56 protein-coding genes (1 of these 56 only partly in view) are annotated in these 55,737 nt (G+C 70.4%); 24 read left to right on the top strand and 32 right to left on the bottom strand.

Annotated features, from left to right (window positions below; genetic code table 11):
* On the bottom strand, positions 1–855 hold an 855-nt coding region (locus PPSIR1_RS23845; protein WP_086001655.1), incomplete at its 3' end, for an LCP family protein.
* Between the two features lie 119 nt (positions 856–974).
* Between PPSIR1_RS23845 and PPSIR1_RS23850 the strand changes: the two genes are divergently transcribed.
* The 3 genes from PPSIR1_RS23850 to PPSIR1_RS23860 all read left to right on the top strand — a co-directional run bounded on the left by PPSIR1_RS23850 (position 975) and on the right by PPSIR1_RS23860 (position 4,599).
* Entirely contained in the window at positions 975–1,547 is a 573-nt protein-coding gene (locus PPSIR1_RS23850; protein WP_006973730.1) for a hypothetical protein, read from the top strand.
* 9 nt (positions 1,548–1,556) lie between these two features.
* The gene (locus PPSIR1_RS23855; protein WP_006973731.1) at positions 1,557–3,458 is read left to right on the top strand and encodes a CRTAC1 family protein; all 1,902 of its coding nucleotides are present in this window, start codon (positions 1,557–1,559) and stop codon (positions 3,456–3,458) included.
* A gap of 70 nt (positions 3,459–3,528) precedes the next feature.
* Complete coding sequence (locus tag PPSIR1_RS23860; protein ID WP_006973732.1) at positions 3,529–4,599, top strand: L-threonylcarbamoyladenylate synthase; 1,071 nt, start codon at positions 3,529–3,531, stop codon at positions 4,597–4,599.
* 7 nt (positions 4,600–4,606) lie between these two features.
* On the opposite strand, the gene PPSIR1_RS43640 is transcribed toward PPSIR1_RS23860, so the two are convergent.
* The 10 genes from PPSIR1_RS43640 to rpsB form a co-directional block, all read right to left on the bottom strand.
* Entirely contained in the window at positions 4,607–4,966 is a 360-nt protein-coding gene (locus tag PPSIR1_RS43640) for a heavy-metal-associated domain-containing protein (RefSeq protein WP_006973733.1), read from the bottom strand.
* Positions 4,967–4,978: 12 nt separating this feature from the next.
* A complete protein-coding gene (locus PPSIR1_RS23870) occupies positions 4,979–5,911 on the bottom strand; it encodes a hypothetical protein (protein ID WP_157595906.1) in 933 nt (310 codons plus the stop codon).
* A gap of 163 nt (positions 5,912–6,074) precedes the next feature.
* Entirely contained in the window at positions 6,075–6,629 is a 555-nt protein-coding gene (locus PPSIR1_RS23875) for a hypothetical protein (protein WP_006973735.1), read from the bottom strand.
* A gap of 49 nt (positions 6,630–6,678) precedes the next feature.
* Positions 6,679–7,332 carry a sterol desaturase family protein gene (locus PPSIR1_RS23880; protein WP_006973736.1) on the bottom strand — a complete coding sequence of 218 codons (654 nt, stop codon included), beginning with the start codon at positions 7,330–7,332 and terminating at the stop codon, positions 6,679–6,681.
* A gap of 79 nt (positions 7,333–7,411) precedes the next feature.
* Positions 7,412–7,777 (bottom strand): ribosome-binding factor A, encoded by a 366-nt coding sequence (locus PPSIR1_RS23885; protein WP_006973737.1) that lies wholly within the window; start codon positions 7,775–7,777, stop codon positions 7,412–7,414.
* 1 nt (position 7,778) lies between these two features.
* Positions 7,779–8,285: a hypothetical protein gene (locus tag PPSIR1_RS23890; protein ID WP_006973738.1), complete on the bottom strand. Its 507-nt coding sequence runs from the start codon at positions 8,283–8,285 to the stop codon at positions 7,779–7,781.
* Positions 8,278–8,835 carry a ribosome recycling factor gene (frr, locus tag PPSIR1_RS23895; protein ID WP_006973739.1) on the bottom strand — a complete coding sequence of 186 codons (558 nt, stop codon included), beginning with the start codon at positions 8,833–8,835 and terminating at the stop codon, positions 8,278–8,280. The genes PPSIR1_RS23890 and frr overlap by 8 nt, the downstream gene beginning before the upstream one ends.
* Before the next feature lie 47 nt (positions 8,836–8,882).
* Positions 8,883–9,626, bottom strand: coding sequence for a UMP kinase (pyrH, locus tag PPSIR1_RS23900; RefSeq protein ID WP_006973740.1), 744 nt, complete (start codon positions 9,624–9,626; stop codon positions 8,883–8,885).
* A gap of 98 nt (positions 9,627–9,724) precedes the next feature.
* Positions 9,725–10,378 (bottom strand): translation elongation factor Ts, encoded by a 654-nt coding sequence (gene tsf, locus PPSIR1_RS23905; RefSeq protein ID WP_086001647.1) that lies wholly within the window; start codon positions 10,376–10,378, stop codon positions 9,725–9,727.
* A gap of 43 nt (positions 10,379–10,421) precedes the next feature.
* Complete coding sequence (rpsB, locus tag PPSIR1_RS23910) at positions 10,422–11,327, bottom strand: 30S ribosomal protein S2 (RefSeq protein ID WP_006973742.1); 906 nt, start codon at positions 11,325–11,327, stop codon at positions 10,422–10,424.
* 416 nt (positions 11,328–11,743) lie between these two features.
* Between rpsB and PPSIR1_RS23915 the strand changes: the two genes are divergently transcribed.
* From PPSIR1_RS23915 to PPSIR1_RS43650, 6 genes are all read left to right on the top strand, one after another.
* Positions 11,744–12,310, top strand: a complete 567-nt coding sequence (locus tag PPSIR1_RS23915; protein ID WP_045116638.1) for a hypothetical protein — start codon at positions 11,744–11,746, stop codon at positions 12,308–12,310.
* A 245-nt stretch (positions 12,311–12,555) separates the two neighbouring features.
* Positions 12,556–14,664, top strand: a complete 2,109-nt coding sequence (locus tag PPSIR1_RS23920) for a hypothetical protein (RefSeq protein WP_006973744.1) — start codon at positions 12,556–12,558, stop codon at positions 14,662–14,664.
* Positions 14,654–14,779, top strand: a complete 126-nt coding sequence (locus PPSIR1_RS50820; protein ID WP_006973745.1) for a hypothetical protein — start codon at positions 14,654–14,656, stop codon at positions 14,777–14,779. The genes PPSIR1_RS23920 and PPSIR1_RS50820 overlap by 11 nt, the downstream gene beginning before the upstream one ends.
* Positions 14,780–14,970: 191 nt before the next feature.
* Positions 14,971–16,836 (top strand): serine/threonine-protein kinase, encoded by a 1,866-nt coding sequence (locus PPSIR1_RS43645; protein ID WP_006973746.1) that lies wholly within the window; start codon positions 14,971–14,973, stop codon positions 16,834–16,836.
* A gap of 310 nt (positions 16,837–17,146) precedes the next feature.
* The gene (locus PPSIR1_RS23935; protein WP_006973747.1) at positions 17,147–17,695 is read left to right on the top strand and encodes an integrin alpha; all 549 of its coding nucleotides are present in this window, start codon (positions 17,147–17,149) and stop codon (positions 17,693–17,695) included.
* 60 nt (positions 17,696–17,755) lie between these two features.
* Positions 17,756–18,214, top strand: a complete 459-nt coding sequence (locus PPSIR1_RS43650) for a hypothetical protein (RefSeq protein ID WP_006973748.1) — start codon at positions 17,756–17,758, stop codon at positions 18,212–18,214.
* A 3-nt stretch (positions 18,215–18,217) separates the two neighbouring features.
* Here the strand turns inward: PPSIR1_RS43650 and PPSIR1_RS23945 are convergent, their stop codons facing one another.
* Positions 18,218–18,985, bottom strand: coding sequence for a dioxygenase family protein (locus PPSIR1_RS23945; protein ID WP_157595907.1), 768 nt, complete (start codon positions 18,983–18,985; stop codon positions 18,218–18,220).
* Positions 18,986–19,278: 293 nt separating this feature from the next.
* On the opposite strand from PPSIR1_RS23945, the gene PPSIR1_RS23950 reads away from it, so the two are divergent.
* The 3 genes from PPSIR1_RS23950 (at position 19,279) to PPSIR1_RS49540 (ending at position 21,956) form a co-directional block, all read left to right on the top strand.
* Positions 19,279–20,598 (top strand): L-histidine N(alpha)-methyltransferase, encoded by a 1,320-nt coding sequence (locus tag PPSIR1_RS23950; RefSeq protein ID WP_006973750.1) that lies wholly within the window; start codon positions 19,279–19,281, stop codon positions 20,596–20,598.
* Positions 20,599–20,677: 79 nt separating this feature from the next.
* The gene (locus PPSIR1_RS23955) at positions 20,678–21,703 is read left to right on the top strand and encodes a hypothetical protein (RefSeq protein ID WP_157595908.1); all 1,026 of its coding nucleotides are present in this window, start codon (positions 20,678–20,680) and stop codon (positions 21,701–21,703) included.
* Entirely contained in the window at positions 21,618–21,956 is a 339-nt protein-coding gene (locus PPSIR1_RS49540) for a hypothetical protein (protein ID WP_006973752.1), read from the top strand. Before PPSIR1_RS23955 ends, PPSIR1_RS49540 begins: the two co-directional genes overlap by 86 nt.
* Here the strand turns inward: PPSIR1_RS49540 and PPSIR1_RS23965 are convergent, their stop codons facing one another.
* Positions 21,957–22,439, bottom strand: a complete 483-nt coding sequence (locus PPSIR1_RS23965) for a VOC family protein (protein ID WP_157595909.1) — start codon at positions 22,437–22,439, stop codon at positions 21,957–21,959. It lies immediately after the preceding gene.
* Between PPSIR1_RS23965 and trpS the strand changes: the two genes are divergently transcribed.
* From trpS to PPSIR1_RS23980, 3 genes are all read left to right on the top strand, one after another.
* Entirely contained in the window at positions 22,438–23,484 is a 1,047-nt protein-coding gene (trpS, locus tag PPSIR1_RS23970; protein WP_006973754.1) for a tryptophan--tRNA ligase, read from the top strand. The genes PPSIR1_RS23965 and trpS overlap by 2 nt on opposite strands.
* Before the next feature lie 71 nt (positions 23,485–23,555).
* Positions 23,556–24,368, top strand: a complete 813-nt coding sequence (locus tag PPSIR1_RS23975; protein ID WP_338047296.1) for a GNAT family N-acetyltransferase — start codon at positions 23,556–23,558, stop codon at positions 24,366–24,368.
* Positions 24,369–24,376: 8 nt separating this feature from the next.
* Positions 24,377–25,195, top strand: coding sequence for a hypothetical protein (locus tag PPSIR1_RS23980; protein WP_006973756.1), 819 nt, complete (start codon positions 24,377–24,379; stop codon positions 25,193–25,195).
* A 24-nt stretch (positions 25,196–25,219) separates the two neighbouring features.
* Here PPSIR1_RS23980 and PPSIR1_RS23985 read toward each other — a convergent pair whose 3' ends face one another.
* Entirely contained in the window at positions 25,220–25,939 is a 720-nt protein-coding gene (locus PPSIR1_RS23985) for a hypothetical protein (protein WP_157595910.1), read from the bottom strand.
* Between the two features lie 383 nt (positions 25,940–26,322).
* Here PPSIR1_RS23985 and PPSIR1_RS23990 point away from each other — a divergent pair, with 383 nt between their 5' ends.
* Both PPSIR1_RS23990 and PPSIR1_RS23995 read left to right on the top strand, forming a co-directional pair.
* Positions 26,323–27,189 carry a patatin-like phospholipase family protein gene (locus PPSIR1_RS23990; RefSeq protein ID WP_006973758.1) on the top strand — a complete coding sequence of 289 codons (867 nt, stop codon included), beginning with the start codon at positions 26,323–26,325 and terminating at the stop codon, positions 27,187–27,189.
* A 14-nt stretch (positions 27,190–27,203) separates the two neighbouring features.
* Positions 27,204–27,710 (top strand): hypothetical protein, encoded by a 507-nt coding sequence (locus PPSIR1_RS23995; protein ID WP_006973759.1) that lies wholly within the window; start codon positions 27,204–27,206, stop codon positions 27,708–27,710.
* On the opposite strand, the gene PPSIR1_RS24000 is transcribed toward PPSIR1_RS23995, so the two are convergent.
* The 10 genes from PPSIR1_RS24000 to PPSIR1_RS24050 all read right to left on the bottom strand — a co-directional run bounded on the left by PPSIR1_RS24000 (position 27,700) and on the right by PPSIR1_RS24050 (position 37,297).
* Entirely contained in the window at positions 27,700–28,713 is a 1,014-nt protein-coding gene (locus tag PPSIR1_RS24000; protein WP_006973760.1) for a serine/threonine-protein kinase, read from the bottom strand. The genes PPSIR1_RS23995 and PPSIR1_RS24000 overlap by 11 nt on opposite strands.
* A 390-nt stretch (positions 28,714–29,103) precedes the next feature.
* A complete protein-coding gene (locus PPSIR1_RS24005; RefSeq protein WP_006973761.1) occupies positions 29,104–30,438 on the bottom strand; it encodes a trypsin-like serine protease in 1,335 nt (444 codons plus the stop codon).
* Between the two features lie 107 nt (positions 30,439–30,545).
* Positions 30,546–31,652, bottom strand: coding sequence for a hypothetical protein (locus PPSIR1_RS24010; RefSeq protein ID WP_006973762.1), 1,107 nt, complete (start codon positions 31,650–31,652; stop codon positions 30,546–30,548).
* Positions 31,649–32,074, bottom strand: coding sequence for a tetratricopeptide repeat protein (locus tag PPSIR1_RS48235; RefSeq protein ID WP_157595912.1), 426 nt, complete (start codon positions 32,072–32,074; stop codon positions 31,649–31,651). The genes PPSIR1_RS24010 and PPSIR1_RS48235 overlap by 4 nt, the downstream gene beginning before the upstream one ends.
* Before the next feature lie 409 nt (positions 32,075–32,483).
* On the bottom strand, positions 32,484–33,089 hold the full coding sequence (locus tag PPSIR1_RS24020) for an RNA polymerase sigma factor (protein WP_006973764.1): 606 nt from the start codon (positions 33,087–33,089) through the stop codon (positions 32,484–32,486).
* A gap of 3 nt (positions 33,090–33,092) precedes the next feature.
* Positions 33,093–33,395 (bottom strand): hypothetical protein, encoded by a 303-nt coding sequence (locus PPSIR1_RS24025; RefSeq protein ID WP_157595913.1) that lies wholly within the window; start codon positions 33,393–33,395, stop codon positions 33,093–33,095.
* 223 nt (positions 33,396–33,618) lie between these two features.
* Positions 33,619–34,191 (bottom strand): ExbD/TolR family protein, encoded by a 573-nt coding sequence (locus PPSIR1_RS24035; protein WP_006973766.1) that lies wholly within the window; start codon positions 34,189–34,191, stop codon positions 33,619–33,621.
* 131 nt (positions 34,192–34,322) lie between these two features.
* Positions 34,323–34,646, bottom strand: a complete 324-nt coding sequence (locus PPSIR1_RS24040) for a hypothetical protein (RefSeq protein ID WP_045116642.1) — start codon at positions 34,644–34,646, stop codon at positions 34,323–34,325.
* A gap of 32 nt (positions 34,647–34,678) precedes the next feature.
* Positions 34,679–36,310 carry a peptide MFS transporter gene (locus PPSIR1_RS24045; protein ID WP_006973769.1) on the bottom strand — a complete coding sequence of 544 codons (1,632 nt, stop codon included), beginning with the start codon at positions 36,308–36,310 and terminating at the stop codon, positions 34,679–34,681.
* Positions 36,311–36,550: 240 nt separating this feature from the next.
* Complete coding sequence (locus PPSIR1_RS24050) at positions 36,551–37,297, bottom strand: response regulator transcription factor (RefSeq protein WP_198154599.1); 747 nt, start codon at positions 37,295–37,297, stop codon at positions 36,551–36,553.
* A gap of 283 nt (positions 37,298–37,580) precedes the next feature.
* Here PPSIR1_RS24050 and PPSIR1_RS24055 point away from each other — a divergent pair, with 283 nt between their 5' ends.
* Complete coding sequence (locus PPSIR1_RS24055; RefSeq protein WP_006973771.1) at positions 37,581–38,201, top strand: hypothetical protein; 621 nt, start codon at positions 37,581–37,583, stop codon at positions 38,199–38,201.
* A gap of 32 nt (positions 38,202–38,233) precedes the next feature.
* Here PPSIR1_RS24055 and PPSIR1_RS24060 read toward each other — a convergent pair whose 3' ends face one another.
* From PPSIR1_RS24060 to PPSIR1_RS24070, 3 genes are all read right to left on the bottom strand, one after another.
* A complete protein-coding gene (locus PPSIR1_RS24060) occupies positions 38,234–39,025 on the bottom strand; it encodes a hypothetical protein (protein ID WP_157595914.1) in 792 nt (263 codons plus the stop codon).
* 98 nt (positions 39,026–39,123) lie between these two features.
* Entirely contained in the window at positions 39,124–41,112 is a 1,989-nt protein-coding gene (locus PPSIR1_RS24065; protein ID WP_006973773.1) for a D-alanyl-D-alanine carboxypeptidase/D-alanyl-D-alanine-endopeptidase, read from the bottom strand.
* Positions 41,113–41,618: 506 nt separating this feature from the next.
* On the bottom strand, positions 41,619–42,725 hold the full coding sequence (locus tag PPSIR1_RS24070) for a hypothetical protein (protein WP_006973774.1): 1,107 nt from the start codon (positions 42,723–42,725) through the stop codon (positions 41,619–41,621).
* Positions 42,726–42,891: 166 nt separating this feature from the next.
* Between PPSIR1_RS24070 and PPSIR1_RS24075 the strand changes: the two genes are divergently transcribed.
* From PPSIR1_RS24075 to PPSIR1_RS24095, 5 genes are all read left to right on the top strand, one after another.
* A complete protein-coding gene (locus PPSIR1_RS24075) occupies positions 42,892–44,049 on the top strand; it encodes a hypothetical protein (RefSeq protein WP_006973775.1) in 1,158 nt (385 codons plus the stop codon).
* Positions 44,050–44,106: 57 nt separating this feature from the next.
* Complete coding sequence (locus PPSIR1_RS24080) at positions 44,107–45,438, top strand: GDSL-type esterase/lipase family protein (RefSeq protein ID WP_157595915.1); 1,332 nt, start codon at positions 44,107–44,109, stop codon at positions 45,436–45,438.
* A 102-nt stretch (positions 45,439–45,540) separates the two neighbouring features.
* On the top strand, positions 45,541–47,223 hold the full coding sequence (locus tag PPSIR1_RS24085) for an MBOAT family O-acyltransferase (RefSeq protein WP_006973777.1): 1,683 nt from the start codon (positions 45,541–45,543) through the stop codon (positions 47,221–47,223).
* 24 nt (positions 47,224–47,247) lie between these two features.
* Positions 47,248–48,786: a GDSL-type esterase/lipase family protein gene (locus PPSIR1_RS24090; RefSeq protein WP_006973778.1), complete on the top strand. Its 1,539-nt coding sequence runs from the start codon at positions 47,248–47,250 to the stop codon at positions 48,784–48,786.
* A gap of 5 nt (positions 48,787–48,791) precedes the next feature.
* Entirely contained in the window at positions 48,792–50,495 is a 1,704-nt protein-coding gene (locus tag PPSIR1_RS24095) for an amino acid adenylation domain-containing protein (protein WP_006973779.1), read from the top strand.
* Positions 50,496–50,498: 3 nt separating this feature from the next.
* On the opposite strand, the gene PPSIR1_RS24100 is transcribed toward PPSIR1_RS24095, so the two are convergent.
* The 5 genes from PPSIR1_RS24100 to PPSIR1_RS24120 all read right to left on the bottom strand — a co-directional run bounded on the left by PPSIR1_RS24100 (position 50,499) and on the right by PPSIR1_RS24120 (position 54,898).
* Positions 50,499–51,299, bottom strand: coding sequence for a hypothetical protein (locus tag PPSIR1_RS24100; protein ID WP_157595916.1), 801 nt, complete (start codon positions 51,297–51,299; stop codon positions 50,499–50,501).
* 49 nt (positions 51,300–51,348) lie between these two features.
* Complete coding sequence (locus PPSIR1_RS48240) at positions 51,349–52,116, bottom strand: hypothetical protein (RefSeq protein ID WP_157595917.1); 768 nt, start codon at positions 52,114–52,116, stop codon at positions 51,349–51,351.
* Complete coding sequence (locus PPSIR1_RS24110) at positions 52,109–52,690, bottom strand: RNA polymerase sigma factor (protein ID WP_053335417.1); 582 nt, start codon at positions 52,688–52,690, stop codon at positions 52,109–52,111. The genes PPSIR1_RS48240 and PPSIR1_RS24110 overlap by 8 nt, the downstream gene beginning before the upstream one ends.
* Before the next feature lie 39 nt (positions 52,691–52,729).
* Entirely contained in the window at positions 52,730–53,854 is a 1,125-nt protein-coding gene (locus PPSIR1_RS24115; RefSeq protein WP_157595918.1) for a hypothetical protein, read from the bottom strand.
* A gap of 549 nt (positions 53,855–54,403) precedes the next feature.
* Entirely contained in the window at positions 54,404–54,898 is a 495-nt protein-coding gene (locus PPSIR1_RS24120) for a hypothetical protein (RefSeq protein ID WP_157595919.1), read from the bottom strand.
* 757 nt (positions 54,899–55,655) lie between these two features.
* Between PPSIR1_RS24120 and PPSIR1_RS24125 the strand changes: the two genes are divergently transcribed.
* On the top strand, positions 55,656–55,737 hold the start of the coding sequence (locus tag PPSIR1_RS24125) for a hypothetical protein (RefSeq protein ID WP_006973785.1). Its footprint extends 638 nt past the window's final position; 82 of the gene's 720 nt are visible here — the first part of the coding sequence; the start codon lies at positions 55,656–55,658; its stop codon lies beyond the right edge, outside the window.

Consider the following 55,737-nt stretch of genomic DNA (forward strand, 5'->3'; position numbering starts at 1 on the left):
CTTCAACGTGCGCGCGAAGGCCAGCATCACGGCTTGTTGGCGCCGGGTCCGGTCCCGGTCGCCGGTCCCGTGGCGCGAGCGCGAGAAGGCCAGCGCCGTCGCCCCGTCCATGGTCACCGCCCCGGCGGGCACGTCCATCATCGTGCACGGCTGGTCGGGGCCGTCGAGCCAAAAGCAGTCCATGATCGGGCAGGCGACCTCGACCTCGACGCCGCCGAGGGTGTCGACCACGGCCACGAAGCCCTGCATGTCGATGAGCGCGTAGCGATCGACCTCGACCCCGAGGTTCAGGCGCAAGGTCTCGCGCAGCAGCGCCATGCCCTGGCCCCGACCCACGCGGACCTCGCCCACGCGCATCACGGAGCTGACCCGGGCGTGGTCCCGGCCGTCCTCGTGAAGCGTCCCGACGTCGGGCAGCTCGATCCACAGATCCCGGGGCACGCTGAACGCCGCCACGGCCCCGTCGCGCTCGCGGAAGGCGACCAACATCATCGTGTCGGTGCGCCCGGTGACCTTCGCGGACCGGTTGTCGGCGCCGAGCAAGAGCACGAAGGACACCCCGTCCAGACCTGCAGGCCGGTCTCCTCGACCTGCCCCCTCGGGCAGGGCTTCGGGCGCCTCGAGGGGGATGTGCGACCAGCCCTCGGCTCGGGGTGCCCCGCTGCTGGGCGGCAGGCTGTCGACGGGGGGTGCCGGGGGGCCCAGGGTCCGCCGCAGCGCATGCGCGCCGACGGTGAGCGGATCCCGCTGTGTCGCCCACCCCGTGATGACTAGAGCACAAAACGCGATCACGACGGCGAGGCCCACGACCCACACGGGGGCGAGCACCAGGAGCCAAACACGGCGTCGAGACATCCGCCCCCGATCGATCACCTCTTTGTTGGAACTCGAGATCACGACCGCCCAACGACGCGGCCCACACGCCCGCCTATTCCCGCGCCATGTCCATCGCTCTGCTACGCTCCAAACGCTCGATGTCGAACCCAATCACCGAGACCACCGCCGCCATCCTCGAGCGCCTCGACCCCGAGACGCGCGCGGCGGCCGAAGCGAACGTGCGTGAGTTTTCGAGCCACGCCCTGGGCCAGGAGGTCAGCCTCGAGTACGAGCTCAACCTGATCAAGGCGGCGAAATTCCTGGCCGCAGCCGACGGCCTGAGCGCGGTCGAGCTCCGCGGCCTCAAGGCCGCCATGACCCAGTGCGGCCTGCCCGAGGCGGTCCAGTGGCACATCCTCGAGTTCGACGAGTCCCAGCTCCACCCCTCGCACATCGGCGCGCTGGTCGAGCGCGGGCGGCCGGCTCGCTTCTTCCTCTCGGCCATCCTCCACTTCGCCGCCCTCGACGGCCTGTCCGACGACGAGGCCGCGTCGGCCCGCGTGGTCGGCTGGGAGCTCGACGTTCACCCCTCGATGATCGAAGCGCTGATCCTCGAGGCCCGGGCCAACCACGAGGCCCAGCGCCACCGCGACAGCGCCCAGCAGGCCCTGCTCCGTGATCTCCGCCTGGCGATCATCGAGCTGCCCATGCAAGAGCGCGAGACCTTCTGAGCTTCGACCATGCGCGCCGCCGCTGTTCCGCTCGTCATCCCCCTCCTGCTCGGCGCCTGCAGGGGCCCGTCCCTGTCCCAAGACGAGGGCGACGAGGCCAACACCGAGTCGAGCCCCGACGGCGAGGACACCGACTCGGGCACCGGCGAGGACGAGGGCTTCGACCCCTTCGTGTGCGCCGACTGGGGCCCCGAGCCGCCGCCTGTAGCGAGCGCCCTGCCCCCGCCCAGCGCCTGCCCCGACGCCGGCTGCCCGATGTTCACGGACATCACCCTCGAGGCCGGGCTGGCCACGGTGCAGTTCGCCCAAACCCACCCGGCGCAGCAAAACTGCATGTTCCCGCGGCCCACCAGCGGCGGGCTGCTGCCCTTCCAAGACTGCGAGCCGCAGTGGTTCACGGGCGGGGTCAGCGTGGGCGACGTCGACCGAGACGGCTTCCCCGATTTGTTCATGACCCGGCTGTCGGCGCCGGACCACCTGTTCCTCAACCAAGGCGACGGGACCTTCGTGGACGTCGCCGAGGCGGTGGGCCTGGGCGCGTGCACCTTCACCAACGGGACCAACTTCGGCGACATCGACAACGACGGCGACCTCGACATCCTGGTCACCGGCGTGGGCGTGGGTCGCCACTACCTCTACGTCAACTTGCTGTCCGAGACGGGCCAGCTGCGCTTCGAGGAGCAGGGCGAGGCGCGGGGCTTCGCGCTGAGCTCCGACACCCTGCACAGCGGCGAGAGCGTGACCCTCGGCGACTACGACCGCGACGGCTGGCTCGACGTGCACGTCAACGAGTGGCTGCGCATCGAGCAGCTGCCCCCCGAGGGCGACCCCGACTTCGACGTCCACCGGGCCCGGCTGCTGCGCAACCTCGGGGCCAGCGACCCGGGCGCCTTCGTCGACACCACCGTGGCCGCGGGCGTCGACCTCGACGGCCTCGACGAGGACGGGACCTTCGCGTTTTCTTCGACCTTCGCCGACTTCGACGGCGACGGCTGGCAGGACCTGGCCATCGCCGTGGACTTCGCCCGCTCGCGGATGTTCTGGAACGTCGGGCCCAACGCCGAGAGCCCCGGCTTTTACGACGGCTCGGGCGCGGCCAAGGTCAACCGGGAGTCCAACGCCATGGGCTCGACCTGGGGCGACCTCGACCTCGACGGCCGCCTCGACTGGTACGTGACCTCCATCGCCGAGCTCGACGACGAGTGCGAGCCCGGCGAGGAGCCGCCGTGCTGGGCGGGCTCGGGCAACCGCCTGTACCGCTACATCGGCAACCGCGAGTTCGCCCTCGGCACCGACGCGGCGGGGATCCGCGACGGCGCGTGGGCCTGGGGCGCCGCCTTCTTCGACGCCGACAACGACGGCGACCTCGACCTGACCCTCGCCAACGGCTGGCCCGGCCGCGACCTCAACGGCGGCCTCTACCACGCCGACACGCCCATGCGCCTGTGGATGAACCACACCGGCTCGGGGCTGGAGATGAGCGAGGAGGGCGCGCTGCGCAACGTCGACGACGACCGGCAGGGCCGCAGCGTCGTCGCCTTTGACTACGACCGCGACGGCGACCTCGACCTGCTGGTGACCAACCACGCCGGCACGCCCGCGCTGCTGCGCAACGACGGCGGCAACGAGAACCCCTGGCTGCGCGTGGCCCTGACCGGCAGCGGCCCGACCAACCGCGACGCCCGCGGGGCCGTCGTCCGGGTTCAGGTCACCCCCGAGAGCCCGTGGCAGGTCAAGGAGGTCGGCGCCGGCAGCCACTTCCTCGGCGAGGGCGAGCTGATCCAGCACTTCGGCCTCGGGCCCGGGGTCGAGAGCGTGCACCGGGTCGTCGTGACCTGGCCAGCGAGCGAGCAGCAGCAGGAGCTCAACGACGTCGCCGCGGGTCAGCTGCTCGAGCTCCAAGAGCCCTGAGACCCGATCACGGGGGAGCCTGGGCGGGCGCTCGACGGCCCCCAGCGAGGGTGCTATCGCAGACCCCGCCATGACCCCGCCCCGCGTCGTGCCGGTCGATCCGGTCGATCCCGCCGGCCCCGAGCAGCCCGCCAGCGCCGAGGCCCTGCGCGCCGCCGCCGAGGCCCTGCGCGCCGGTCGGCTCGTCGCCTTCCCCACGGAGACGGTCTACGGCCTGGGCGCGAACGCCCTCGACCCCCGGGCGGTGGCGGGCATCTACGCGGCCAAGGGGCGGCCGAGCACCAACCCGCTGATCGTCCACGTGCGCGACTCGGACCACGCGCGGACCCTCGTCGCCGCGTGGCCGCCCCTGGCCCAGGCCCTCGCCGAAGCCTTCTGGCCCGGACCCCTGACCCTCGTGCTACCCAAGCGCGGCCTCGTCCCCGACCTGGTCAGCGCTGGCCTCGACACCGTCGGCGTGCGCGCCCCAGCCCACCCCGTGGCCCAGGCGCTGCTGCGCGCAGCCCTGCTGCCCCTCGCGGCCCCGAGCGCCAACCGCTCCCAGGCCATCTCGCCGACCACCGCCGCCCACGTGGCGCGCTCGCTGGCCCACGTCGACGCCGACGCGCTGACCATCCTCGACGGCGGGACGACGCGGGTGGGCATCGAGTCGACGGTCCTCGATCTGAGCCGCGGGCAGCCCACGGTGCTGCGCCTGGGCGGCGTGTCGACGCGGGCCCTCGAGGCCGAGCTCGCCCGGCACCCCGAGCTGGGCGCGCGCCTGGTCCACGCCACCAACGGCAGCAAAGACACCGAGGTCGCGCGCCCCTCCCCCGGCATGGACGCGCGCCACTACGCCCCCGCCGGTCAGGTCCTGCTCGCGCCCCTCGACACCCTTCGAGCTCGGCTCGAGCGCGACGGCGACGCCTTGCCGCGGCCCCTCGGCGCCCTGACCCGCGGCGACGTCGAGGCCCTCGGCGCCGTCGACCACCACCTGCGCATGCCCGACGACGCCTCCGACTACGCGAGCATGCTCTACGCGGCCCTGCACACCCTCGACGAGCTCGGCTGCGGGTCCGTGCTCATCGAGGCCGTCCCGGACGCGCCCAGCTGGGCCGCCGTCGCCGATCGCCTGCGCCGGGCGGCGACGCCCCGAGGCTGATCCAGGTTCAGGAGACCGGAGCCTCGACCGCCTTCGGCTCACCGTCGACCGTGGCGCCGTAGCCGATGGTCTCGATCGCCGTCACGATCGCCGCGACCTCGATCTCCCCCTCGCGGAACACGACCTTGGCGCGCTCGGCCTCGAGGTCGACCTCGACGGACGCGACGCCCTCGAGGCGCCCGACCTCGTACTCGATGCCCTGCACGCAGGACTCGCAGGTCATGCCCTCGATGGCCAGCTCGACGGCGAGGGTGCGCGGCTCGGACTTGCAGGCCGTGAGCGTCGCCAGGCCCACGCTCAGCGCGAGGGGGGCGGCCACGAGGGCGGCGCGCAGGCACAGGGAGCGGAGCGTCGTGCGGGCGAACATGGCGGGCGTCCGCTAGAAGCGGCCGGTGAGCGATAGCCCAACCCGGCCGCGGCCGCCAGCGGGCGCGATGCTCACGTCAACTTTGCTGGCGCGGATCTGCCGCTGCGCCGACATGCCCAGGCCCGCGCCGATCGCCCCCGCGAGGCCCGAGACGTCCGTGACCACGATGGAGGCCGCGGGGTTGCAGGTGTAGCGGAAGCCGTCGATCTGCGTGTAGGGGCCGAGCGCGCTCGAGTAGCAAGCCTGGTAGAGGCCCAGGTCGGTGATCAGCCCGGCCATGCCGATGGCGAACACGGTCCACCCGGCGATCTGTCGACCGCGCGGAACGACCGCGGCCTTGCCCGCCTGCTCGGCCTTCCAGCGGATGTGCTCGCCGTGCTTCCAGCCGCCCGCCCCGGCGAAGCCGATCGCGCCGAACATCAGGAAGTCGTCGATGAGCCCGCGCCCGCCGCAGTAGGCGTCGTCGCCACAGCTGATCTCCATGACCCACTGCTTGGTGATCGCCGTGCCGAACAGCAGGGCCGCGGTGCTGTAGAGGCCCACGCCGTTGGGCGGCGGCTTGACGAACTCTTCCTCGACGGCCCAGCCCTCCGTCTCGGGGTCGCTGGCCTGGGCCACGGGCGCCTCCCCCCACGTGGGCAAGCCGCCGCCCTCGCTCGGCTCGGCCACCGGCGCGTCCGCGCTGGGCAGCCCGCCAGGTTCGGGCTCGGGCTCGGGCTGGCCCAAGGGGGCGACCTCCGCGGGACCCTCGGCCGCCGGCTCGACCGGTTGCGCCCCCACAGGCTCGGGAGATGCGCTGCCCGGTTTTTGGACGGTCGGTCCCCCCGCGGCTTCGTTGTCCACGCGGGCCGGCGCGATGGCGGCCTCCGCAGGCTGCGACGAGCCCGGCGCGACCGCAGGCTCGGGCGCGTCCCCGCCGAGCGCGATCAAAAGGAGTGCCCCCATCGACGCGTGGAACGCCATGACCCAGCCTAACCGCGGCTCAGCCGCCATCGCAACCGCCACGGCCGCGGGACGACTGGGAGACGCCCCGTGGACGACACGAGTGAGCCCGAGCATCGACGACGCTCGGGCTCGAACTGGGGCCAGGCTGGTCGGCCCGGGTTTTTTACTCCGACAAGTGGCAGCTGAGGCAGCCGAACTCGCCCTTCTCGGGGTCCTTGTCGAGCATCTTGGCCATCTCGGGGACCACGAAGTTGAGCATGAACTTGGTGGTCTCCTCGTCGAGGTCCATGCCCGACTGCACCGGGTCGTCGGCGCTCAGGGGCGTGAGATCGTTGGGCATGGCGAAGTCGACGTCCTTGTAGTCCTCGCCGTGGCAGTTGCCGCACTTGAAGGTCTCGTAGCCCTGGGCCTTGAAGCCCTCCTTCATCTTGGGCATGACGACGGTGCCCATGTGCTCGAGGCGAGCGCCGCGATCCATGGTCGCCCAGGTCACCTCGGCGGGCTCGGCCGCGCCGTCCTCACCGCCCGCCGCGTCGCCCTCGGCACCCGCGTCGCCCTCGGCACCCGCGTCGCCAGCCGGCGCGTCGCCACCGTCCGCCGCGCCACCGTCCGCCGGCGGGTTGGACGAGTCCGACTTGTCGCAGCCGGTGAAGCCGAAGCCAGCGGCCAGGACCAGGGAGAGGGAGAGGGTCAGCGTGGAGAGGGTACGCGCGCGCATAGAGGAGAGCTCCTACGGCTCCATCGCTACCACGAATCCCCCGCTCCCGTCAGCGCTCACGGGTACCGAACAACCAGTCCCCGAGGGGAATGCCGAAATTGAAATTCAGTCGCCGCATCTTGGCGGTGTCGTGGTGCAGGCGATGGTGCCGGCGGACCGCCGCGACCCCGGGCAAACGACCGATGAAGCTGTCCTCGGGCATGTGCGAGCCCAGGTGCAGCCACTCGTAGGCGAGGTAGTAGCCGACCAGCGCCGCGTAGGTCAGCAGGCCCAGATCCGGGCCGAGGACCAGCGAGACCAACAGCGCCAGGGGCAGGCCCAGCAAGGCCACGAAGAACAGCGCGATGCGGGCCGGGAAGAGGGTGACGTGGAAGTCCTTGGCGCTGTCGACGGCCATGACCTCCGGCGAAAAGAAGCGGTGGTGCTCGCCGGTGTGGCGCTTGTAGAGCTTGCCGGTCAGCGGGCTGAGCCGGTGCATGGGCCCGCGGTGGACGGCGTACTCGACCAGGTTGGCGACGATCCAGGTCACCGGTACGGCGATCAGCTCGACCAGCTCGAGGCTCTCGATGCGCGCGAGCGCCCCCACGATCGCGCCCAGGCACAGCGAGGTCGTCACCGTCAGGTGGCGCCAGCCCTCGTAGCGCTTGGGCAGCTTCTCCTGACGGTAGTCTTCACGAAAGGCACGAACACGCTCGGGAGACATCCCCACCGGGAGAGCGTAGCAGCCCGGCTCGGGCGGCTCTACTCGCCCATGTGCCCTCGCTAGGAGCCTGTGGTGACACTCAGGGTGGAGACTCGTCGAGCTCCCAGTCCTTGGCGACGCGGAAATCGAGGCTCGGCGTCCGCCGGCGGTGAATCGCCGCGGCAACTTCTTCGCGCAGCCGCCCCCGGGCCTCGGCGAGGCGCGCGAGGATCAGCGCCTCGCTCGGCGCCTGCCCCTCGACGCTGTCGGGGAGCACCGAGAGCAACAAGCGCGAGCCGTCGGGGCTGCTGTGCACGCCGACGAGGGTGAGGCTCGACAGGACCTCGTCGTCGAACTCGGCGAGCACCAGGGACAGGTGGTGCTCGACCTGCCGGCACAGCTGCGCGAGCTTGCGATCGAACTCGCGGTCGGCCTGGCGGCGAAGGTGCCGGCGTGGCGGCGCCATCTCAGGGGAAGCCGCTGCTGCCGCCCAGGTTCTCGGGGGTGCACAGGCCGAAGGTGCAGACCTCGCCCTCGGCGCAGTTCGAGTCGTCGGCGCACAGCGTCGCGCACAGACCCTCGAGGCAGCCCTGGCCCTCTCCGCAGTCTTCGTTGACCGAGCAGGGCACCGTGCACAGGCCAGGCACGCCCTCGAGGCCGAAGATGCCGAAGATGTCCACGCACTCCTGGGGCGCGGGGCAGACGTCCTGGTCCGTGGCGCAGAAGCTCGAGCAGTATCCGTTGAGGCACTCCGACGCGTCGTTGGGACAGGGCGCGTCCTCGGCCCCGCCGCAGGCTTGCTGGCACAGGCTGTTGGCGCAAGTCTGGCCCTCGCCGCAGTCCGAGTCGGCGGAGCACTCGAAGCGGAAGCTGGCGGGCTGAGCCGCCTCGATGAAGCAACCACCAAAGCCGACGGACAGCCCGAGCAGCCCGAGCAGCAGTCCGCCCGCCGCTCGACTGGCCCGCTCAGTCATCCATGATCTCCGACTCTTTTTTCTTCACCGCCGAGTCGATCATCGCAACGTAGCGGTTGGTCAGCTCCTGGACCTTGTCGAGGCCGCGCTTGAGCTCGTCCTCGCTGATCTCCTTGTCCTTCTCGGCGCCCTTGAGCAGGTCGTTGCCCTCGCGGCGGCCGGACCGGATGGCGATCTTCGCCTCCTCGGCCTGGTCCTTGACCTGCTTGACCAGCGAGCGGCGGCGCTCCTCGGTCAGCGGCGGGATGGGCACGCGCAGCACGACCCCGTCGGAGCTGGGGTTGAGCCCGAGGCCCGAGTTCATGATCGCCTTTTCGACGGACGAGATGGTGTTCGCGTCGAAGGGCTTGACGATGAGCAGGCGGGCGTCGGCGGTCGAGACCGTGGCGACCTCGCGCAGGCTCATCTGGACGCCGTAGGCCTCGACGCGCACGCCGTCGAGGAGAGCAGGGTTGGCCCGACCCGCTCGCACGCGGGACAGTTCGCGGGCGAGGCGTTCCTGGGCGGACTTCATCGCGTCTTCGGCGAGTTCGAGAGCGTCGTCAATCATGGTTTCGTTCCTGCTGGACGGAGGTCGGGCGTGGAGCTCGGGCGGAATCAGCGAGCGGGGCGCTCGTAACCATCGGGCGCGACGAGGGTCCCCAGTGGGTCGCCGCAGACCACGCGGCAGATGTTGCCGGGCGAGAGCATATCAAACACGACGATCGGCAGGTCGTTCTCTCGACACAGGGAGATCGCCGTGGCGTCCATGACGTGGAGGCTCCTGGACAGCACCTCCAGGTAGCTCAGGCGCTCGAAGCGGACCGCGTCGTCGAACTTCATCGGGTCCTTGTCGTAGACCCCGTCCACCTTGGTGGCCTTGAGCAGCACCTCGGAGTTGACCTCCATGGCGCGCAGGGCCGCGGCCGTGTCCGTGGTGAAGTAGGGGTTGCCCGTCCCCGCGGCGAAGATCACCACCCGCCCCTTCTCCAGGTGCCGGGAGGCCCGGCGGCGGATGTAGGGCTCGGCGATCTCCTTCATCTCGATGGCCGAGAGCACCCGCGTGACCACGCCCAGGCGCTCGAGGGCGTCCTGCATGGCGACGGCGTTCATGACCGTGGCCAGCATGCCCATGTAGTCCGCCGAGGTCCGGTCCATGCCCTTGGCCGAGGCCTTGAGCCCGCGGAAGATGTTGCCCCCGCCGATCACCAGGGCCACCTCGACGCCGAGGTAGACGACCTCGGCGAGCTGCTGCGCGATGGTCCCGAGCACCTCGGGATCGATGCCGAAGCCCTGCTTGCCCTGGAGGGCCTCGCCGGACAGCTTGAGGGTGATGCGCTTGAACTTGGCGGTGTCGCTCATGGTGCGGTGCTCGTGATGCGGTGCAGGGGGTTCCAAGTTGGGGTGCCGGGCACAGGCCACAAAAAAGCGGGGCCATCGGGCCCCGCTCTTCGCTTCGCTCAGGCGTTGGCGATTTGCTTCGCCACTTCCTCGGCGAAGTTCTCTTCCTTCTTCTCGAGGCCGTCACCGAGCTCGTAGCGGGTGAAGCGACGAATCTGGACGTTCTCGCCGATGGTCGCCACGGTCTCCTTGAGGACCTCCTCGACGGTCTTCTTGTCGGCCTTGACGAACTTCTGCTCGAGCAGGACGTTCTCCGAGTAGAACTTGTTGATCTGGCCGTCGACGATGCGGTCGACGATCTTCTCGGGCTTGCCGTCGTTGAGGGCCTTCTCGCGCAGGATGGCCCGCTCCTTCTCGACGGCCTCGGAGTCCATCTCCTCGCGGCGCACGGCGGCGGGGTTCATGGCCGCGATCTGCAGGGCGATGTCCCGGCAGAACTCCTGGAAGGCGTCGTTCTTGGCCGCGAAGTCGGTCTCGCAGTTGACCTCGAGCAGCACGCCCACGCGGCCGCCGTGGATGTAGCTGACCACGGCGCCCTCGGTGGCCGCCCGGCCGGCCTTCTTGGCCGCCTTGGAGAGCCCCTTCTTGCGGAGGAACGCGATGGCCTTGTCCATGTCGCCATCGGTCTCCTTGAGGGCCTTTTTGCAGTCGAGCATGCCCGCTTGCGTACGCTCGCGGAGCTCCTTCACCATGCCTGCGCTGATTTTCGCCATCGTCGTTTGTCTCGTTCTGTCAGTTAGCGGCTCTGAGAGCGGCTCAGCTGTTGGTCGGCGGCGCCTTGGACTCCGTCTCGGGGGTCGCGGCGGCCTCGGGAGTCGGGAGCTGGGTGCGGCGGGAGACGAGCTCGACCTTGGGGCCGTCGCCGCCGGTGGTGACGCGGATCGGCGCCGGCGCGTTGTCGCCGTCGCCGTGGTCCACGGCGCGCTGCTTGCCGAGCTTGTTGCCCTCGGCGGCGGCGTCGGCGATGCGGCTGGTGATCAGCTTGATCGAGCGGATCGCGTCGTCGTTGCCCGGGATGATGTACTGGATCTTGCTGGGGTCGGCGTTGGTGTCGGCCAGCGCGACGACCGGGACGCCCAGGCGGTTGGCCTCGGACACGGCGATGTGCTCGCGGTTGGGGTCGATCACGAAGATGGCGCCCGGGAGCTTGGGCATGTCCTTGATGCCGCCGAGGTTGCGCTCGAGCTTGGCCCGGGAGCGCTCGAACTGCAGGACCTCTTTCTTGGTCAGCTTCTCGTAGGTGCCGTCCTCGGACATCTTCTCGATGTGGCGCAGCTTGTCGACGGACTGGCGGATGGTCTTCCAGTTGGTCAGCGTGCCGCCGAGCCAGCGGGCGACGACGAAGAACTGGCCGCAGCGCTGGGCCTCGCTGATCAGCACGTCCTGGGCCTGGCGCTTGGTGCCCACGAACAGGATGGGCTGGCCCTCGGCCGCGACGGAGCGGATGTAGGCGTAGGCGCGGCGCATCAGCGTCGCGGTCTGCTGGAGGTCGATGATGTGGACGCCGTTGCGGGCACCAAAGATGTAGGTGCGCATCTTCGGGTTCCACCGCTCGGTGCGGTGGCCGAAGTGGACGCCGGCCTCGAGCAGCTGGCGGACGGTGATGATTCGCTGGGCTTCGTCGAGCAGCTGCTGGCCGCCCTCGGTGGTGTTCTCGCTCATTGTCTGGTTCGTTCCTTGCGTTGGGCCTCTGCCCCCATCTTCGAGTTCGCTCACCGCCCGCTCCGTCCCACTCGGGGTCGTGCGACCGGCACGCAAGCTCCCTCTCCGGGGGCATGGGTGTTCAAAAGGTGGCGGTTGGTATCACGGGTCCGAAGGGGCGTCCAGGCCTCGCGCGGGGGCTGGCCTGGGACCGGGCCGGAGGCCGTTTGGAGGCCGCCCCGCCGGGCTCTCAAATGGGGCATTTCACCGCCGTAGACCAGCCCGAGCCGGGATCTGGGGGCGTGAGGGGTACCACACGGAGACATCCCTCTCCGGCCTTCGCCTCGACGCAGGCGGCATCTGCGGCGCTCGCGGACGCAGCCCTCGGTCTGGGCCGGGCCAGCGCCCCCTCCATTTGCTACCTTCCCGCTGCGCCCATGCCCGTGTCCCCACCCCGAGCGCTCGTGTCCTGCCTCCTGTCCGCGGCCCTGGTCTCCATGGCCTCGACCTCCGGAGGTTGCGCCCTGCTCGGCGAGGGAGCGAGCGCGGGCACGGCCACCGCCGTCGACCTCGACGCCCCGGTCCTCGACGGCTTCGCGGTCGCGTCGATGACCGACCTGGAGCGGGACGTGCGGATCGAGACCGGCAAGCCCGACCGCAAGCCGGTCACGCCGATCACCTTCTGGACGGGCATCGGCCTCGGCGCGGCGATGTCGGCCGCGTCGATCGGCTTCGGCGTCGCGGGCTACGTCGCCAAGAACGACCTCGCCGACGCCTACGCCGGCGACGCGAGCCTGACCGAAGAGCAGCGCGACGACCTCGTCAGCCGGGGCGAGGCCTACAACACCACGGCCGCGACCACGGCCGCGTTCGCGGCCATGGGCTTCGCCATGGCGCTGGTCAGCTACGCCGTCGACTGGAACCGCTGCGGGCCCCTGGTCTCGGGCAAGCGCACGGACAAAAAGCACAACCGGCGCTGCGACATCGTCGAGTCGGCGCGCTAGCCGAGGCCTCGACCCACGCGGGGTCCGGTAACGAGAGTGAAAGCCCGTCCGGCCCGCGCAGTTGAGTGAGGGCACGGACGCCCCGTCGTTCCCGCCGAGCTCACCGACGCGCCACGAGCTCGCTCCTCGCCCGCTCTCGACCCCGAAGACGGGCGCTCCGGTTCGCAACCACCATGGGAGCGGCGGAGCGGCCGTGCCTTTGTCGTCGACCTCCCCGCCCCCGCGTTGCGGCTATCATCCCGCCCATGGGCGCCGAGCCCCAAGCCCACGACGGGCGCGCGCGCAGGATCCTGCTCGCGCTGATCGCCATCGTCCACCTGCCCCTGCTGGGCTTTGGGCTGATCTACGACGACGCCTGGACCCTGCGCAGCAACGGCTTCTTGCGCCCCGAGCACTTCGAGCTCGCCCTGCTCGCCACGCCCGAGGCCGCCGCCCGCCACGTGCCGGACGCCTTCCGCCCGACCCAGGTCGTGTTCGACATGCTCAGCTACCGGGTCCTCGGGCTGCGTCCCTGGGCCCACCACGCGCTGTCGATCGTCCTCCACGTGGGCGTGTGCGCGCTCTTGGCTCGGGGGCTCGAGCGCCTCGGGGCCTCGCGCGCCCTGACCCTCGCCGCGACCGCCGTGTTCGGGCTGCTGGCCGTGCACGCCGAGGCCGTCGCGGTGGTCTCGTTCCGCGAAGATCTGCTCGCCGCGCTCCTCGGCCTGGGCGCCCTGCTCGCGAGCTTGCGCGCCGCCGAAGGGCTCGAGGGCGAAGGCCGAGCCTGGCCCCCGAGCCTCGGCTGGGCGGCCCTGTCGGCGGGGCTCATGGCCCTGGCCTGCGGCGCGAAGCTGTCGGCGGCCCCCCTCGCCGCCCTGCCCGTGCTGCTCAGCCCGCACCTGGGCCTGGCGCCCTGGCCCGGCTGCCGCAAGCTCCGGGGCGCCGCGCTGGTCGTGGTCATGGTCGCGCTGAGCCTGGGCGTCGCCGCGGCCGTGGCCCAGACCGCCCTGGTCCACGGCGGGCTCAGCCCCTACGCCGCCGCCGACAACCCGCGCATCTACGCCACCCGCGTGGGCCTGGGGCCGGTGCTCGCCGCTTCGGCGCAGATCCACCTCGCCTACCTCGGCCAGATCCTCGCGCCCCTCGGCGCCCTCGCGCCCGCGCCCGAGTACGTCGACCGCGGGGCCCGCTGGCTCGCCCCGGCGACCCTCGCCGCGCTCGTGGTGATCGTCGGCAGCCTGCTCGGGGCCCTCGCCGTCCTCGCCAAGAGCGCCCGCGCGAGCGCTGCCCCGCCGAGCCTCGCCGCGCGGACCTTCGCCCTCGCCACCTTGGCGTGGTGGCTGGCCTGCGTCCCGACCAGCAACCTCGCCGGGCTGCCCAACATGCGGGCCGATCGCTTCCTCTACCTCCCGAGCCTGCCGCTGTGCGTCGCCCTCGCGGCCGCCTTGCTGGCCATCGGGCACCGCGTGGCGCCGTGGCTGCGCGACGATGAAGCCAAAGCCGAGCTCGTCGAAGAGCTCGCCGCGGGGCCGAGCCCGGACATGAGCCCCTGGCTGCCCCTGGCCGTGTTCGTGCTGGTGCAGGCCTCGACGGGCCTGGCCGCGACCCGGGCCTACGTGAGCAACTCCACGCTCTGGCACCACGCGGTCCGCCGCGCTCCCGACTCGGCCCGGGCCCACGCGCTCTTGGGGATCGAGCGCCTGGCCGTGGGTCGCCACGCCGAGGGCCGCCTCGCCCCGGGCGTCGCCGAAGCGGCCGAGGCCGACTGCCTCCGCGCCAAACGACTCGACGACCAGTACGAGCTCCCCGAGCTGTGCCTGGCCATCCTCGCCTCGGCCCGGGAAGACTGGAGCCTCGCCTACGAGCACCACGCGCGGGCCGTCGAGCTGAGCATCGACCGCAACGATCGCTCCCTCGCCGCCATGGCCCAGCTCGCCCTCGACCTCCCGAGCGAGTGGCTCGCGCGGCACCCGGAGCTCCCGGGCGCGCCCGCGGGAGATCGACAGCACCTGGCCCTGGCTCACATCGAACGCGGGCTCAGCGCGTATCCCTACTCACCCGAGCTGCAATTCGCCGCCGGACGGGTCTACCACCGCATCGGCCAGCCAGACCGCGCCCTCGACCACTACCGCCGTGCAAGGTCGCTGCGACCCGAACGTTGGGAGACCGTCGCCGCAGGGGTGGAACTCGCCCTCGATCTCGGCGATGCTGCCGCGGCCCACCGGACCTGGTGGGCGGAGAGCAAACTGCTCAGCCGCGCAGACGCAGCCACCCGCACCCGCCTCGCGCGTCGCCTCGCCGAGGCCCGTAAGCAACCCGACTTCTCTCTGTTACACTCGCTGCTCAGCCCCGGAGTTTTCCCAGATGGCCCCTAAAAAGTTCTACGCCTTCCTCGTCATCGCCGCGATCGCCATCTCCGTCGGAGGCATGGCTTGCGGCGACACCATCGAACAGCTCGACAAGGTCGACGAGACCTACGGCGCGACCTGAGCCCCGTGCTGCGAGCACCGCGAGGCGGACCGGGACCGGTCCGCCTTTCGCGTTGGTTCAGCGCGGTCTCGCAAGCTCCCAGCGAGGGGCCCGCGCGATCTCGCGGCGCCCACCTCGGGTACGGCAGACCAGCCGATCGGCATCACCCCCAGGCTGGTTCGACCCTGCTCACATGATACGGTCCCGGCGCGATGGACCTCGACCTCGAGCTGCCTGGTGGACTCGGCGAGTGCCCCCACTGTGGTGAGCTTCACGGGGAGACGCTGCTGCGCTGCCCGAACACCGACCGCCTCCTGCCCCTGGAGCGTCGGCTGCTCGACGGCAAGTTTCGCTTCAAGCAAAAGCTCGGGTCCGGCGGCATGGCCTCGGTCTGGCTCGCCGTCAACGAGCGGGTCGACCGGCACGTCGCGATTAAATTCTTGCGCCCCGAGGTCGGCCGGAACCCCGAGTCCGTGGCCCGTTTCCGGAGCGAGGCCAAGGCCGCCGGGCGCATCGGGAGCCCGCACATCTGCGAGATCCTCGACCTCGGGGACTCGCCGATCGGCCCCTACATCGTCATGGAGCGCCTGCGCGGCAAGGACGTCGCCCAGCTGATCCGCATCCAGGGCCGGCTCCAGCCCGGCTACGCCGTCCGGGTCATCCGCCACGCCCTCGAGGGCCTCGCCGACGCCCACGCGGCCGGCATCGTCCACCGCGACCTCAAGCCCGGCAACATCTTCATCCACAAAAAGTCATCTGGGGACACCGTCGTCAAGCTCATGGACTTCGGCGTCTCGAAGTTCCTCGACGGCAGCGGCGAGGCCCAGACCGGCAGCGGCATCTTGCTGGGCACGCCGGAGTACATGGCCCCCGAGCAGCTCGAGGGCGCCGACAAGATCGGCGTGCCCGCCGACATCTTCGCCATCGGGGCCATCCTCTACCGGGCGATCACCGGCAACTTCGTGTTCGCCGGCCCCAACCTCGCGGCCGTCATCAAGGCCATGGCCGTCGACGAGATCACGCCCATGTGCCGCCTCGTCGAGGGCCTGCCCCCCGCCCTCGAGGCCGTCATCCACCGCTGCCTCGAGCGCGACCCCGAGGCCCGCTACGCCAGCGCCGCGGAGCTGTCCGAGGCCCTCGAGCCCTTCGAAGACTTCGCGGGCGAGGTCCACCTCGTCGAGGAGCCGCCCGCGACCGCCCAGGTCCCGATCCCCAAGGACGTCGAGTCCCTCGCCCCGGAGGACGTCGAGTCCCTCCCGCCTTCGACCGGGACCCAGGCGCTGTCCGTCTCGGCCCTCGAGATCATCGACGAGGCCCCCTCGACGGAAGCCTCTCCGAGCGCGACGGACATCGAGCCCGCCGTGCTCCCGACCGAGCCGAGCAAGACCCCGCGCCGGGTCCTCGCGGGTCTCGGGATCGCTGCGCTGATCGGCGCGGCGCTGTGGGTGGGGACGCTGACCATCGGCAGCTCTGGGCCGGCTCCGGACTTGGCTCCGACGAGCGAGGACGCCACCCCAGCGGCGGTGACCGAAGACTCCGACACCGACTCCGGCTCCGACACCGACTCCGACACCGACTCCGACTCCGGCTCCGAGACCGACACCGAGACCGACTCCGGCTCCGAGACCGACACCGACTCCGAGACCGACACCGACTCCGAGACCGACTCCGGCTCCGAGACCGACTCCGGCTCCGAGACCGACTCCGGCTCCCCGGCCTCCACCGGCGGCGGCGCTTCGTCCGAGCCCGCGAGCTCGCGCCCGACCCCTGCCGGCACCATCCAGGTCTCCACCTTCATCACCCCCTTCGATCCGCCCCCCGCCGGGGACATCAACGAAGCGCGCAAGGCCTGCTCGAAGCTCGCCAGCTCCCGCTACGCCGGCGTCGGCAGCTGGACCCTCGCCAACCCGGCGCAGCTCGGCAAGTTCATCGGCAACAAGCAGATCAAGCGCGGACGCTACTGGACCTCCGCGGTGTGGAAGGGCAAGGCCAAGGTCTACACCCTGCCCTCGGGGAAGAAGGACTCGGAGAAGCTCGACCGCAACTTCAAGCCCTTTTGCGTCGCGCGTTGGTGGTGAGCTAGGCTCGCCATGTGGCCAGAGCGGGTCGATGTCGCCGCGCCCGGCTCGGCGCCGAGTCCGTTGGCGCGTGGGCGTGCGCCCTCTTCCTGATCGCCGTCGCTTGCGAGGGAAGCTTCGACCCCGCCCCCGACCTCGACGGCGACACGGGGGCCGACGAGCTCGGTGGTGGAGACGGGTCGATGGATACGGTCGTCTTCGACGGCCTGGGCCGAGGTGAGATCCTTCCAGCGAGGATCGCCAACGACGACCAGGCGTCCATGTCTACCGCGCCAGCGGTGGGCACTACGGCATCCTCACCCCCACGATCTTGCGTCAGGGAAGCTTCGAGATCGGCGGGGAGCCCGAGGAGAGCGACCGCTTTGGTCAGGCCCTGGTGTTTGGCAACTTCAACGGTGCTCGACGCGAGTCCGAGATCGATGCCTACGCAGACCGCTCTTGCTACGACCTCGTCGTTGCGGCTCCCAAAGAAGACGAGGGCGCAGGCGAGATCCAGCTCTTTCGAGGCAGCCCGCAGGGGCTCAGCTACGGCGGACCCGTTCTCCACCTCGATGAACTCGGGTTGAGCTCGGACCCCGGGGATGGCTTCGGCGTGGCGTTGTCGGCTGGCGACCTCGACCAAGACGGCTTTGATGACCTCATCATCGGCGCCCCCGGCGACGCTGTCGGAGGCACCGTGGTCGTCATTCCTGGCTCGGAGCTCGGGTTGAACCTCGAGCGCGCTGCGGTTCTCAAGCAGGGGGAGGCTGGCTTTGGGGGCGTTGATGAGCGCGGCGATCAATTTGGGTTTGCGGTGTCGTGGACCATCTTGGGTCTGGGCTCAGGTGACACCGCACAGGCAATACTCGAGCCCAGGTGACCGCTTCGGCGCGAGCTTGATGCCCGCCCGCGCCTTTCCTTCCCGCCCCTGGACGTTCTGATGAAGACCCATCCCAGCCTGTTCGCTGCCGCGCTGATCGTGCTGGCCGTCCTCGCCTGCCAGCCTCCGGGCATCCCCGATGAAAGCGCCGACTCCCCCGAAGCCGCCGACGGTGGCGAAGACTCGAAAGAGGACCCCTGGCACTGCGGCGAGGAGAACCTCCACTGCGTCGGCCCCCTCGGCATCGGCGAATGCGTCGACGGCGAGTGTCAGGGCCGCCTGACCTTTTGCCGCCTCGCGTCCGGGACCTGCTCCGAGATCTGCGCCAACGAGGGAGCCGTGTGCGCCCCCAACGACTGCGAAGGCGCGACCGCCTACCTGTGGGACTACCCGACCCAAGAAGAGGCCGATGGAATCTGCAGCGCAGCCATCAAGGAAGCTGCAACCCCGTGGGCCATCGGCTGCGACGACGAGCTGAGCGGCCTCGGCAAGACCGCCAACTGCTGCTGCCTGTGGTGAGCTTCAGGGGCCCGCGACCAGGTCGAAGCTCGCCGCGTCGCCGTCGAGGCTCATCGTGCACGCGCCCTCGCACGACGCGAAGATCCCGTCGCTGTCGTTGAACTCGTCGTCGGGAAAGTAGAGCTGCGTGGTCACGCGCAGCGCACCGTCGACGAACACGCGCAGGTGCAGGTGCGAGGTCCGGTAGCTGGCCCCGTTGAGGTACCAGCCCGGTCGCAGGCTCGAGAAGGCGTAGCGCCCCGCGGCGTCGGTGCGCACCCAGCCGTAGTACATCTGCTCGCCCGTCGGCACGGCCTGCCCGTCGGGGGTCTCGGCGTCGGCCTGGGCTTCGTGGTCGTAGATGGCCGAGACGTACTCGGGATCGGGAGCGGTGGACGCCGGGCGAACACCGGGCGGCGAGGGGCTGGCGTGCCACAGCAAGACGACGGCGTCGGCGATGGGCTGGCACTGCTCGTCAAAGACTTGGCCGTCGAGGGTGAAGGGCACGCCCTCGTGGCCGTAGAGGTCGAGCGCGCTGCGTTCGAAGCCGTCCTGGGGAAAAGGACCCGCGGTCTGCTCGGTGCTCGGGGCGCAGGACGGTCCGCCGTCCTCGCTCGTGGTCTCGGCGTCCTCGCCCAGCTCGTCCTCGGAGCCCTCGTCGAGCCCATCGCTCCCGCCCTGGTCGGCGCTCGCGCCCTCGTCCGCGCCGGTCCCCTCGCAGCCCCCCAGGGCGACGACCCCCACGAGCTGTCCGGTCCGCACCAAGAATTCCCGCCGCGAGCGCCCGCCCATGGCTCGGACCATAACAAGAGCCCAGCGGCGGCCGCCGAGTCCGCTTTGGCCAACTCCGGGGTCTTCCCCCCCAAACATCGACGCCCGCGCCCAAACTTCCCCCTGCCCTCAAAACATCCCGCAAAAGCGGTGCTACAGCGTTCCTGGAGCCCCAAGGGCGATCCCAGGCCCCGGGAGAGCCCCCCATTGGCCCTTGGAAGCCCCTTCAGGGTTTTCCCTCGCGGGGGGAGATTTGTGCTCCGCGCACCCAAGTATCGCTAGAGCCGGTCCGGCCCGGTCCATACACTGCCATCATGTCCTCCAGCTCCAGCTCCCGCAGTCAGGTCTTCGACCTGATCTTCGGCCTGTTGGAGCTCCACGGCTTCCACACCAACGAGGCGCAGGCGTCGATCTTTGGGGTCACGCCGACGACCATCAACAACTGGAAGACCGGCAAGGTCAAGACGCTCAACCGCGGCAAGCTCGAGGAAGTCATCGCCCGCATCCACTTTTTGAGCAAGCGGCGCGGCGTCGACCTCGCCGGCGAGCCCTCGCTGTGCCCCATCGTCATCGAGGATGGCGCCGGCCCCGAGGACCTCGAGCGAGACCTCCGCGAGAAGTGGGACTCGGTCTACCTCGGGCACAAATTTCTCTACTACCACCCCGCCGGCGCCATGGCCTGGATGAAGCTCATGGCCACGGGCTACGGCAGCGACCTGCTCAGCAAGGGCTTCGCGGCGGCGTTCGCAGAGGCCCTGGAGGGGTCCGGCAAGCGCCAGGCCGGGGCCCTCGCCAGCTTGCTGCGCTGGACCGAGGGCAAGTCCTGCGGCGTCGACCTGATCAGCCTCGGCCCTGGCGACGGGACCAAAGAAGCCCGCGCCATCGCCCAGCTCATCACCCACAGCGGGCCCGGCTCCCGGCTGATCGACTGGCTGACCTACACCCCCGTCGACGTGTCCATCCCGCTGCTGCGCCTGGCATCGGAGAAGGCCCGCAACGACATCCGCGACCGCGTGTCCGAGGAGCGCTGGCCCCACTTCCTGGTCCGCCCGGCGTGCTCGGACTTCGAAGACGGCGGCATCGGCTTCGCCGGGCACCTGTCCGAGAACCCCGAAGATCGCCGGCTCGTGCTCTTCCTCGGCGGGACCTTCGGCAACCTCAAGAGCGAGGCGGCCTTCATCGAGCGGACCCTGTCCCGACTGCTCCGGCGCGGCGATCTGCTGTGGCTCGAGGTCGGCGTGCGCCAGGCTCGAATCGAAGACGACGGCCTCTGGGCCCTCGCCGAGGGCGGCCTCGGGGACGCCCAGGAGACCGTGCGCCAGTCCCTCGTCGAGGGGCCGCACCGCCGCTTCCGGGCCTCCGTGGGCTCGCTCATCGACACCCGCATGCGCATCATCCCGCGCGACGGCGGGGCGACCTGCGCGGTCCCGGGCTCCTACAACTTCGTCCACGACGTGGACATCAACGCCATGGGTCAGCGCTGCTCGGTGCTCTACTCCCGGCGCTACGACGTCGACGCCCTCCGGCAATGGCTGGTGGGCTTTGGCTACGAGACCCTGTTCGATCACACGGTCAGCGACGCCCGCGGGCGCCCGCGGACCGTGCACTTGCTGCTCCGCCGCACCCGCGACTGATTCGCGGCCGGCCTCACCCCGCTAGACCCTCGACCGCCACCCGGGCCCACCTGCGCCCGGGATGGCCCAGGAGATCGCCGTGCCCAGCTCCAGCCCCGCCAAGCTCCACGCCCTCGCCGCCTCCAGCGCTCGCCGCTCGCCGGCAGCGGACGGGCACGCCCTCGCCTTTGGTCTGGCCGGCGCCGCGCCCCTGGCCGCGCTGACCCTCGAGCTGCCCGCGGGCCTCGGCGCCTTCGTGGCCCTCGCGGGCCTCGCCTGCGCCCTGCCCCTGCTCGCGCTGCGCCGCGCCGCTGCCCCGGTCCGCTCCCTGCACGGCGCGCTCTTCCTCGCCCACCTGGTGTTCTGGCTGCTCTTCGCCCGCCTCGGCGCCCTCGCCTTCGCCCTCTTCCTCGACCACGTCGAGCTGCCCCCGGCGCTCGCGGCCAGCCCGGCCGCCTTCATCGCCCTCGCCGCGCTGCTCGTGCTGGCCCTGGCCCCGGCGACCCAGGGTCTGCTCGCCGGGCTCGAGCGCCGCCGGTCCGCGGCGGGCAGCGCCCCCGTCCACACCGCCAGCGCCTTCATCCTCCTCGCCCTCGCCTGCTTCGCCCTCGTCCTCGGCATGGAGCTGGGCCACTCGGCGGAGGGCGAGGATCTGGGCCAGATCGGGTGGGTCGCGGGGCTCGTGGCCGTGGCCGTGCAGATCGTCGCGGGGGTGATCGCCGCCCGGTCCAGCTGGACCTCGCTCGTCCGCGAGCGCGAGGCCCGAGCGCGGACCCGCCCCCTCGCGGCCGCGGCCTGGCTCGCCTGCTTCGTCCTCGCCCTGGCCCACACCGGCCTGGTCGAGGCCCCGCTCACCGAGCTCGCCCCGCTTCCTGGCGCCCTCGTGCTCGGCCCGGCCTTTGGCTTGACCCTGGGTCTGGGCCTGGTCGCCGTGGCCTCGGCCGTCGGGCTGTTCCTGGCCTTCGCCTTCCCGACCCGCGCCGCGTCGAGCTCCGACGCGAGGCCTCGGCAAAATGGCGGAGACCAGTCTATGGTCAGGCATGTGTTCGCGACTCTGGCCCGCGTGCCTCGTCCTGCTCGGAGCGTGCGCCTCCACGCCGAGCTCGGGCACCACGACCCAGCCTGACGCGCCCCCGCCCACCACAGGCGCAGGCGCAGACGCAGACGCAGACGGCATCCCCGACGCCGCCGATGCGTGCCCGGCCCAGCCCGAGGACCCCGACGCCTTCGAAGACGACGACGGCTGCCCCGACGCGGACAACGACGACGACGGCGTCCCCGACCTCGACGATCACTGCCCCGACGAGCCCGAGGACCCCGACGGCTTCCAGGACGACGACGGCTGCCACGACGACCCGCCCGTCACCGTGCCCGAGTGATCACTTGGCGAACAGCCGCGAAGGGTCGCGCATGGCCTTGAACTCGAGGGCGTTGCCGGCGGGGTCGAACAGGAACATCGTCGCCTGCTCGCCGACCTCCCCCGGGAAGCGGATCGTCGGCTCGATCTCGAAGCGCACCCGAGCCGCGACCAGGCGATCGCGCAGCGCCTCCCAGTCGGCCATGCTCAGCACGAGGCCAAAGTGCGGCACCGGCACGGACTCGCCGTCCACCCGGTTGCGCCCGGCCAGGCCCGCGTGGCCCTCGACCTCGTGGATCACCAGCTGGTGCCCAAAGAAGTCGAAGTCCACCCAGCGCGCGCTGCTGCGGCCCTCGGGGCAGCCCATCCGCTCCCCGTAGAAGCGACGGCAGCGCGCCAGATCGTCGACGGGGATCGCCAGGTGGAAGGGGCAGAGGACGGCGCTCACCGACGCAGCATAGCGAGTGGACGGCACCGGGGAAACGATCCACCCTTGGCGTCCCATGGCCAACGCCGACGCCAACGCCGACACCCGACCCCAGCGCGTGCTCTCGGGCATCCAGCCCTCGGGCCAGATCCACCTCGGGAACTACTTTGGCGCCATCCAGCAGCAGGTCGCGCTGCAGGACGACTTCCCGGGCGAGTGCTTCTACTTCATCGCCGACTACCACGCGCTGACCACCCTCCAAGACGCCGACGCCCTGCGGGCCAACGTGTTCGACGTCGCGGTGACCTACCTCGCGTGTGGCCTCGACCCCGACAAGGCCCTGCTGTTTCGCCAGAGCGACGTCCCCGAGGTCACCGAGCTGACCTGGCTGCTGTCCACGGTCACCAACATGGGCCTGCTGCAGCGCGGGGTCAGCTTCAAGGACAAGGCCGCCGCCGGCATCAACCGCAGCGTGGGGCTGTTCCTGTACCCGGCGCTGATGGCCTCGGACATCCTGATCTACAACTCGACGCTGGTGCCCGTGGGCAAGGACCAGATCCAGCACATCGAGATGGCGCAGGACATGGCGACCCACTTCAACACCACCTTTTGCCAGCCCAAGAAGAAGGGCGAGGTCGTCGAGCCGGTGCTCGTGCGTCCGGACTACCGCCTGTCCAAGACCCCCTACGTGCCCGGCACCGACGGGCGCAAGATGTCCAAGAGCTACGGCAACACCATCCCGCTGTTCGCCTCGGGCAAGCAGCTCAAGAAGGCCGTGGGCCAGGTGGTGACCGACTCCACGCCCCTGGGCGAGCCCCTGCAGGCCGAGGGCAACAACGTCTACGCCATCCTCGAGCTGTTCTGCGACGAGGCCGAGCTCGAGCAGATCCGCGGCTGGTACGCGGCCGGGGCCCGGGACGGCGAGGCCTTCGGCTACGGCCACGCCAAGCAGCTGCTCGCGCACAAGATCGACGCCCACTTCGCCGACGCTCGGGCGCGGCGCGAGCACTTGCTCGCCAACCCCGACGAGGTCGAGGCGGTGCTCCAGCGCTCGGCCGAGCGCGCTCGCGCCGTCGCGCGCGAGACCATCGACAAGTGCAAGCGGGCCTGCGGGCTGCGCTAGTGCCGGCCATCCAGCTCATCGGCGGCGAGGGGCTCAAGGACCTCCGGCTCCTCTAGCCCCTCGCCGAGCAGATCTTCGCCAGCCCTGGCAAGCGCCGACAGCCCGGATGGTTCGCGCGCAAGCTGTGGCGCGAAGGGGTCGCGCCCGAGCTCTCGGCGCTGGCGATGGTCGAGGACGGCGGGAGCCTGCGCCCCCAGGGCTACGCGCTGCTCGGACGAGCGCCGAGCCTCGGGAGCCGGGCCCGAGGCGCCGGGGTGGGCCTGCTCCCGGCGCTCCGCGGTCGCGGCTTGGGTCGGAGGCTGCTCGCCTTCGCGGCCGATCGAGCCCACGCCGCGGGCCTCGACAGCGTCGAGTTTCTCGCCGAGCCCGAGCGCCTGCCCTGGTACCTGGGCATGGGCTTCGAGCCGGACCGCGAGGAGTGGACCTTGCTCGCCGAGGCCACCGGGAGCGCGGCCCTCGCAGCGCCCGAGGCCCAGCTCGAGCTCCCTCGAGGGGAGGCGCCGCTGTGGACGTGGACGCCCCAGTGTTGGGATCGCACGCCGGCCCGACAGCGCGGCGCCCTTCGCCTCGAGCTTCGCGAAACCCAGCTCGAGCTGCGCGCGTGGTTCTCTCGCGAAGGCCAGGCAATTCTCATTCACCGCGTCGAGCTCGACACCCCCCCCGACACGCCGAGCGCGGTCATCGTGGCGGCCCTCGACGCCCTCCGGGCCCGGTGGCCTGCGCCCACGCCCTTGCTGCTCTACCCCTGCCCCGCCGGCTCGACAGCCTCTGCGCCCCCGTGGAGCCGGGCCCTCGTCGCCGCGAACTGGCGCGTCGCTCAACGCTCGACGGTCGTCCGCATTCGCCTCGTTCCTGATAGGCTGTGCGCATTGCGTAGCTACTGAGAGCCGAGATGATCCGCCGACTTCGCTTCGACCTCCCCCGCCGTCTATCTCTCTCCTCGTGCGTCGCCGTCCTCGCTCTGGGCGCGTGCGGACCCGACGACGTCGGGACGGACGACGCAGGCGAAACCACCAACGCCTCGGACTCGGACGACGGCGCGGACGAGGCGAGCACCGACGGGGCCGAAGACGCGAGCACCACGGACGACGGCTCCTTCATTCAAGAGGACGGCCCGGGCGAGGAGAGCAGCTCGACCCCGGGCAACCTCGGTGATCCCTGCGCGGACGACAGCCAGTGCGCCGAAGATCTGGTCTGCAACGCCATCCCGATGATCGGGGGCATCTGCTCGGAGTGCTCCAGCGACGCCGACTGCGAGGGGGGCAACTGCACCTTCAACGGGATGTGGTTCGAGTGCGGCGACGGCAGCCTCGGGCAGATGTGCGAGTCCGACGAGTCCTGCTCCGACGGCCTCTACTGCGCGGAGATCCTCGACACGGGCGGCCTGTTCGCGCTCACGCTGTGCTCCGAGTGCGCCGAGGACAGCCACTGCCCCGACGGGCAGCTGTGCGCGCCGGAGTTCGACCTGATGAGCATCTCGGGCTCGCGCAACTGCATCGACCCCGGCACCCTCGCCCAGGACGCCGTGTGCGACGCGGACGGGGCCGGCGACGAGCAGTGCGAGGGCTTTTGCACGACCGCGTCGCTGATGGGCATCCTCGACATCGGCGTGTGCGGCGAGTGCGAGAGCGACGCGGACTGCGTGGACATGCAGACCTGCGCCGGGGCGATGGCCGGCTTCGACGGCTTCAGCGGCTCGAGCTGCGGGTAGCCCCGAGCTCGAGAAAGACTGGCCTCAGACCGAGGCGCTGGCCAGGCGGCGCTCGAGCTCTTCGCAGCAGCTGCGGATGTGCGCCAGCTGCTCGCGCAGCTCGGCCACGCGCTCGGGCTCCATCTCGCCGGCCGCCTCGACGTCGCCGAAGAAGTCGTCGGTCGCGTCGGCGCACTTGCGCATGCGGTTGAGGCTCTTGACGAAGCGAGGCAGGCGAGGGCGACCGCCCCGGGCGCGGCGGCGCGGCTGACCCGAGCGGATCGCCACGGTCTCGCGCTCGAGCTCGGCCACGGTCCAGCGCTCCTTGGCGGCCCGGTCGAGGAGCTCGCGCTGCGCCTCGCGGGGCAGGCCGAGGACCAGGCGCATGTGGCTGATGCCCAGGCCCTTGCCGGACCACGCCTGCACGCCACCGAGGGCCTCGCTGAGCTCGTAGAGGGCGATCGAGCGGTACAGCGCCGAGCTGCTCAAGGGAAGGTCCGAGCGCCGCGAGAGCTCGCGCAGGGAGTGGGCCTTGGGCCCGCGGCTGCGCCACGCGTGCAGGTCACCGGCGTAGAGCTCCTCGATGACGAGGCGGCCGATCTCGATGGCATGCTCGACGCTGGCGTCCTTGGCCAGGGTGCCGAGCCGGCCGACGAGATCGTCGATGGGCTCCCCCGTGTCCGAGTGGGCCCGCACCTCGACTTCCTTGGCGACGGCGCGATGGTCCGGCTCGAAGGAGAAGTGGACCGGGGGAAGGGTCGTCATCTCGACCTGGCGAATGGTGGGTTCCTGCATCGTATGTACTCCCGAGACCTGCCCGCCCATGAGTGGCTCGGCGGGGCGCGGACGGCATCGCCAGCGCGCATTGGATTAGTGACTCCCACACCAAGGACCATTAGATTGACGCGAACTTTTTTGTCGATCACCCAAGCGCAGGCTCCTCGACACCCTCAGATCGGCGATACACGGCGTTCGAGCCCCATTCAGAACCACCGTGCCCCAGCCCGACACTCGAATGTCACGCCCGCGGAATCAGTGGGGCATAGCACCCCACTTCGCGAGCCAACCGTAGAGTGGGGCTCGCGAACACCACCGCGAGATCATTGGGGTAGTGCTCTCGCAGCGGTCGGACTAGGCTGGGTTGGACCATGGCCGACGCAGGGAGCCTGTCGATCGTGCTCGCCGGGGGTGGCGTCCGGACCTTCTGGTCCATGGGGGTCCTGCACACCCTGCAAAACACCCTGCCCCCCGCGGACCACTTCGCGGGCGTGAGCGCGGGCGCGGCCATGGCCATGGTTCAGGTCTCGGGCAGGGTCTTGCTCGCCCGCGAGCACTTCATCGAGGCCACGGCCCGCAACCGCAGCAACTTCGAACCCCGGCAGCTGCTCGCGGGCAAGACCCCCTTCCCCCACGCCGAGATGATGCGCGCGGCGCTGCGCTTCGTGTTCGCCGACGGGGGCTTTCGCCGGGTCCGCACGGGGCCGCCGATCCACATCCTCGCGTCCTACCTCGGCCCCCGCCAGCCCCCCGTGCGCACCAGCTTGGCCGCGCTGCGGGCCTTCGAGCAGCGCGCCCGCCTCGGCGAGCTGCACGGCCCGCGCACGCCGACGGCGGGGCTCGGCATCCAGGTGATGAACTCGCGCTCGGCCATGGACCCCGAGCAGCTGATCGACTGGGTCGAGCGCTCGTCCTCGACGCCGCCGGTGACCCCCGTGCCGCGCCAGGCAGGACGCCGCTACCTCGACGGCGCGCTCATCGACAACGTCCCGATCCGAGCCTTGCCCAGCGCGGCCCGAGCAGGACGCGTCCTCGCCTTGTTGTGCCGACCGCAGTCCGTGTCGCCCCACCCAATCCCGACCGCCGAGGGCGGCTCGGTGCTCTACCTCGCCCCGCGCGAGGAGCCGGCCGTGAGCATGTGGGACTTCACCTCCCCCGAGGGCCTGCGCGCGACCTGGGACCAGGGCGTCCGCGACGGCGAGGCGCTGCGCGAGCGAGTGCTCGACCTGCTGCGCTGAGCTAAGCTCGGCGTGTGGCCGACGGCATGATCCCCGTGTTGATCGCCCTCGAGGCCCAGCTGCCCGCGCTGCTCGAGGACCTCGACGCCTGGCAGACCCTGGACATCACCTACCACCCGCCCCACGTCGAGCGCCTGTGGATGCAGCGCCCCGAGGGCCGGGTGTTCCTCCACCGCATCGAGGCCTGCGAGCCGGGCGAGGCCCTGTTTCACCCCCACGACTGGCCGAGCGCCATGAAGATCCTCGCCGGCCGCTACGAGCACGGCGTCGGGGCGGCCATCGACGGCGAGGTCCAGACCCTGAGCGTCGCGCGGCTGAGCGCCGGGACCTACTACGAGATGACCAACCCGCGCACCTACCACTGGGTGCGCCCCCTCGAAGAGGTCCATACCCTCATGCTCGCCGGCCCGCTCTACGCCGAGCGCCCTCGCTTTCCCAAGCCCGACGCGCGCCAAGGCCCGCTGACGCCGGAGCGCAAGCGGGCCCTCGCCGAACGCTTTGGTGCTTTGCTCAGCTCTTGAGCACCTCGAGCATGGTGTCGCGCATGCTCTTGGCGTCCTCGAAGCGATCGTCGGGGTCCTTGGAGGTCGCCTTGGCGATGACCACGTCGAGGCCGTGGACGACGGTCGCCGGCAGCTCGTCGGGCAAGTAGTTGCTCGGCGGCGCGAAGCCCTGGCTGCGCTGGGCGTGGAGCAGGGCGTGGAAGGGCCCGCCGAGCAGCTGCTCGAAGGGGTGGCGGTTGGTCAGCGCCTCGTAGAGGCTCATGCCGGCGGCGTAGATGTCCGCGCGGTGGTCGACCTCGCGGCCGTGCTCGGTCTGCTCGGGCGCGATGTAGCGGGGGTCGCCGACCAGGTGCCTTTCGACCTTGGTCCCGGCCGTGCTCAGGTCCAGGGCCACCCCGAAGTCGAGGAGCTTGCTGGTCACGAAGCGGGTGTTCGGGTCCCGGGTCACGAACATGTTCTCGGGCTTGACGTCGCGGTGGACCACCCGGCAGTCGTGGCTGTACTGCAGCGCCGAGAGGATCTGCCGGAACACGTCGGCGATCATGCGCAGGGGCATGTGCGTGCCTCGCTGCTTGGCCCGGCGCATCAGCGTGCCCAGGTCGCGGCCGGGCAGGAACTCCATCACGAACCAGGAGATGCCCTGGCCGGGGACGCCGACCAGGTCGTAGACCCGCGCGATCGAGGGGTGGCAAAAGCGGGCGCCCCACACCGCCTCGTAGCGGAAGCGCTCGCGCTCGCTCTCGGGCACGTCCGGCTTCATCACCTTCAGGGCCACGGCGCGCTCGAGCACCGGATCCCAGGCCTTGTAGACCCAGCCCATGCCGCCCTCGCCGATGCAGCCCTCGACGCGGTACTGCTTGGTGTGGGCCAGCATGGTCCCCGCGACCAGGCGATCGTCCTTGGGCTCGATCAACCACGAGGGCGTCACCGGGCGCGCCTGCTCGGCCCGCCGGGCGAGCGGGACGGGCTGACGCGCGAGCTCGGGGCGACGCAGGAGCGACTCCGGGATGACCGGTTCCATGCGCCCAACTTAGGGTCGGCGATCGATCCCGGCGAATAAGTAGCGAAATTGCGGTTCAGGGCGCTTCGGTGGATCACGAAGAGAGCGTGGGTGTTCAGTGCCCACGCCCTCCCTGCCCCACGTCCACGACTCAGAGGGTCGGCCAAAACGAGTTTGGCCAACCCTCTGTCTGCTTTAGCCGTCGTGGACGACGCCACGCCCTCCCTGCCCCACGTCCACGACTCAGGGACTGTGAAGTTTTCACAGTCCCTGTCCATTTTAGCCGTCGTGGACGACGCCACGCCCTCCCTGCCCCACGTCCACGACTCAGGGACTGTGAAGTTTTCACAGTCCCTGTCCATTTTAGCCGTCGTGGACGACGCCACGCCCTCCCTGCCCCACGTCCACGACTCAGCTCGTGCGCCGGCGCCAGCCGCCGAGGGCGACCAAGAGCATCAGGCCCAAGACCCCCGTGCCCTCGTCCGATGACGTGCAGCCGCAGCCTTCGCCCCCGTCGAGCCCGGGTCCGTCGCCGGTGCCCCCGTTCTCGTCGCCGCCGGCCGGCTCGCCCACGCCGATCCACACCGGCGCGCTCTCGGTGACGTTGCCCGAGTAGTCTTCGGCCACGGCGACCAGCTCGTAGCTCCCGGCCGGGAAGCTGGCCCCCGCGAACAGCCAGGGCTCGTGCTCGTCGACGGCCGCCTCGGCGCCGTCGATCAGCAGGGTGACCGAGGCGACGCCGTGGCCCTCGTCGGACGCGTCGACCTCGATGTCGATCGACTCGTCCAGCTCGAACTCCGCGCCGCTCGCTGGCGACACGATCGCGACCACCGGCGCGACCGAGTCGGGCTCGGAGTCGAAGCTCGGCCCGCAGGTCGACGAGGGCGCAGACAGCTCGTCCGGGCACCACTCGGGCCAGGCCGACTGGACCACCCAGGGGTCCATGGCGAATTTCTGGCAGGCAGGCGTCGGAGCCCAGGTCCCGTCGACGTCGTGGCAGGGCGTCACGTCGACGCCGGAGACCTCCTCGATCCACGGGACGGCCCCGTGCAGCAGCGCGTAGACGTCGGGGCCCGCACCGCAAGGCTGAGGCCCGCCCGAGACGATGCCAAAGGTCCGCCACGACCCGTCGGGGTACTGGACGAAGGCGGGTCCGCCCGAGTCTCCCTGGCAGGCCGCGTTGCCCACCGCGCCGACGACCACCCGATTGTCGGCCTCGCTGACTGCCTGGATGACGCTCTCCCCGTAGCGCTTGTGACCGGCCCCATCGCCCGGCTCGTTGTTGCCAAAGCCGACCATGACCGCGGGCCGGCCCGCGGAGATGATCTCGGTCTCGCAGCCGTAGACGGGCGGCGTCAGCGGGACATCGTAGACCGGCCCCGTCAGCTTGCAGAACGCATAGTCGCTCCCGTTGACGCCGTTGTTCTCCCAATAGCGATAGTCGGGGTTGACCTCGCAGTACTCGACGCCGACCTGGCGCTTGGGCTGAATGGCGTGTTCGCCGAAGGTGACCTGGTTCGGGACCGCCAGCGGCCCCTCGGGGTCGACCTCCCAGTTCTTCAAGCAGTGCGCCGCCGTCGAGATGATCTCGGGGTGGATGAGCGTCCCCGTGCACGCTCCCGCGCTCGACGACAAGTGAACCGTGGTCGGCCACTGACACGGCTCCGTCTGTGCGCCGTTGGCGATGAGCGGCTCGCCCGGCGGCGGCGCGTCCACGACGGGATCGCCCGCGTGGGCGACCGCCACACCTCCGAACAGCGAAAGACACACGATTCCCTGACAGACGCGCTTGGACCGCGTCCGGTATTCCCAACTGTGATGCATGGATGTTCTCTCTCTTCGCTACTTGGTTCTCATCGCGCCCAACCGACCTCCACGGTTCCGCCGGGGGCCACGGCGTAGGGCCGGACCTCCTCTCCCGCGTTGGTCGTCAAATGAAATCCATCGACCCGCACGGCCACGTCGGCGAGCAGCGCGACGCGAACACGGTCGCGCCCTCGGCCCAGCGAGAACACCGGCCCGGCGCGCACGCCCACGGCGCCCACGGCCTCGACGCGATCGTCGACGGGGCCGCTGGGTCGAACCCGAAGCACGTCGACGCCCCCTCCGAGCTCCGCCGCGACGGCGACGTGGGGCGTGAGGGTCGGGGTTGCGCCCGCCCACCCGCGAAGGGTGCCGCCCAGCATGTCGACCTCGACGGCGTCGAAGGCCACGCTCGGCGGGCGCAAGACTCCCCCCGAGAACGCCCCGCCCCATCGCCAGCCCGAGCTGCTGCGAAGCGAAGCGCTCACGGTCACGGCCTGCGCGGGGCCGTAGCCCGGAGCGAAGGCCTGCAGCCCATAGCCCGCGCCCAGGCTCGAGCGCGGCCGCAGCGGGCGTTTGGGATCCGCGTCGGTCGCCTCGTCGACCGCTCGAGGGGGCTCGAGAAAGATCGGCGCCACTTCGGTCTCGGGTGCGGGTTCGGTCTCGGGTTCGGTCTCAGTCTCAGTCTCAGTCTCGGGCTCGGGCTCGGGCGCCCCGAAGGCCTCTCGCGCCTCGGCGGGTGCGATCCCGATCGTCCCGCCCGCCAACAACGCGTCGACGCTGCCCGAGACGATCAGCGAGATCTGCTCGAGCGCGACGATGTCGATCTCCGTGGCTCCGAGCCGACGCCCGAGCACGTGGGACCAGTCCGGCTCGATCACGAACACCTTGGGGTCGTCCTCGAGCAAGACGAACACGTGGGCGACGACGCTGGGATCGGAGCTGCGCACCGGCGTGAACACCTCGTCGAGGGAGACCGCGTCCCGACTGACGAACTCGGGCACGACGTCGATGTCGTCGAGGCGATCTTCGATCGCCCCCCGCACCTCGTCGCGCGCCGGGGACTCCCCGCCGATGTGCACGACGACCGTCGAGCGCTCTGCCGGCGCCTCGCCCATCCCCGCGAGCAGGGCGAAGACGCACGCCAGCGGGTTCACAGCAAGGCCTCCAGCCGCGCGCGAGCCTTGCCCACGTAGACCGAGCGGGGGTGGTGATCGACGACGGCCTGCCAGGCAGCGCGCTCTTTCGAAGGGTCGCCGTCGAGCGCGTGGCTCTCCGCGACCCCGACGCGGGCCTCTGGCGCGAGCACGCCCTCGGGCTGCTCGCCGAGGTAGCGCTCGAAGGCGAGGCGGGCGGCGCCCGGCCGCTCCCTCGACAGCTCGAGCTTGCCGCGGGCGACGAGCGAGAGCGCCGCCTCGCGGCTGTCTGGGAACTCGGCGACGAGACGCTCGTAGAGCGCCACCGCTTTCGCGGCCTCGCCGGAGCGTCGCGCTTGCGTCGCGCGACGCAGGAGCTCCGCTGCGCTCGCGGGGGAGAGGCCGGGGCTGGCCTTGGCCTGCGGGCTCGGCTTGGGTTTCACGTGGCGCCTCTCTTCGGTCTCGGTCGGGACCTGGGTGTTCGCAGATTCGACCTCGAGCGAGGCCTCGACTGGGGCCTCGATTGGGGGGGCCTGCGCCTCGGCTCCGAGTCCCACGACGACCTCCTCCGCGTCCCAAGACGAACCGGCGGAAGGTTCCTGCGCGGGGGTCGAGGTGGCCGCGAGCAACGAACCTGGCTCGCTCGCCTTCGCGCCCAGCACCCCCGCAGCGAAGGCGAGCGCCACGATCCCGACCTTGACCGTGGGCGTCCCCAACACCCTACGGCTCGCCCGCGCGGCCCTGCTGGCCTGTCGCTGGAACCGGGCGTGGTCCCCTGGCTGCGGACTCGCGGGGGCGTCGAAGGCCCCGCCGAGCTCGTGCAGCAACCCATCCAGCTCGCGTTCGCTGAAGTCAACCATGACCCACCCCCAACAACTCATGCAGCTCAGGCCGTTCGATGATCTTCGCCCGCAGGGCCAACTTCGCCGATCGCAGCCGCGAACGAATCGTGTTCTGCGGTGCGCCGAGCGTCTCGGCGGTCTCGGCGAGCGACAGCCCGATCACGACCCGGTGGATCAGGGCTTCGGCCTGGGCCGTCGGAATCTCGTCGAGCACCGCCAACAGAGCGTCCGCCTGACGTCGCCGCCGAACGTCCATCTCGAGCGAGCGCGCGGGCGCGGGGTCGAAGGGGGCCTCGCGCTCACGCCTGCGGCGCGCTCGCATGGCCACCCGCACGGTCGTGCGCCGGGCATAGGCCGGCAACGCCTTGCGGCTCTCGATGGTCGCCAGCGCCTTTGCGACGGCGAGCAACGAGTCTTGCACGACGTCCTCGACCTCGGCGCCGTAGCGCTCGCCGAGCACCTTGCGCGCGGTCGGCAAGATCACCGGCTGGAGCTCGGCGAGCACACGCGACAGCGCCCGCCGATCGCCCGCTCGCGCGCGGGCCCAGACCGCTTCTCGATCGTGCCTTTCGAACACCGGCCGTCCCGCCGTCGCGCTGGTCTCGACGAACTCCATTCCCTACCGCGCCGAGTGATCGTTCGCTGCCACTGGGTTGGGCTCCTCCGGGTCGGCGACCGGTACACGTCCCGTGGTCATCGTCTCTTCGTCGGGCCCATCGCCCGAGTCGCTCTCCCCGTTCACGGGCTCGGGCGCCCGCACCCGCTCCCCGCTGGGCCTGCCCGAGTTCGGCGTCCCGCCGCTCGTCCCCTCGTCGCCCGCCCCGGCCCCCTCGTCGGTCTCCGCAGCACCCGTCGCGTCGCCGCCGTCCGTGCTGCCGTCGACGTTGACGGCCGTCGAGCAGCCTCCCCCCAGCGCCAGCACCAGAGCAGTGAACGCACACACGACTACTTGCGCGCACACGCAGTGCCTTTTTTGGGTCACAGCGAACATTTCTCAACCAGTATAGAGGCCGCGACCCACCAAAACTGATCGACAGGCAAACGAAGAACAGCAACTGAGGCACAGTTGCTGTTCTTCGTTCACTCGTACTGCCCTGGGGCCGTCGAGTACCGCGGTCCGAGAGCCCCGCGGGGGGAGGGTGAGGCTAGAACCCGCCGGCTTCGACGACGGGCTCGTAGAAGTAGCAACCCTCGCGGCGCTCATCGCCGGCGGCGAAGCCTGCCATCTTGCAGTCCGTGCCGCGCAGCGCGTCCATGGTGCTGATCAACACCTGGGCCGGGATGTCGCTCTCGGCGGTGACGGTCACGCGGGTCTCGTGGGGGTAGGCCTCGATGAACTCGGCCGCCCGGGCCTCGAGGGCCGCGTAGTCGTAGCGATCGTAGTCGTCGGCGGGGGCGTTGGGTCGCTCCAGGCCGATCGACGGGCCGTCGCTCTCGGCGGCCTGCTTGCCGTCCTCGGTGCCGGCGTACTTCAAGGTGTAGCCGTCGCTGCGGATCACCACCTTGAGGTTGAGGGCCTTCTTGGGCTCCTCGGTGTTCTCGCTGTCCGAACACCCCGCTCCACACAGCTTGGGGGGTGAGACGGCCACCGAGGCCATGCTCGCCACCTCCATGGCGAGCAGCAGCGCCGGAATCAGCAAGAACATGATGTTCATGACCGGCAGGACGTTGGCCTCGCCAACTTTCGGCTCTTCGGAGAAGGTGCGGCGTCGTAGCATGCAGCCCTTCGTCAGCGACGAGGGCGTGAGGTTCCGAGCGCGGCCGAGCGAACGCGAGAGCGCCCCCGCCGAGGCGGCGGGAGCGAGGGATGGATCGAAGCAGGAGCCGATCTAGCGCGCGATGCCGCGCCCTACTCTTTTTGCTCGCCGTCTTTCTTCTCGTCGTCGCAGGCCTTGATCGCGTCGACGGTCTTGGCCGCGAGCACGCAGGCCTTTTGCTCGTCCGTGGGCGGCTCGGCCACGCAGGACTCGACGCCCGCGTCGACGGCCTTCTTCTTGTCCTCGTCGCCGAGCTCGCGGTCGCCGAGGACGACCGAGCTCATGTGCTCGGCCAGCTCGCGGCAGGACTTCTCGACGGCCGGATCGGGGCCGTCGCACGCCGCCGCGCTCAGGGCCACGAGCGGGAGGAGGAGCAGAGCCGAGAGGAAGGAGTAGCGCTTGTTGAGAGTCTTCATGACAGCCTCGCTTTGGATTCCGAGAAAGCGGGTCACTTGACCCCGTGCATCATCTTGTTGAGGAGGGGCGACATCAGGCCGAGGACGACACCGATCACGACGGTGCCGACGCCCATTTTCATGTAGATGTCGACGTAACCACCGAGGCTCTCCTGCGCGGCCTCCATGGTCTTTTGTGCGTAGTCAGCCGCGAGCATCTTGGTCTCGAGGGCGAGCATGGAGTCGATCGGGCCGACGGGGTTGAGCACGCCGTCGATCGGGCCGAGCATGGCGTCGACTGGGCCCGCGCCGCCGCCCTCCTCCGCGCCCGTCAGCGCGGCGATCGCCGCGGCCAGGTAGTTGGCGAAAGAGAAGGACAGGAACCAGGCGCCCATCACCGCGCCGGTCATGTGCTTGGGCGCGAGCTTGGTGACCATCGACAGGCCGATGGGCGACAAGAACAGCTCGCCCGTGGTGTGCAGCATGTAGGTCAGGGCGAGGAACATCAACGGGATCCGCGCCATGTCGTCGGCGAGGGTCGAGCCCAGCCACAGGACCAGGTAGCCCAGGCCCAGCTGCACCAGGCCCAGACCAAACTTGAGCGGGATGTTGGGGTTGATGTTCCGCTCCTCGAGCTTCACCCACATGATGGTGAACACCGAGCCGAACAGCAGGATGAAGGCCGGGTTGAAGAACTGCGTGGCCGAGGCGCCCAGGGTGAAGCTGCCCATGGTCCGGTCGACGTTGCGGTCGGCGAACAGGGTCAGGGAGCTGCCCGCCTGCTCGAAGCAGGCCCAGAACACCACGTTGAAGACCATCAAGATCATCAACACCAAGATCCGGTCGCGCTGGACCTTGTCGCCCTTGAAGCCCTCGACCAACAGCCCGCCCACCACGTAGACCAGCGTGCCCAGGAGCAACCAAAACAGCAGGTTCTGACCGATCAGCGGATCTTCGATCTTGGGGCCGTAGCGCAGCAGCGCGAACAACACGGGCGCGGCGAGGACGGAGCCGACGTAGACGATCGGACCCAGCTTCTTGAGCTTCTCCTTGTCCGGCGCCTCGCCGTGACCTTCGAGCATGCCCTGGCCCAAGATGAAGATCGTCAGACCCAGGATCATCCCCACGCCGGCCAGGCCAAAGCCAATGCCGAAGCCAAAGCGCTCACCCACGGGCGCGATGCCGATGACGGGCAACACCGCGAGCAGGGCGCCGAGGTTGATGCCCATATAGAAGATCGTGAAGCCCGAGTCCCGCTTGGGATCACCGTCCTTGTACAGGCGGCCGACGATGGTCGAGATGTTGGCCTTGAAAAAGCCGTTGCCGACGATGATCAAGCCCATCCCGGCGAACAGGAAGAACTCGTTGCCGCCGAGGATCATGAACTCGCCAAGAGCCATCATGATCGCGCCGAAGATGACCGCCCGGCGGTAGCCGAGCACCATGTCGGCCAGCTTGCCGCCGGCGACGGGCGCGGCGTAGACCAGCGCGGTGTAGGCCCCGTAGATCAGGAAGGCCTCTTTGTCCCCCATCAGGAGGGCCTTCGTCAGGTACAGGGTGAGCAGACCGCGCATGCCGTAGTAGCAGACGCGCTCGAACATCTCGGCCCCGAACAGGACCTTGAGCCCAGCGGGGTGGCGGTCGGACTCCGCTCCAACTTGGTTGACGTCGTTGTCTCCGGACACTCAGCTTCTCCCGAGCGCTCCGCGCCAACGCCAAACCATCGAGGGGCGGCGGGCGGACCGCGGCGGCCATGCTCGCAGTCGGGGCGACGACGCGCAATCCCGTCGCACCTGCGCACACAGAGCGCGAACGTGACCCAGGGCAGTGTGAATCGACCATCGCGGCAAAAGGCCGCGATGGTCGTACTCAGGGAGCTCAGCTGCTTGGGAACGCGATCAATCCGCGCGGTTCACAGCTGCGATTCACATCGAGCCCTGGCGCTCGACCAGGAATCGAATGAAGTCGTTTCGGGACTTGACACCGAGCTTGCCAAAGCCCGCGGCGAGGAGCTGGCGAACGCGCGAGTAGCTCACGCCCATGTCCTCGGCGATCTGCCGATCGCGATGACCTTCGCTGACGCGCTCGAGCGCCTCCGTCTGTCGCGCGGTCAAGCCGAACTCGAGCGACAAGGCACGGACCTGCTCCTTCGCCGTCCGCACCGGGCGCGAGCGCGGACCGCCCAGATCGGCGACGAGCGCCTCGGCGACGATCTTCGCGTCCTCGCCGTAGTCGCTGCTCCCACCTTCTCGGGGCTGCAACCACTCCCGCATCTCGCGGCTGCGCTCGATCGCTTTGGCTACTGCGCTGGACAATTTGCGCGCTGAGACCGGTTTGCGCAGGAACCCGGCGACACCCAATGCCGCGGCCTTGCGCGCCCACTCGACCTCTTCGTGGCCGGTCAGGACCAGCGTGACACAAGGCTGCGCCCTCGAGCGCAGCGCCTCGACGAGCTCGAGGCCGTTGCCGTCGGGGAGCTCGATGTCGACGATCGCGACGTCGAAGATGTCTTCGGGGTTGCGAGCGCGGGCGGTGGCGCTGCCGAGATCGGACGAGGACGCGACCTCGCAACCGAGCTGTTCGAGGCAGTCGGCGATGGCGTCGCCGACGGCCTGCTCGTCTTCGACCAACAGCACCCGAGGCTGCCGAGTAATCACTTTTCGCTCCTGCATCGCTGCCCCCATGACTGTCTCACCATAACCCAAAGGCCCCTACCGATGCCGATTCCAAAACTCGACTCCCCCTCCGTGGGTCGAGTTCGAGCACGCGCGGGACTGCCCCTCCCGATCGTCTTCGCGATAGGTAGGAGCGGGGCTCAGGGTGTCCCCCTTTCCAGGGCGTGAGAACTCCCCTAGGCTGATCACGGTGGCCAACGAACTCGGTGGGCGTATCGAAACCTTGAGTGGTCGAATCGAGTCGAGTCTGAGCCGACTTGCCAATCGAAAACGCTATAGTGTGATTTCGGACGAAGAGCGCCCCGCCCCGACCCAAAGCGGCGCTTGGGACCCCGCCGTCCAGGCCGAGCTCGACGAGACCCGAGCCGACCTCACCAGGGCCGAGGGCAACGTCCGGCTGCAGGCCCAGCGCTGCGCCGCCCTCGAAGATCGCGTCGCCGAGCTCGAGCTCCTGCTGACCCGCGAGACCCGGGCGCGCCAGGAGGCCGAGCTACAGGGTGCCGCGGCTGATCGAAAGGTCGAGGAGCTCCGCCAGGACTTGGAGAGCGCCCGCAAATCTAGCGGCTCAGCCAAGGCCCCGGCCTCTCTGGAGATCTCCCGGGCGTTCCAGGAGAAGCTCCTCGAGGTCGAGCAGCTGACCCGCCAACGCGACACGCTACGCCGCTCCACCGACGAATGGCGGACGCGCGCCCGCGCCCTGCAGCGCGAGCGCGACGAGCTGACGGAGAAATTCGAGCGAGCTCAGATCCAGCTCGTCGATCTCCGCGCCCGCGACGACAACAACAAAAAGCGCCTCGAAGACCTCCAGCGCCTGAGCGCGGAGCAAGCCCGCGAGCTCGAGGTCGCCGAGCGCAGGACCCAGCACCTGCGCCAGCGCCTGGGCGCGTCCATGAGCCGCTGAAGCCGCTGAGCTGGCCTCCGCAGTTCTCCCGCTCAGTTCTCGGGTACGCAGATCGCCAGGGCGCAGGTCAGGCCCGGGCAGCAGTCGTGCTCGAGGAAGATCGACAGCGTGCACTCGCCGAAGAAGGGCACGCACATGTCTTCGTCGACGGTGCAACCCGAGGTGTCGAACACGCAGCCGGCCGTGCAGCCGAGGGTCCCGGAGGTGAAGCCCAGGCCCGCGCAGGTCTGGTTGTTGAGGTTGCCGCCGTCGCACTGCTCGCCGAGGTCGATGGAGCCGTTGCCGCAGGTCTGGGCCACGGTGCAGCCGTCCTCGAAGAACTGCGAGCAGTCCTCGGCGCAGGTCAGCGAGCCGCCCGCGTAGCCAAGATCGGTGCAAGTCAGCCCGCCGAAGTTGCTGCCGTCGCAGGCCTCGGTCGCCGCGAGCTGGTTGTCGCCGCAGGTCGAGCACGCGCCGTCGAAGATCGTGCAGTCATCCCCGCAGATCAGCGTGCCGTTGTCGTGGCCGTAGTCGAGGCAGCTGAGCCCGCCAAGATCATTGCCGTCGCACTCCTCGCTGCCCTGCTTGACCCCGTCGCCGCACACCGACTCGCCGCCAGACTCGGTGGTCTCCGTGGTCGTGTCCGCGGAGTCGGACTCGCTCGTGCCGTTCTCGTCGGCGCTCTCGTCTTCGCCCACGGTGTCGCCCTCGTCGCTCCCCGTGGTCGTCGAGCTCGATCCGCCCGAACCAAAGATGGGAGTCTCTCGCCCTTGCTCGCCCGCCGAACACGCGGCGGCGGAAGCGGTAGCGACGACACAAGCCAAGATCAACGTCGTTCGGCGCACGACCGGATCGTGCAGCACTCCGGATTTCGATACAAGTTCGCGCCCGGCGGCCTTCGAGACGTCGACTCACGCCTCTTTCAGTGGCCTTCGTCCGGCGCTCAGAGGGCCGTGATTCCCGCGCTGCCGTCGACGGGCTCGCCCTCGTGGCGAAGCTCGACGGGCGCGTGGCCTGGATGCAATTGCACGGCTCCGCTCGGCCTTTCTCCGCCGCCCGCGTCCGCACCCGTGCGACCCACGGGCCGCACGTCGATGGGCTCGAGGCCGTCCAAGAGCGTGCCCCGCGTGACCTCCCAGCTGTCGATGCGCCGCAGCACCGCCATCACGATGGCGTCCTCCACCTCGCGACGCAGCGGCGCGACCAGGCCCGTGCCCTCCCAGTCTTCGCGCGCGTTGATGAGGATCGAGAACGCGACCTGCGGCTCGCCGGACTCCGCGGTGATCACCCCCGTCAACCCGCTGACGCCGTCGAGGGTCCCGGTCTTGGCCCGCACGCGCTGACCCGAGCGGAGCAGGCGACCGCCGAGGGTGCCCTTGCTGCCGGCGACGGGCAGCGCCTCGAACAGCGCCGGGCGGCCCTCGTGGGTGCGGTAGGACGAGGCCAGGACCTCGACCAGGCCCGCGGCCGAGACACGGCCAACCCTGGACAGGCCCGAGCCGTTCTCGAAGCGCAGCTGCTCGGGCGCGTTGCCGACGGCCTCCCAGTAGCCGCGCAGCACGGCGCCGCCGTTGTCCCAGCTGCCGGGCTGCCCCGTGGTCTTCCAGCCCAGCGTGCGCAGGAGCTGCTCGGCGATGAAATTGTTCGAGTAGGCCAGCAGCCCCGCGACGATCTCCGAGAGCGGAGGCGAGCGGCGCAAGGCGACGAGCTCGACGTCCGGCCCCTCGCTGCGGTGCACGCTCCGCGGCAGGCCCCCGCCGTCGTCCTGGCTGTCGAGGAGCTCGAGCACGTCGAGCTCATCGAGCTCCTCGACGACCGGCGCCCGACCCTCGCGCACGGGCAGGGCCTCGCTGTGGCTGACGTCGGCCAGAGCCCGCGCAAAGGCGCCGCCGGTGAACATGCCGGGATCGGCGACGCGCCGGCGGAAGCGGTAGCCCCGGCTCCCCCGGGGCAGGCCGCCCTCGATCTCCACCCGCGTGAAGTCGTGATGGCGCGGGCCGGGCTCGGGCCAGGCGATCGCCGAGGTCGAGACCGCGAGGCTCGCCGAGCTCGAATAGCGCGAGCGGTTGACGACGTAGGCGTGGGTGCTGTCGGGCTCGAGCCGAACGAGCGGCGTCTTCGTGCCCGAGGCCGGGTAGACCGTGATCTCGACGGTGTTGAAGTTCGCGCTCAGGGCCCCGCTGGGCGCCATGTACGAGACCCCGTCGCCGCCCGTCGAGTAGCCCGGGCCGAACTGCCGCTCGGTGAAGGCCGTGTCGTCGATGACGATGCGCTCGAGCTCGTTGACCGTGACCCGCTCGGCGACCTGGGCCGCGAGCTCGCGCAGGGCCTCGCCGTCGATGGTCGGATCCCCGCCGCCGACGAGGTAGAGCTCCGCGCCCACGCGCAGCACCCGGGTCTCGAACTCGAAGTCCTCCCCGAGCAGGTCGAGGGCCGCCGCCGAGGTCAGCACCTTGTGGTTGCTCGCCGGGTTGAGGGCTCGGTCGCCGTCGTAGTCGAACAGCACCCGCGCCGAGGACAGGTCGCGGACGTGGACGGACACCCGCGCGCGCTCGTCGACGTCGGCGATGATCGCCTCGAGCTCCTCGCGCAGCTCCTGGGCGCCGAAGGCCTTGAGCGGCGGCGCGCTGCCTCGCCGGGCCGCGTCCACGCGATCGGCGAAGGCGTCGAGGCGCGCCGCCATGCGCTCCTCGGGCGAGGGCGGACCCCGCCGCGAGCGCGCCGGGATGATCAAGTAGTCCGCCCGCCCCGCCGCGAAGGCTCCGTCGCCGTCGATCACGCTCGCGTCGAGGACCACCTCCTGACGAGCCGCCCGCTCCCAGCGGACCGCGCCCCAAGCCACGAAGGCCCCCGCCGCCAACGCGCCCGCGACGATCGCCGCGACCGCCCCACGCCGCCGTCGGCGTGTCGGCTCCAGGAGCTCGCGCTGCATCGCGCGTGTCGACCCACTCGCAGCGGACAGACTCGCTCCAGCGCTGAACTTGGACGGATCCGAGCGCACGGGACCCTGTGATCTTGCCTCGCTCAGCGCGAACGGCAAGGCCCATGGAATGTGCAGTGGTCCTCCCCGGCCAAAGCACGCAGAGCCAAGGGCCCGACCGAGGAGTTGGCTCCGAGTGCGATGCTCCCAAACCCTCGATCGGCGAGCTCGCCCCCCCGACGCCACCATCGCCTACTCGGCGACCTGCTCCCCCAACAAACTAGCCCCCCTCAGAATCCCCGAGCTCGCCAGCAAACCCAAGCGGGCAAAAGGGGCGGGTCGGCCACTCGAATCCAACACTCCCACGGTTTCCGCGCAGCTCTCGCCCCACCCAACCAACGCGCTGTCCAGCGCGGGCTGGGGGCGGGGGCCCCGTGACGGGTCCGCCCGGCACGGGGGAGGAGCGTGCAACGCCCCTCCATCCAATGAAGAGATTCCCTAGTCCGAGCAAGCTCTGACTAGGGAATCGGAACGAAGTCTTCGCAGCCAGCCTCGATGACCTCGAGGGCCTCTTGGAGCGGCTGGACCAGATCATTGCCGCAGATGTCCGCCCAGTAGGCGTTGGGCTCCGCGAACCCCAGGAACTGATGGAGCCGCTGTGCGCCCTCGGCCGACTCGCCGCAGCCCGTGTCCGGCGGACCCGAGATCACGACCACGGCGAGGCGCTCGGGGTAGCCGCCCTTGAGCTCCACGAAGGTGTCCCAGTAGGTCTGCACCGGCGTCGGCGGACCGGGCATGAAGGGATCGAGGACGTTCCACATCTCGGGCACGTTGATCACCGACTGGTCGTCCTCGTCGGTCAGGATCACGATCACGAGCAGGGCGTCCTCGCGGAGGAAGCCGTCGTTGTAGGCCTCGGCGTCCTGGATCCTATCGATGAGCCCGGCACGGGCCGCCTCGAGGGGCATCTCGCGGAAGTCCTGGCCCTCCATGGACGCGATGCAGGTGAACTCGGCGGACACCTGGTTGACGGGGCCGGTGGTGATCCAGCGCCCCTCGGGCTCGTCGGCGGCGCAGCTGAGTCGGTCCTCTTGATGCTGCAAGCGGCCGCGGTGCCCGTCGGCGCACAGCAGACCAAAGATGCACATGTCCGGGCCGGCCATCTCCGCCGAGACCACGCCGACGTGGTAGTCGATGCCCTTGTCGATCACGAGCTGCTGATCGATGGTCTCCATGAACGAGGGGAAGGCCGCGGTCAGCGTGTCCTGCTCGTCGTTCATCGACGCGGAGTCGTCGATGACGAACAGCAGGTCGACCTTCTGGCAGCCCTCTTCGCCGCCGGCCTCGGCGTTGCCGTCCTGGCCCGACTCCTCTTGGTTGAAGACGTCGAGGAGCGGGCCGCCGGTCGAAGTGGACTCCTCCTCGTCTTCGCCCTGGTCGCCCTGGTCGCCCTGGTCGCCCTGATCCCCTTGGTCGCCCTGATCTCCCTGGTCTCCCTGGTCTCCCTGGTCACCACCCTGCTCTCCCTGGTCGTCGGCGGCATCCCCGCCAACCTCCCCGGCCTCATCGGCGGACGAGAAGATCGAGCCCCCGTCGCCATCGCCGTTGCAGGCGAAAAGACCCAAGCCGAGCAGTGAAAATCCAATAAAACGCCTAGTCCCGACCTTCAGCATATCCACAGCAATTATCACAAATCTGACACTCGAGGCAGCGATTCGCCCCACCCCGAGGTGAGCCATCCCCGCGTCCCCACGCAGGCTCCATGGCGCTCCCCACAGCGCAGGCCGTACGATGATCGACCACCCTGCGATGCTCTACGCGACCATCACCCTCGATCTCCCGAGCCACCCCGCCCTGCGCGAGCCCAGCGTGCTCGAGTGGCTCGCGCAGCTCATCGGCCGGCGCCCTTCCCTCGAGACCGGCGAGGAGGTGACCACCATCGACGGCGTGCTCGTGTTTCGCCGGGTCATCGAAGCCCTGTCGAAGCTCGCGCTCGAGGACGTGCTGTCGATCCGCGTCGACGGCGAGGTCGCCTTCGTCGATCTCACCGAAGACTCCGGCGACCTGCCCGCGGCGATCCGCGAGCTCGAGACGCGCGGACTGCTCGGGCGCGGGGTCAAGGACATGACGCTGATCCTCTCGGAGCTCCGCGACGGGCTGCGCGTGATCGCCGAGGTCGAGCTCCGCCGGCGCGTCGCAGCCGGGACGCCCGAGCTGCGCCTAAGGCTCCACGCCCGCATCGACTCCATGCTCCCGCGGGTGGGCGAGTCCCCGCGCACCTTCGCCGAGCGCCTGCGCGAGCTCGCCCGGGACGGCGGCGAGCTCCAGCGGGCCTACGCGCGCTTCGAGAACCTGGCCGAGCGCAGCGCGGACGCCCTCCAGCAGACCCTCAAAGGCGTCGCCAAGAGCACCGCCCGCGGCTCCGTCGCCCTGCGCATCTACCGACCCGGACCCGTGGAGATCGCGCGTATGCGCCGGCTGAGCTGGGGACCCGCGGTCGAGCGACCCCGGTACCACGCCGTGCCCCGTCGGCCCGACCTCGGCGAGAACGCCGGCGCCTTCGAGCGCCACTACTACGACCCCTACTTCAACTTCGCGTGCTGGGTCACCCTGGGTGAGCTCGTCGAGGGTCGGGGCTGGCGCGGCCTCGAGTATGCCGTGGACGAGGCCGACGGAGGGCTGGCCTTCACCCACGAGAACGCCCTGGGTCAGCGGGCCTGGGCCGGCGAGTACGAGGGGCTCGGGCCCGACGAGGCGCCCCTGCGCCTCGACGGGGACGCCCTCGTGATCCACTCCAGCGTCGCCAAGGAAGCGCGCGAGTCCCTCGAGCGCGCCCGGGCCATCGACCCCCGAGACGTCACCGGCTACGGCGGGGACGACCGCGGGGGGACCTTCGCCGCCCAGGGCGAAGGCGACGCGGGCACCGGCGAGGGCAGCTGTGGGAGCTGACGAAAGGTTGACAGCTCCCGACGAGTGGGTGATTTCCGGGCGATGATGCGATCGCGCGTGGCCCTCGTCCTCGCCGCCGCCCTCGCGGCGTGCTCGCCCGCCAAGGACGACCCCGGCTCGGCGCCGGAGGCCGCTCCCCCCGTCGCGTCCGCCGAGCCCGAAGCGGAGCCCGAGCCCGTCCAAGCCGAGCCCGAGCCCGAGCCCGAGCCGGCCAAGCCCGCGTACGTCCCCCGCGAAGGCGACGTCCTCACCCCCCACCAGGCCATCGAGTTCCCCGAGGCCCTCGCCCCCTTCCTCGACGCCCTGGCCGCCGTCGACGAGGGTGAGCAGCGTCTGGTCCGCGTCGTGCACATGGGCGCGTCGATGATCGGCGCCGACGACCTGCCCAGCGTGCTGCGCGAGCGCTTCCAGACCCGCTTCGGCGACGGCGGGGCCGGCCTCGTGCTCATGGACCGGTACATGAACAACTACATGCACCGGTGGGTGAAGCTCGAGGCCGAGGGCTGGGAGCACTGTTACATCGCCTACAAGTGCCTGTCCGACGGCCACTACGGCCTGGGCGGCACGGCCTTTTGGTCGGGCAGCGGCGCGACCACGACGATCCGCACCCGCAAGCACGAGCTCGGCGACGAGGTCTCGCGCTTCGAGCTGTGGTACCTCGCGCGCCCCGGAGGCGGGCGCGTGGAGCTGCGCGTGGACGAGGGCGAGCCCGTCATCGTCGACACCCGCGCCGAGGCCATGGAGGATCGCTGGCACGCCATCGACGTCGAGCAGGGCGCCCACTCGATCCGCGTGCGCACCGTCGGCCACGGCAACAGCCGGGCCTACGGCGTGCTCCTCGAGACCGACGGCCCCGGCGTGGTCTGGGACCAGTTCAGCAAGCTAGGCGTATTCACCAAGCGCGTGCTCGAGTGGGACGCCGCGCACCTCGCCGGGCAGATCCGCCACCGCGACCCCGACCTCATCGTGTTCACCTACGGCGGCAACGACCTGCGCCGCGTCGCCAACGGCAAGCTCACCCAGGCGCAGTACGTCGAGGAGTACGGGGCCGTGGTCGCGCACATGCGCCAGGGCAAGCCCGAGGCCGCGTGCCTGATCACCTCGATCACCGACCGCGGCAAGTCGCTCAACTTCGACATCACCCCCGAGCACGTCGAGACCATCGTCGCCGGCCAGCGCGAGGTCGCTCGCCAGGCCGGGTGCGCCTTCTTCGACACCTACACCGCCATGGGCGGCGGCGGGAGCCTCAAGGAGTGGAAGAAGCGGAGCCCCCCGCTCGCGGCACCGGATCTCAAGCACCTCAACCACCGCGGGCGCGTGCTGCTGGGCGGCTGGATCTATGACGCCGTGATCGCGGCCTACGTCGAGCGGCGCGAGGCGACGGGATGAGCTGAGAGATCTCCCTCGGTCGTGGCCGCCTTGACCCGGCCCGAAGCCACACCTTAAGGTCCCCCCAATCCGCCCCAATCCGGGGTTTGGGCCCCCAGCGGCATGCTGTTCCCGACCTTCGACTTTCTGCTGTTCCTGATTCCGATCCTCGTCGGTTTCTGGCTCCTCGCAGACAAGCCCGTGGCCCGGGGGCTGTGGCTGCTGGTCGGCAGCTACTTCTTTTACATGGCCGGTCCCAAGACCGAGCCGCCCCCCGCCCCGGCCTACTTCGCGGGCCTGCTGCTGTTCTCGACGATCCTCGACTTCGTCGCCGGCAAACAGATCTGGGCCCTCGAGGACGACTACGACTCCGAAGACGACGAGGTCCACTACCGCGCCAAGCGCATCCGCAAGTTCTGGCTGACCCTGAGCCTGGTCGGGAACCTCGGGCTGCTGCTCTACTTCAAGTACGTCAACTTCTTCATCGAGGCCTTCACGGACATGGCCGGCCTCGCCGGCTGGAGCGTCGACCCCCTCCACCTCGACGTCGTCCTGCCCCTCGGGATCAGCTTCTATACCTTCCAGAGCCTCAGCTACACCCTCGACATCGAGCGCGGGAACCTCGAGCCCGAGCCCAAATTCTGGCGCTTCGCGCTGTTCGTGGTGTTCTTCCCGCAGCTGGTCGCGGGGCCCATCGTGCGCGCCAAGGACCTGCTCCCGCAGCTGCGCGAAGGACCGCGCTTTTCGGCCGAGCGCATCGAGGAGGGGGCCTTTCGCGTGGTCAAGGGCCTGGCCAAGAAGGTCGTGCTCGGCGACTGGATCGCCGTCCACCTGACCGACAAGATCTTCGACGCCCCGGGCACCTTCACCAGCGCCGAGCTCATGCTCGCGCTCTACGCCTACACCCTGCAGATCTACGCCGACTTCTCGGGCTACACGGACATCGCCATCGGCGTCGGGCGCATGCTCGGCTTCGATTTGCCCGAGAACTTCCGCCGCCCCTACCAGGCCAAGGACATCGGCGAGTACTGGCGCCGCTGGCACATGACCCTCTCGGGCTGGCTGCGGGACTACCTGTTCTTCCCCCTGGTCGCGCGCCTGGGCGCCAAGGCAGGCTACATCGCCACGTGGATCACCATGTTCCTCGTCGGCATGTGGCACGGGGCGAGCTGGAACTTCGTCATCTACGCCAACATCCACGCCGGGGCCATGGTGTTCAGCCGCTGGAACCGGGTGCGCAAGGGCGAGCGGCCGATGTGGGTCAAGGCCCTGGCCTGGCCGCTGGGCACGGCCGCGCTCGCGGCTGGCGTCGCGGCCGTGTGCCACTACGTCCTGCACGTGCCGCGGATGGAGTCCGGGGCCATGGGTGGGCTGTGCGCGGTCTTCTTCGTGCTCATCTGCGTCCTCCCGCGCCACGACGACGTCGTCGCCGATCACGGTCAGGGCTGGCTGGCGAAGCTCGCAGGCGCCGCGCACATCCTGCTGACCTTCCACTTCGTCATCGTCTCGCGCATCTTCTTCCGCTCGCCGGACCTCGAGACCTCCCGGGCCTTCCTCGCCGGCTTGCTCGAGTTCGATCTGAGCAAGGGCATCCGCCCGGGGCTGGTCACGCCGTGGATCGCCGCCGCGCTGATCTTCGGCCTCGTCTACCACTTCACCCCGGAGGAGTGGGTCACCGTCCACGCCAAGAACCTGTTCCGCAAGGTCCCGGGTCCCGTGCTGGGCGTCATCTTCCTGGCCTTCATCCTCGGCCTGATGCTGCTCATGGAAGGCAGCCCCCGGGCCTTCATCTACTTCCAGTTCTAGCTCCCTCCCCGCCCATCCCCCGCCATGGCCCCCAAGCCCAAGACCGTGTCCGGCACCGCCGCCGAGCCCCTCGCGCCCACGCCGAGCCCCAAGATGCTCGCGCGGGTCGGCTCGGCCATGGTCACCGTGGTCCTCGGGGTCGTCGGCGTCTACTTCGTGCCCGGCGCGGAGTGGGCCCGGCCGTGGACCCGAGAGGACCCCGTGCCCTTTTGGAACCTCGCTGGCCGGCCCTTCGAGGAGCCGCCGAGCGCCGAGGTGCAAGAGAAGGCCGAGGAGGTCGAGGCCCTCACCCGCGAGGCCCTGGCCGCCGCCGAGCAAGAACCACCAACGCGACCCGAGCCCAAGCCCGAGGACATCGTCGAGCTCGCCGAGGACGACGCGCTCCCGCCCTACGAGCCCCAGCCCGGCGATGAGAAGGCCGCGACCCAGTCCATCGAGCTGTTCACCGGCGCGGAGCTCGACCCCTTCTTCGAGTCCCTGGCCCGCTCCGACGCCTCCGTCGCGGGCGCGGTCACCCGCGTGCTCCACTGGGGCGACTCGGCCATCGGCATCGACGGCATCCCCGGGGCCATCCGCGCCCGCATGCAGGGCCGCTTCGGCAACGCCGGCCACGGCTTCCACCTGCTGACCCCGCCGAACACCTCCTACCGCCACCGCGAGGTCGAGTTCGAGCACAACGACAAGTGGAAGAAGTGCTTCATCATCCAGCGCTGCAAGGGCGACGGCCGCTACGGCCTCGGCGGCGCGACGGTGTGGTCCCTCGGCGGCGCCCAGAGCCGCTTCGCCCCCGACGACAAGTACGGCGGCGGCAAGGTCTCGCGCTTCGACCTCGCCTACCTCGCCCACCCCAAGGGCGGCAAGCTCGAGCTGCGCGTCGATCGGGGCGAGCCCGTGGTCCTCGACACCCGCACCGAGGGTGAGCTCGTCGAGGACCGCTTCCACACCCTCGAGGTCGAAGACGGCGACCACGAGCTCACGGTCCGCGCGGCCGGGGGCGGGCAGAGCCGGGCCTACGGCGTGACCCTCGAGCGCGACGTGCCCGGCGTGGTCTGGGACGGCCTGGCCCTCGTCGGCGCGTTCACCAACCGCCTGGGCGAGTTCGACGAGGGCCACCTCCGCGCCCAGCTCGACCACCGCGACCCGGCCCTGGCCGTGTTCATGTTCGGCGGCAACGACATGATCCGCGCGTCCATGACCCAGGCGCAGTACGAGCAGGAGTTTAGCGAGGTCGTCCAGCTGGTCCGCCGGGCGGATCCGGACCTGGCCTGCCTGATCATGGCGCCCCTGGACCACGGCGAGCGCGAGGGCGTGCGCATCGTGTCCCGGCCCATCGTGCCCATGCTCGTCGACGCCCAGCGCAACGTCGCCAAGGCCGAGGGCTGCGCCTTCTTCGACACCTGGTCGGCCATGGGCGGCGAGGGCTCGGCGGGGCGCTGGTTCAAGCAAAAGCCCCGGCTCATGAGCGGCGACCTGGGCCACGCGACCATGAAGGGCCACGTGGTCATCGGTGAGCTCGTGTTCCGGGCCATCCTCGAGCAGTACGTCGCCTACCGCCGCCGCTGACCGCCATGTCTACCGCCGACGCCCACCCCCGCAGCTTCGACCCCGCCAACACCCTCGGCATGAGCCTCGCCCAGCTGTTCCTGCGCAGCGCCGCCGCCCACCCGAAGCGCCCGGCCGTGCGCCTCGACGGCGAGCAGACGAGCTACGCCCAGCTGCGCGAGCGCGTCACGACCTTGGCCCGGGCCCTGCTCGCGCGGCGCGGCGAACTCGGCCCGAGCGCCGTCGAGGGCGACAACCCGCCGCTGACCGCCGTGCTCGCGGCCCGCTCGGCGCCCTGCTTCTCGGGCATCCTGGCCGCGCTGGCCTCGGGCCACGGCTACGTGCCCATGCTGCCCAGCTTCCCCCCCGCCCGGGTCGCGCTGATGCTCGCGCGCTCCCAGGCCCGGGCGGTCGTCCTCGACGCCGACGGCGTGGCCCTGCTCGACGCCGTGCTCACCGAGCTCGACGCCCGCGGCGACGCCCTGCCGCGCCAGTTCTTCGCCCCCGACCACACCATCCCCGCGCAGCTGCGCGCCGCCCATCCCCGGCACAGCTTCGTCGACGCCAGCGAGCTCGAGGCCTGCGCGGCCCCGGTCGCCGCCGAGCGCGTCGAGGCCACCGCCGCCGTCGACCCCGAGGCCATCGCCTACCTGCTGTTCACCTCGGGCAGCACCGGCGAGCCCAAGGGGGTGATGGTCGCCCAGCGCAACATCGCCCGCTTCCTCGCCGTGGTCATCGAGCGCTACTCGCTGCGCGCCAGCGACCGCTTCACCCACCTGTTCGAGACCACCTTCGATCTCTCGCTCTTCGACCTGTTCGGGGCCTGGAGCGTCGGCGGCTGCCTGTGCGTCCCCGACAAAAAGCAGCGCCTGCTCCCCCACCAGTACATCCTCGAGTCCGAGATCAGCGTGTACTTCTCCGTGCCCTCGGCCGCGGTCATGCTCAAGCGCGTGCGCCTGCTCCAGCCCGGCGTGTTCCCCAAGCTGCGCCTGGTGTTGTTTTGCGGCGAGGGCCTGCCCGCGAGCTTGGCCGAGAGCTTCGCCGCGGCCGCGCCCGAGGCCGTGGTCGAGAACATCTACGGGCCCACGGAGCTGACCCTCGCGTGCACGGCCTACCGCTGGGACAGCGCGCGCAGCCCCGCCGAGTGCGAGAACGACTTGGTGCCGATCGGCGAGCCCTTCCCCGCCATGCGCGTCAAGGTCGTCGACGCGGACCTGCGCGAGGTCGAGGCCGGAGGCGTCGGCGAGCTGCTCATGGCCGGGCCCCAGCGCGCCCTCGGCTACTGGCGCGACCCCGAGCGCACGGCGGCCGCGTTCTTCGTGCCCCCCGGCGAGACCGAGCGCTTTTATCGAACCGGCGACCGCGTCCGCAAGGCCAGCCCCGAGCGGCCCATGACCTTCCTCGGGCGCACGGACTCGCAGGTCAAGATCCAGGGCTACCGCGTCGAGCTCGGCGAGATCGAGGCCGCGCTCATGCGCGAGGCGGGCCTCGACGCCGCCGTGGCCCTGGCCTGGCCGCCCAACGAGGACGGCACCGGGGCCAAGGCCGTCGTCGCCTTCCTCGCCCCGCCCCCCGACGCCGCCCTCGACACCAACGCGCTCCTCGATCGCCTCGACGCCCTGCTGCCGGCCTACATGGTGCCCAAGCGCGTCGAGCTCCTCGACGCCTTCCCGCTCAACAGCAACGGGAAGATCGATCGCAAGGCCCTGCGCGCGCGCCTGGACGCGTAGGCGCTATTCGTCGCCGTCGATGATCGTCAGCTCGGACAGGGAGATCACGCCGAGCCCGACGCCCTCGATCAAGCCCAGCTCTCCCGAGCGCTCATAGGTCGAGAACACGCTGTCGTCGTCGAGGTCGCCGAAGGCCTGGACGGTGAAGCTGCACGTGTAGTCGAGGGTCTCGCTGCCCCCGTTGACCACGATCAGGTTGTAGTGGAAGGCGTGGGGAGCCCACTTTACGAAGCTGACCCCAGCCCAGATCGGGTTATCCGTCCAGTGCCCGATTTCGTAGAACCCTGGAGCCCCAGCGCCCTGCGTGGGGTGACACGAGTTGTCCGGCCCGTTGTTGCAGTCGAAGGAGAGCGGCGGCGTGATGCCCGCTTCGCCACCTTGGGGGGACATCCAAGGATACGGGCAACTGTGCTGGGGCACGTTCTCGGGGTCCTCGTACCACCCCGGATCCGGGGTCAAGAAGGCGCTGATCGTCGCGTTGGTGAGCGCGTTGATGTCGGCGATCGCCTCGGCGATGCGCTCGTCCTCCACCCCCTCGCCGGAGCTCTCCTCCTCCGTCGAGCTCTCCTCCTCGCTCGAGCTGTCCTCCTCGCTCGAGCTGTCTTCCTCCGTCGTCTCCGCTTCGCTCGAGCTGTCATCCTCCGTCGCCGTCTCCTCCCCGCCGGAGCCCGTCGTCGTCGCCTCCTCCCCCTCGCTCGTCGCCTCGTCGTCACCCACGCCAGCGTCGGTCCCGATCGCCTCGAAGGCCTGCCCGCACGCCGCCAGAACCAGGACGCTCGTCGTCAACGAGATGAGTCGCTGCATCGTCATCGCCTCTGCCATGGCCAGCTGCGCCGGTCTTCGTCCGACAAATTCAAAGCTCGAGTTCGAGCGCCGGACAGGCCGTCATCATGCGCTGGAGCAGCGGCGACGAGGGTCGACGCTCGGCGAGCGCGCTGGCGCGGCGGCGCGCGTCGGCGAGTTCACCTTGCTCGCAGCGCGCCAGGGCCCACAGCGCGTCGCGCTCGTCGCGCAGCTCACCCTTGGGAAAGCGACGCGCGTGCTCGGTCAACGCGTCGATCGCTCGGGCGGGGGAGTCGGCCACTCGCGCGCGCTGAATGAGCGCCAGCTCCTCCCCGATCTGCCCCCCCTCGGCGGGGGGTGCCTTGGTCGATCCGCGCTTGCGCTTTGCAGTGTCCGCCGACTCGACGGTCTCCACCGCCGGCGGTGCTGCGGGTGGGGTCTCGGCTCCACGGCCACGCTCTTCGGGCTCGTGCTCCTCGGGCTCGGGAGCAGGCGCAGGCGCAGGCGCAGAAATGACGAGGGTCGCGGGCGCGTCTCCCTGCCGAGCTTCGTCCAGAGCCCGGACTCCGCGCGCACCCAGGTGGAGCACCGTCAAGCCAGCCGCCGTCAGCCCGAGCACCGCCGCGCCGACCTTCGCCGCGTAGCCCAAGCCCGCCCCACCGACGCTCGGCGGCGCCCCGCCCCCTTCCGGAGGCGAGCCTCCCCCCTCCGGTGGGGGCGGACCTCCGAGCTCGGCCCGGAGCGCCCCCAGCACCCGCGCCTGCGCCCCCGAAGGCGGGCGACGCTTGTCGCGGAGCTCGGCGACGGCTCGGGCGCGGTGTTCGGATCGCTCAGTCATGGCGGCGTCTCCGATCGCGAAGTCGGGGGGAGGATGCGCCCGGGTCGTGGCGGTCGAGGCCGCGGTCGACGGCGGCCCTCGCCCGGCGCAAGCGCGAGGAGACCGTGTTCGGCTTGATGTCGAGCACGCCCGCGATCTCCTTCGCGCTCAGGCCCTCGATCTCCGCGAGCACGAACACCTCGGACAGCGCAGGATCGAGCTTGGCGAGGATGCGCTCGAGGATGGTCAAGCGCTCGCGCCCACGGATCCGCGGGTCCATGCGGGTCGACCCCGGGTGCACGTCGGCGAGGGCGTCGAGCTTGCGTCGGTGTCGCTCTTGCGTGCGCCGGCTGTCCGCCGCGACTCGACGCGCGATGCCGTAGAGCCACGAGCGCGGCGAGCGGGCGGGGTCCCAGTCGTCGAAGCGCCGATGGACCACGATGAACACGTCCTGCACGGCGTCCTCGACCTGGGCGCTCGGGACCCCAAAGTGCAGCAGCGTCCGCCACACGAAGGCGAAGTGTCGGGCGTAGAGGGCCTCGAACTCGGCCCTGAGCTCGGCCTGGCGCGCGGCGGCGGTCACCTCCCCTGCCATGGCCAGCTGCTCCGCGTTTCGTCCCACGAAGTCGCGCGCTCACGGGAGCCGCAGCTCCAGCCCGATCAGCGGCCGGAGACCCACGCCGACGAGGGACTGCGCGACGTCCTCGTCGAGCGTGAAGCCCGCGCGGCCCAGGCCCACGAGCAGGTCGAGGGAGGCCGTCAGCGCCATGCGCTCGAGCGCCACCCAGCGCAGCCCCGGGGAGAGAATCAGCGAGCCGTGAGCCACCGTGGCCGCGCGCGGGTTTGGGGTCGGGGCCACGCCCTCGCCGCGGATCAGCCCCGCCTCACCGCCCAGACACACGGGCAGCTCGACGGTCGCGCGCAGCGGCAGCGAGGGGACGACGCAGCCGCGAGCGCCGACGGCGAAGCCCTGGTAGCGACCCTCGAGGGGCGGGGCGTAGCGGACCGTGCGGGGCGCGTGCCACAAGCCGTGGACGCTCGCCCGCCACAGCGGACCAAACACCGACAGCTCGGCGCCGAGCTGCCCCTGCCACAGATCGAGGGGGCCAAAGCTGGCGCCGCCGAGGATCCCCAAGCCCACGCGCGTCGACGATGCCTCGCCCGCATCGCCCCTCGTTCGGGGTCCTCGTCCACGCCTCGATCGACGCGTGGGCTGACGCGGTGGCTCGGACTCGAGCGTCGACGCGGGCTCGAGCGCAGGCCTCGGCGCGAGCTGGGCTGGCGCGGGGTCTTCGGGACCCGGCGCCGGCACTGGCGATGGCGGGTCGCTCACTTCGGGCGGAGAGAGCGGAGAGGGCCGCTGAACGGCGGGCCGCGACGGCGCCAGGGCGGTCGTGGTCGCCACGGGGTCGTAGCTGACCGCGATCACCAACAGCGCCGCCTCGGCCGCGATCGCGCAGCTCTCGTCGACGAACGCCCGCTCGTCGACGCCGAGCCCACCGATGAAGCGCAAGCGAACGGCGAAGCCTGCGTCGACCTCACGGATCCGCACCTCGACCCGCTCGATGCCTCCGCCCCCCGCACCGCTGTCGGGGCCTCGCTCCGACAACAACGCACCCAGGCGATCCCGAGCTCGCGTGTCATCCATGCACTCCGCCGGGACCTCCCAGCTGAGCGCCGGGCCCTCGGGCGCGCGCGGTGGCTCGCCCAGAGCAGACAACTCCAGCAGTACGCCGAGCACGAGTGCGAGCCGGGTCATCGAGGCCGCCGTTGATAGCACGGAGGCCTCGACCCGCACGCGCGAGATCGAGAGCGCTCATGGCATGACCGCGATTCGTCCGAGCCCCCGAAGGCCTGCTCGCCATCGGCTTCGCCTTCGACGCCCGAGTCATCGACGCGGAGCTATGCGCCGAGAGCAGCTGCGTCACCATCGGTGACCTCGGCCCCCTACGAGACCATCGAGGACGTCGTCCTCGTGCGCCTGAACGCTGGCGTGTACTGCCTCGAGACCCTCACCCTCGAGGACCACGCCCACGGCGGCTACGGTCGCCCCGCGGGAGCTCTCAAGGTCGTCTTACACCGTCGAAGACCGCGACTCGATGTGCGCGCGGGTCCGGGGAGGCGAGCTCTCCTACTTTGGCCACGTCGGACTTCAGCTGCTCGACAACGGCGCTGCTTCGGGAGCGCTCGCCTCGACCGGGGGGTCTCCGGCCGAGCCCAACATCCCGACATCGACGCGCTCATCGAAGCCAACTACCCGCGCGTGACCAACGGCGAGGGCCAGCCGCTCCGGGTCAACCCCGAGGGCCTACAGAGCAGCCAGGCGCGGAGCCAGCTTGAGCCATCGCAAAGCGGCAGCGCGGCTCATCACACAACGGGCCGTGAGCGGGGCATGGTGCCCAAGTAGCCGAAGCACGCGCGCCTTTTGGATGAGGTCACCGGCGATCACCACCGCCACCGGCCAGCCCTTCGCCTCACAGTGCGCGAGCAGAGCCCCGAGGGCCTCCGTCGCCTCGAGGCCGCTGATGCGCGGGGCCTTCTCGAGGTCGAGGTAGATGGCGCGCTCGCCCTCGACCTCGCTGTGCTCGATCAGGCCCTCGAGCAGCGCCCCCCAGGTCTCGGCGCCCTCGTACTCTTGGCGCCGCACACGGATGTGCCAGCAGCCGCCCGGCACGGCGAAGGCCCCGGATGCCAGGAGCCAGCCCGCGCCGCGCAGCACCGTCTGCGTCCGCGCAGCCGGAGAAGGCCGGGGCGGGAGCCCAACCAGCGCCGTCAGCGGCTGCGGGGGGAGATTCTCCGACACCACAAAGTCCAGAGGACCGGTCTGAGTGGGGCTGAACACAGGGGACTTTTGCCACACCAAAGGGGCCCTCGGCACCTGGCTCATGGATCAATAAATACTGGCTACAACACTGTTCATTGAGCCGTACCCAAAGGTTGGGAATTTCGGCGCCCCCGCTACAGGCAGGGCTTCACCCCACCACAGACTCTCGAATTGACGCACCGCATCGGCGAGAACACCCAGAATTGATCCCCCGAGACCCCAGCTCTCATGTAGCGACCGACCCAGCAGCGGGCTCATGCCCTGGCGTGCGAGCGAGGATCCCCAACCGGCGGCGGTGTTGGATGCTCCCGGTCGCGCAAGCGGGACGACGGCCGACCGCGCGATTTGCGATGAGCCTCACGGGAGGCATCCAGAGATCTCACGCCTCATGACGTGCCGAGTGGCCGACCCTGGGTCGGGGTACGTAGACTCTGGACCTACACACAATGTGTCCGCGGGTGCCACGCATGGGCTGCGGGTTCCGCACGACACGGATGCTCGTTTTCGTTGAAACTGTAATCTACGCGTACGCGGCGCCTCTCGAGCGTCCATTTTTGGCAGAATCGAGGCGCCCAAGTGATCGAAAATCGATCCAAAGGACCGCGGGAATCACGGATTACAGTGAGGATGAAAAATAGCCCTTGCCATAGATTCCAGTGAGACTGAAACTGAGAAGGCACCCCCGCGCGCCCCCATGTCTCGTCGGTCCCACGTCTCGAAGCTCTACGCACCCCGAGTGCAGCTCGCTCGCGCGCGGATCACCGATGATCCCATGCTGGCTCGCGTGCTCACGCCTGACGCGGAATCGCGCCTCGTGC

The organism is Plesiocystis pacifica SIR-1 (assembly GCF_000170895.1).
GTDB classification, from domain to species: domain Bacteria; phylum Myxococcota_A; class Polyangia; order Nannocystales; family Nannocystaceae; genus Plesiocystis; species Plesiocystis pacifica.

Coding starts and splice junctions, on each gene's coding strand:
- PPSIR1_RS23850 (WP_006973730.1), top strand. CDS start 975: ATGTCGAACCCAATCACCGAGACCACCGCCGCCATCCTCGAGCGCCTC.
- PPSIR1_RS23855 (WP_006973731.1), top strand. CDS start 1,557: ATGCGCGCCGCCGCTGTTCCGCTCGTCATCCCCCTCCTGCTCGGCGCC.
- PPSIR1_RS23860 (WP_006973732.1), top strand. CDS start 3,529: ATGACCCCGCCCCGCGTCGTGCCGGTCGATCCGGTCGATCCCGCCGGC.
- PPSIR1_RS43640 (WP_006973733.1), bottom strand. CDS start 4,966: ATGTTCGCCCGCACGACGCTCCGCTCCCTGTGCCTGCGCGCCGCCCTC.
- PPSIR1_RS23870 (WP_157595906.1), bottom strand. CDS start 5,911: ATGGGGGCACTCCTTTTGATCGCGCTCGGCGGGGACGCGCCCGAGCCT.
- PPSIR1_RS23875 (WP_006973735.1), bottom strand. CDS start 6,629: ATGCGCGCGCGTACCCTCTCCACGCTGACCCTCTCCCTCTCCCTGGTC.
- PPSIR1_RS23880 (WP_006973736.1), bottom strand. CDS start 7,332: ATGTCTCCCGAGCGTGTTCGTGCCTTTCGTGAAGACTACCGTCAGGAG.
- PPSIR1_RS23885 (WP_006973737.1), bottom strand. CDS start 7,777: ATGGCGCCGCCACGCCGGCACCTTCGCCGCCAGGCCGACCGCGAGTTC.
- PPSIR1_RS23890 (WP_006973738.1), bottom strand. CDS start 8,285: ATGACTGAGCGGGCCAGTCGAGCGGCGGGCGGACTGCTGCTCGGGCTG.
- frr (WP_006973739.1), bottom strand. CDS start 8,835: ATGATTGACGACGCTCTCGAACTCGCCGAAGACGCGATGAAGTCCGCC.
- pyrH (WP_006973740.1), bottom strand. CDS start 9,626: ATGAGCGACACCGCCAAGTTCAAGCGCATCACCCTCAAGCTGTCCGGC.
- tsf (WP_086001647.1), bottom strand. CDS start 10,378: ATGGCGAAAATCAGCGCAGGCATGGTGAAGGAGCTCCGCGAGCGTACG.
- rpsB (WP_006973742.1), bottom strand. CDS start 11,327: ATGAGCGAGAACACCACCGAGGGCGGCCAGCAGCTGCTCGACGAAGCC.
- PPSIR1_RS23915 (WP_045116638.1), top strand. CDS start 11,744: ATGCCCGTGTCCCCACCCCGAGCGCTCGTGTCCTGCCTCCTGTCCGCG.
- PPSIR1_RS23920 (WP_006973744.1), top strand. CDS start 12,556: ATGGGCGCCGAGCCCCAAGCCCACGACGGGCGCGCGCGCAGGATCCTG.
- PPSIR1_RS50820 (WP_006973745.1), top strand. CDS start 14,654: ATGGCCCCTAAAAAGTTCTACGCCTTCCTCGTCATCGCCGCGATCGCC.
- PPSIR1_RS43645 (WP_006973746.1), top strand. CDS start 14,971: ATGGACCTCGACCTCGAGCTGCCTGGTGGACTCGGCGAGTGCCCCCAC.
- PPSIR1_RS43650 (WP_006973748.1), top strand. CDS start 17,756: ATGAAGACCCATCCCAGCCTGTTCGCTGCCGCGCTGATCGTGCTGGCC.
- PPSIR1_RS23945 (WP_157595907.1), bottom strand. CDS start 18,985: ATGGGCGGGCGCTCGCGGCGGGAATTCTTGGTGCGGACCGGACAGCTC.
- PPSIR1_RS23950 (WP_006973750.1), top strand. CDS start 19,279: ATGTCCTCCAGCTCCAGCTCCCGCAGTCAGGTCTTCGACCTGATCTTC.
- PPSIR1_RS49540 (WP_006973752.1), top strand. CDS start 21,618: ATGTGTTCGCGACTCTGGCCCGCGTGCCTCGTCCTGCTCGGAGCGTGC.
- trpS (WP_006973754.1), top strand. CDS start 22,438: ATGGCCAACGCCGACGCCAACGCCGACACCCGACCCCAGCGCGTGCTC.
- PPSIR1_RS23965 (WP_157595909.1), bottom strand. CDS start 22,439: ATGGGACGCCAAGGGTGGATCGTTTCCCCGGTGCCGTCCACTCGCTAT.
- PPSIR1_RS23980 (WP_006973756.1), top strand. CDS start 24,377: ATGATCCGCCGACTTCGCTTCGACCTCCCCCGCCGTCTATCTCTCTCC.
- PPSIR1_RS23985 (WP_157595910.1), bottom strand. CDS start 25,939: ATGACGACCCTTCCCCCGGTCCACTTCTCCTTCGAGCCGGACCATCGC.
- PPSIR1_RS23990 (WP_006973758.1), top strand. CDS start 26,323: ATGGCCGACGCAGGGAGCCTGTCGATCGTGCTCGCCGGGGGTGGCGTC.
- PPSIR1_RS24000 (WP_006973760.1), bottom strand. CDS start 28,713: ATGGAACCGGTCATCCCGGAGTCGCTCCTGCGTCGCCCCGAGCTCGCG.
- PPSIR1_RS24020 (WP_006973764.1), bottom strand. CDS start 33,089: ATGGAGTTCGTCGAGACCAGCGCGACGGCGGGACGGCCGGTGTTCGAA.
- PPSIR1_RS24035 (WP_006973766.1), bottom strand. CDS start 34,191: ATGCTACGACGCCGCACCTTCTCCGAAGAGCCGAAAGTTGGCGAGGCC.
- PPSIR1_RS24040 (WP_045116642.1), bottom strand. CDS start 34,646: ATGAAGACTCTCAACAAGCGCTACTCCTTCCTCTCGGCTCTGCTCCTC.
- PPSIR1_RS24050 (WP_198154599.1), bottom strand. CDS start 37,297: ATGCAGGAGCGAAAAGTGATTACTCGGCAGCCTCGGGTGCTGTTGGTC.
- PPSIR1_RS24065 (WP_006973773.1), bottom strand. CDS start 41,112: ATGCAGCGCGAGCTCCTGGAGCCGACACGCCGACGGCGGCGTGGGGCG.
- PPSIR1_RS24075 (WP_006973775.1), top strand. CDS start 42,892: ATGATCGACCACCCTGCGATGCTCTACGCGACCATCACCCTCGATCTC.
- PPSIR1_RS24085 (WP_006973777.1), top strand. CDS start 45,541: ATGCTGTTCCCGACCTTCGACTTTCTGCTGTTCCTGATTCCGATCCTC.
- PPSIR1_RS24090 (WP_006973778.1), top strand. CDS start 47,248: ATGGCCCCCAAGCCCAAGACCGTGTCCGGCACCGCCGCCGAGCCCCTC.
- PPSIR1_RS24095 (WP_006973779.1), top strand. CDS start 48,792: ATGTCTACCGCCGACGCCCACCCCCGCAGCTTCGACCCCGCCAACACC.
- PPSIR1_RS24100 (WP_157595916.1), bottom strand. CDS start 51,299: ATGCAGCGACTCATCTCGTTGACGACGAGCGTCCTGGTTCTGGCGGCG.
- PPSIR1_RS48240 (WP_157595917.1), bottom strand. CDS start 52,116: ATGACTGAGCGATCCGAACACCGCGCCCGAGCCGTCGCCGAGCTCCGC.
- PPSIR1_RS24110 (WP_053335417.1), bottom strand. CDS start 52,690: ATGGCAGGGGAGGTGACCGCCGCCGCGCGCCAGGCCGAGCTCAGGGCC.
- PPSIR1_RS24115 (WP_157595918.1), bottom strand. CDS start 53,854: ATGACCCGGCTCGCACTCGTGCTCGGCGTACTGCTGGAGTTGTCTGCT.